Below are 57,671 nucleotides of genomic sequence, written 5' to 3' on the forward strand. Positions count from 1 at the left end.
CTTAACCCCTTGACCAACGGACCAGAGTTGTTATTTTCAACTCTTACTATTATACCGACTTTTTATTTTTTGTCAACACTTTTTTTAACTTTTTTTACTTTTTTGCATGAATTCCTAATGAGCACGGATGTCAAACTCTTTAAACACAATACGTAAGTCTCTTAACACTCTTTGACGCCCTCGGAAACGTTCATTTCTTAAGACGCGTTCTAACTCTTCTCGTTGCTCTTTAGTTTGTTTGTTTCTATAATCTCTTAGTGTCTCATGAAAGAGATAATAATCGTCTAACCATAGACCGCCCTCACTTATACGATGACTAATCTCACCCACTTCTTCATAAAGCTCTTTATCATATCTTCGTTTTTGACTTTCTTGTTTACGGATATAGTCTAGAACCCGATTTCGAAACTTGGTTTTGAAATATTTACGTAAGCGTGGAATATCTTCAACTAATCCTTCTTCTTTACTAATCAATTCATGTAGACATATCATTCCCTCTTGATCCCAATCTGATAGCTCCCACAAATGAAGGTAATATTCATTTCTACACTTATATACAATTCCCTGCACTTCTTCATACAATTCTTTAAGCATAATCTTCCCCTTTCTGTGTACAGTCTAACAAATTCAAAAACACTTTTGGCACATTTCATCCATTCTGCACCCTTTAGTTCCTCAACTGCACAAAAAAGAGAGGTCTTGCCTCTCTTTGGGTTATTTCTCGTCATTCATTTTTGACTTTACTTCATCATAGGATAGTGCATGAGATTCCTCTTCTACTGTTTCAGGCATCTTTCCTGCTTCATAAAGAGATTTAATTTGTGTACTATCCAATGTTTCGTATTTCAATAATGCTTCTGCAATCAACTTGTGAGTTTCACGATTTGACTGAATAATTTCAGCAGCTTTATTTCGTGCTTCATTCAATAATGAACGAACCTCTTCGTCAATTTCATAAGCTGTTTGTTCTGAAATTGATTTTTGAGTGCTTTGTGCACCAAACATGGCATGATTACCCTCATATTGTACCGGACCAAGTTTTTCACTCATACCGTACTCTGTAACCATTGCACGCGCCATTTGTGTCGCTTGTTCAAAGTCGTTTGAAGCTCCTGTAGTTTGGACATTAAAGATAATTTCTTCAGCTACACGTCCACCCATTAAGCCAGCCAATTGCTCTTTCATATCTTCTTTAGATAGAAGCATTTGATCTTCCTTAGGAAGTGCAATCATGTAACCACCTGCACGACCTCTTGGTACAATTGTAACCTTATGGACAACGCGGGCATTCGATAAGACTAGACCAACAATGGTATGTCCTGCCTCATGATAGGCAACCAATTCACGTTCTTTTTGTGAAACAGTCTTATCTTTCTTAGAAGGACCAGCAATCACTCTATCTTCTGCTTCATCAATATCTGAGGCATCAATTACCGATTTATTGCGACGAGCAGCAACTAAAGCTGCTTCATTCAAGACATTCTCTAGATCAGCACCAACAAAACCTGGAGTTTGTTGAGCCACTAATTTCAAATCAACATCTTCTGCTAAAGGCTTGTTCTTAGCGTGAACTTTCAAGATTGCTTCACGACCTTTAACATCAGGACGGCCAACCAATACTTTTCTATCAAAACGTCCTGGACGCAAAAGGGCAGGATCAAGTACATCTGAACGGTTTGTCGCAGCGATGACGATAATCCCTTCATTTCCCTCAAAACCATCCATCTCAATCAAAAGTTGGTTCAAGGTTTGTTCACGTTCATCATTACCTCCGCCGAGACCGACTCCACGTTGACGTCCAACAGCATCAATTTCATCGATAAAGATAATAGCTGGTGCTGCTTTTTTTGCATCTTCAAAAAGAGAACGAACACGACTAGCTCCAACTCCGACAAACATTTCTACAAAGTCAGAACCTGAGATACTAAAGAATGGAACACCTGCTTCTCCGGCTACTGCCTTAGCAAGCAAAGTTTTACCTGTTCCTGGAGGTCCCTCCAAAAGAACACCTGCTGGAATACGGGCTCCAAGTTTTGTAAATCGTTTTGGATCTTTTAAAAATTCAACAACTTCAACTAGTTCTTGTTTTTCTTCCTCAGCTCCAGCAACATCTGAAAATCTTACTTTAATATCTTCTTTATTTGTGGCTTTTGCCTTACTACGTCCAAAACTCATTGGGTTACGGCTATTATTTCCTCCCATATTTCCCATCATAGAGAACAGGAAGAAGAATAGAATACCGAATGGCACAATTGATACAAGAATATTAATCCACATACCACTTGAACTTTCATGCTTAACAGTTACTTCTGCCTTATGGTCAGAAGCAAGTTTTTGCAATTCTGATACTGTAGTATCTGAAGGAAGAATAATACTTGAAAATTTCTCTACTGTTGTAGCAGAAGGAGAAAAGAACTGGATACCTGTTTCTTCTTTACTTGTTTTAGGATTTTTATAGACACCCGAAACCTCGATAACACTTCCATTTGGTTGGTAGGTTAATTCTTTTACGTTGTCATCGGTAATTTCTTTTACCAATTCTGTATAATTAATTTGCTCACTTTTCCCTGCAACACTACCTGTACTAAAATACTGATAACCTGTAACTAGGAGAAAAATAAGTAATAACCATAGAAAAGGATTTTTAATTAAACCATTATTTTGTTTTTTCATTAAAAATTGTTCTTTCTAATTTGAATACACTTCTTCTTTCAATACTCCAACATAAGGAAGGTTACGATAATTTTCTTTGTAGTCTAAACCATAACCTACTACAAACTCATTTGGGATAGTAAAGCAGGTATAGTCTGCCTCAATTTCTACAACACGTCCTTCTGGTTTATCCAACAAGGTTGCAATGTTAACAGAAGCTGCTTCTCTTGCAATAAACATATCTCGCAAATTCTTCAAAGTTTGACCTGTATCAATGATATCTTCTACAAATAGAACATGTCTTCCTTTGATATCTTGAGTCACATCTTGTTTAATATTGATAACACCACTACTTGCTGTTCCACCATGGTAGCTAGAAACCATCATGAAGTCCATTTCAATATGTGTATCGATATGTTTGACCAATTCAGCCATAAAAGGAATAGATCCTTTTAAAATCCCAACTAAAATTGGATTTTTTCCTGCATAGTCTTTAGTGAGTTGAGCACCTAATTTTTTAGCAGCTTCTGTAATTTCATCGTGTGAAACGAGGATTTTTTTAATATCGTTTTCTAACATTTTTTTACCTATCTATTTTTTCTATATAAAGTACAGTGTTCATTATATCATTTTTCGTGTTTTTACTCAAATTACTGGTCGCAATTCCCAAAATTGAAATAATTTCACCAAATTGCTCAATAATCAGTGCAGATTTTCGCTTTTCCATAGGGATTTTCAAATCAATAAATAGACGTCTAAGTTTTTTTCTATGCCCATTTTGAATCAAAACATCTCCTGTTTTTCGATGACGAATGTGTATGGATGTTTCGCGTGAAACAGGTATTTGTTGAATTGATTCACCTTCTAAAGGAAGTCCAAAGGAAAATAAATAACCTTGGTAAGATACCTGATTTTGATAGTGTAACACAAGTTCATCTTCCTTTTCATCAGACTGAGGACTGATTTTACAAATCTTAAACCATTGGTACTCTTTTATCAATTCATAGCCATTTTTAAGTAAATGACGATACTGGCTTTTAGATTTTAAAATTTGCCGAACTTCAGCAAACTGCGCTTTTGTAAGATTCAAATCTGGAAAACGATTCAGATAAGTTTGAAGTAAAACTCTTTGTGTAGACTCAGAGTAAGACAATAGCTGCTCTAAATTTTCTACATCAATATTCTTTGATAATTCAGCTATTGCCAAATCATAATCTAAAATTTCATTGCCGATACTTAAGATTGCATCTCTAAATCGAGGATTTTCTTTTTCTAATTCTGGTAAATAAGAATTTCGAATACGATTGCGAAAATAATGATTTTCCTTATTTGATGTATCTTCAAAGTGAAAAATTGGTGGAAAGTCTTTTTTCTGAAAATGCAAGAAGGGCCGAATGATTTCTATCTCTCCGACTACTTGCTTCTCCTTAATTCCTGATATATAGCGCAAACGAGTACCTCGAATCAAACGCATTAAAATCGTTTCCACCTGATCATCCGCATGGTGGGCAGTGACTAAGGCTGTCGCACCTGTCTTTTTCATGACCTCTTGAAAAAAATCATAACGAAAATGTCGAGCACGAGCTTCTGAAAATTCACCTAAAAAATTGCTGATATAAATAGGAAGCTCTGCTTCAGCAGCCAACTTCCTTAATTCCTTTTCTTCCCAATCTGATTCTACTCTCTGCTTATGATTCACATGGGCTAGAATCAATTCAATTTCTAACTCTTTTTGATAAGTAGATAATACCTTAAATAGAAACATAGAATCTAACCCACCAGAAAGAGCTAGCACCACCTTAGTATGCTTTTTGAAATATCCCTTCTTGAGAAAATGATTTAAAAAATCTTGTTCCCTCATTTTAGAACCTCATAAACATCCTTGGATATCTGAGAAATTGTATCATAATCAGAATTCTTAGTGAAAATAGAAAGAATAAATGGAGAATCTGCGTAGACAACACCCGTATCATGCTTAAATTCGTCCGCATCCCCAATTTTATGAGCTACCTTCACAGAAACACCTTTGGCAATTCGCTGATTATCAAAATCTGTTTTAGTCAAAGACTCTAGCACAAATCCATTTTGATTATAAATAGCTTCCATGACCTTCCCGGCCATCTTGGAAGAAATCAATTTTTCTTTTGGATCCCAATCATCTCCCATAATGGCAGACATCTTGGATTTGAATGTGGCATCAGATTGGTTTGAAATGTAATAACCCAATATATTATGAGCTACATTATCAGATTCTTTAGATACTTTTGTGATTAAGTCCTTGAGAGAATACTCTTTATTATCCTCTTTTTTAGGAAGACTACCACTTCCCTCTGGTTTATAAGAACCTGGAAAATCATTGACTTCAGATACGTATTTTACAGTCGTATCTAACTGATAAAGACCCTCATTTATTTTTTCTTGCGCATAATAGAGATAAGGGAGTTTCAAAACACTAGCTGCATACATCTTTTCATCTTGATTGATACCAGCTTCTTTTCCAGTAGTCAGTTGCTTAACATAAATAGAGAATGAATCCTTCTGATATTTTTCCGATAACATTTCTTGGACCTTACTCATCCGATTGTCTTCTTCAGAAGTTGATTCTTTAGCTACCCATCCAACCTGATCAATATGTAGAAATTCTCTTCCTTCTACAAACATGGTCTTGTCAATCGATACTTGCGAATAAGCTGATAAGGATGATTTCACTTCTTTTAAGTCATAAGGACTATTGTACAGCTTAAAATCAGATTCTAACCATACTTTTTTTATTGTTGGAGTTACCTCTGATTGATCATATAAAAATCGTTTGTCCGCAGCTATAAATTGATGATTTGATAGCTTAAATACCGGAATTCCTTGTTTATTTAAGCGCCACTCGGTTATTTGGAAACTTGTTTTGGGAGTCAATTTTCCAGATTCCACTACTAAATCTTCATTCGCATAAACAGGAACCTCTCCATAAACCATGGGAAAACTTAGCTTTTCTCTAAAATAAATACCAAAGTCAGATTGTGAAAGGTAATAAATTTCTTTCGAAGTATAGACGACTTCTTTTTCTGTGCTAACGACTTTTGAAATGGTCAAAAAACTTGGTAGCAACAAAATAATTAAGAATTTACGCATTCTTCCTTTCCTTTTCTTCTTGTAAACGCAATAATTGATTTTTATCAGCCAACTCTTCCAGCTTTTCATCTGATAAACTCAAAAATTTCTCAATTACGTCTAGTAAATTTTCCATTTTATCACCTTTGAAGCAAGTCAGGAATCGTATAAACTATTTCCCTCGACTTAGAATAATAGTACTTCGCTCGTGTATATTTGGCAGCATAATCCTCATCTTTCAACTTGGTAGCAAATGCTGTCTCCTTATCCTTTTCATCACTCAAAGTTTGATACTGAGTTTGCAAGTCTGATAATTGCTGACGTCTTTGGAGTAATTGCTGATAACTCTGCGCTAAATTAAAAGTTGGCAAGATAAATAATAGCATAATCAAAATCAATACCCACCCCATAAAACGATTCCGTTTTTGTCGTTCTTTCATCAGATAGCGACGACGTTGATATTCATTTTGAATAAAAGAATTATTCAATTGTACAATATTTTTAGACATTTTCTTCTACCCGTGTTTCACTGATAATTTCATACATGCCTGCTGCATCTTCTTTTTTTGTACTATCTTTCATCTCTAGTACTTTGACAAGTAGCAACTTATTGCCAAAGCGAATTTCAACTTGGTCATTAACTTTCAAATCCGTTGAACTTTTGGCCAAGATTCCATTCACCTTGATTCTGCCTTTATCTGCTACTTCTTTTGCGACTGTGCGACGCTTGATAATTCGCGATACTTTTAAATATTTGTCTAATCTCATCCTTATTACCTCAACTTATTATTGTACCATTTTTATCTATTTTATAGAAGAAAAATATCAAATGGAATTTTCTTTCTTAGACTCTTTTATCTCTAATAAATTTTCTCCAAAAATCAGCAGACCTTCTAAAATTTCATAATCTTTCTTATTTTGGACATCAAATACAAGCTCCATTAATCCCTTATTCTCAGCGATGCCTGCTTTTAAATTCGTTGCGGATAAAGCTTTAAAATAATCTTGAGCTAAAAACAGTCGTTGAGTGACTTTTTCAAATTGAACTGTAATTTTATTATCTTTTCTTTCCACACGTTGAACAAAGACCTTGTCCAAATATGACTTGACTAAACCAATCTCTAAAAGATAGGCTACTACATCTGGGTATTCTCCAAAACGGTCTATCAACTCCTCTTGTAACTCTTCATAATTGACACGGTCGTCAATTTGACGAATTTTCTTGTAAATTTCAATCTTATGTCGTTGATCAGAAATATAAGTATCAGGAAGATAGGCATCAATTTGCAAAATCAACTCAGCATTCCCTTTGGTTCTTGTGTTAGTGTTAGCGTTAGCATTACCGTTTCGTTTGACAATAGCTTCCTCTAATAACTGCGAATACAATTCAAAACCAACAGAATCAATGAAACCAGACTGGGATTTTCCTAGGAGATTCCCTGCTCCACGAATCGAAAGATCTCGCATAGCAATCTTAAATCCAGATCCCAATTCTGTAAATCCTTTAATCGCTTCTAATCTCTTCTCGGAGACTTCACTGATTGATTTTTCTGGACGATACATGAGATAAGCATAAGCAATACGATTACTACGACCGACTCTTCCTCTTAACTGATACAAGGTTGACAAGCCCATATGATCTGCATTTTCAATAAACAAGGTATTGGCATTTGGAATATCCACCCCTGTTTCAATAATGGTAGTCGTCACCAAAATATCGTATTGTCCCTCAATAAAGTCTAATAGAGTATTTTCCAACTGGATTTCACTCATGCGACCATGAACATAACCAATCGAAGCCTCTGGAATCAACTCCTGTAATTCTGAAATCTTCTGGTCAATCGTGTCAACTTTATTGTAAAGGTAGTAAACTTGACCTCCACGCTCCATTTCACGCAAAACAGCATCACGAATGACACTTTCATTCTTTTCCAAAACATAGGTTTGCACTGGATAACGATTAGTCGGCGGAGTTTCAATAACAGACAAATCTCTGATTCCCAGCATAGACATATGGAGGGTACGAGGGATTGGAGTAGCGGTCAAAGTTAGGACATCCACTTGTTTCTTCAGTTCTTTCAAGGTTTCCTTATGCTTGACACCAAATCGCTGTTCCTCATCAATAATCATCAAGCCTAAATCAGCAAACACAACATCTTTTGACAAAACACGATGTGTTCCAATTAAAATATCAACTTGACCGTTTTTCAATTTTTCAAGTGTTTCAGTCTGCTCTTTTTTACTTCTAAAGCGACTCAACACATCAATATTAACTGCAAAATTTTGGAATCGTTCCTTAAAATTGGTATAGTGCTGTTGCGCTAAAACCGTCGTCGGAACTAGAACGACAACCTGTTTGTGATCATTGACTGCCTTAAAGGCTGCACGCATAGCAACTTCAGTCTTTCCAAAACCAACATCTCCAACTAAAAGTCGATCCATGGGATGAGAATCCTGCATATCCCTCTTGATTTCCTCAATACTACGCAGTTGATCATCCGTTTCAACATAAGGGAAGGCATCATCAAAAGCATCTTGATCCTCATCATCAGCTGAGAAAGCAAACCCCTTCAACTGGCTGCGTTCAGAATAAAGTTTAATTAAATCGTCAGCTATATCCTCTACCTGGTTCTTAACTTTTTGCTTTGCTTTTTTGAAATGACCATCATTTAATTTATTTAGTTTAGGTGCTTTACCGTCACTTGAAACGTATTTGGAAAGTAGATGAATCTGTTCCACTGGGATAGAGATTAGATCCCCGTTTTGGTATTGAACACTGACATAATCACGGTGAATCCCTTTGATTTCAATTGTTTCAATCCCTAGATATTGACCAATTCCATGGATATGGTGAACAACATAATCTCCTTTTTCAAGTTCATTGTAATCTTTTAATCTCTCTGCGTTTGAAACATGTTGTCTTCGAAAACGACGTTTCAATTTCTTTTGAAAAATCTCATGTTCAGTTATCACCAGAATTTTTTCATCTACAAAATGAAAACCATGTCTGAGATTGCCCTCGATTAAGTTTACAGATTCTTTACATATGCTTGACTTATCTCTGGAATCCAATTTAATCTGGTATTCCTCTAAAACATCCTCCAATGTTTTACTTCCCATTGAATTGCTAGACTGCAGGATAATAGTATAATTCATTTTTTTGTATCGTTCAATTTCTTCTTTTAGAAAAGAAAATTGATTGAAAAACTCCTGCATAGGATATTGATTAAATTGATAAATTTGGTCAAACTTGAGATTTCCTAGCCCCTTTTGAAGATTAGAGAAAAAGGTCACCGGACTTTGTTTTTTATAGATTTGCTCTGTATCAGCAAAATACTGCATCTCAGAAAATGCTTTACTGTTCTGTAATTCTTCTGTAAAGTACTGCGCTAATTCTCTTTCAAAGACTTCATACTGATTCATCAATTTTTGATAATCATCAAAGAATATTGGTATGTCTTTTTCAATATAATCAAAAATAGTCCATGTCTTGTCATAACACAAAGATAAAAATTTCCGGGAATCAGAATGAATTTGTTTTTGGTGAAAACTTGAAAGAATTTCTTCTAGATAGGATTTCAAAATCGGTGATAACGTTTTTGAAATTTGTTTTTCTAAAGCTGACCGACCTCGTTGATAATCCTTTTCTCTCAAAATTATGTCGCTAGCTGGAAAGATAGTGAGTTCTGTCTGATTTTCTTTCGATAATTGTGTTTCGACTTCAAATAACCTAATACCATCGACTTCATCACCAAAAAACTCAATTCGGCAAGGTTCTAACTGGGATATTTCAAAAATATCTAAAATATCTCCTCGCAGACTAAATTCGCCCTGAGTTTGTACTTGTGTAACTTTTCGATAGCCTATCTCTTTTAACTGATGGATAAGTGCGTGTTGGTCATATTCTTCACCAACTGCAATTTTTATAATGCTTTCTTTAAATCCAGTCGGAGAAGGTAAAAACAATCGACTTGTTGCAATATTACAAACTAAAATCCCTTTCTTAGATGAATCAGTCAAAAAACGCAAGGCTTCAACCCGTGAAATGATTTTTTCTTGTGAAGACATCAAAAACTCGACCATAGGGGAGTCATCTACCAAAAATGGATAGACCAGTTCCTCACCCAAGATAGAGATAAGATCACTAACAAGTCCTTCTGCTTCTCCATAAGTTGACGTCAGTAAAACAATCTTATCTTCTTTTTCTAAACTGCTTGCAATTGCTAAAGCTTTTGTAGAAGTTGACAAACCTAAAATTAATTGTCTTTTTTTATCTGTTAAATTTTGATGCCATTTTTGGATCTGATCATTTTCTGAGAATAAATCTAATAAGGTCACCATTTATCCGTTATACCTCTGCATCGTTTTTTCAAAGTTTTTCTCTTGTAAATAGTAGTTTACAGAATCGTCAACCTTGTCAATAGACTGTAAAATACCAATATAATCATCCTTGTCAAACTTACTCAAAACATGGTTAACAACTGACATTCCATTTTTAGGTCTTCCGATTCCAATCTTAACACGATTAAAGGTCTGAGTCCCTATATGTTGAATAATAGACTTGATACCATTATGACCACCCGCTGAGCCTTTTGTTCTTAAACGAATCTTTCCAACTTCCATGTCAAGATCATCGTAAATGATGAGTAAATCTTCAATATCCAAACCATAATAAGTCAATAAAGCATGAACTGCTTTTCCACTTTCATTCATAAAGGTCGTTGGTTTGACAAGATAAATTTTTTCTCCATTTAGGAAAAAGGATGCTAGGTCAGCTTGAAATATCTTATCGTGTGTAAAAGTGACATTCTGTTTCTTCGCTAGTTGATCAATCAACATAAAACCAACATTGTGTTTGGTCTCAAAATATTTATCCCCTGGATTTCCCAAGCCTACAAGTAATTTAGTCATTTATTTTTCCTTTCAAAAGCCAAAAGGGTTGGAATTTTTTTCCAACCTAAGTGACACTATTCATTAAATTTTTTAGACATTAAAGCGGAATTCCATGATATCGCCATCTTGAACGATATATTCTTTTCCTTCTTCACGCAAGCGCCCAGCTTCTTTTACGGCTTTTTCAGATCCGTATTTCACTAGATCCTCATATGACATGGTTACTGCACGAATAAATCCTTTTTCAAAGTCTGAGTGAATAATCCCAGCTGCTTGAGGAGCCTTCATACCACGTTTGAAAGTCCAAGCACGAACTTCTTTTTCACCAGCTGTGAAGTAAGTTCCCAGTCCAAGTAAGTGGTAAGCTGCACGAGTCAACTTGTCAACGCCTGATTCTGTCAATCCAAGTGCTTCAAGAAACTCTTGCTTGTCTTCTTCGTCTAACTCAGAGATTTCTTCCTCAGCACGCGCAGAAATAACAACTACTTCAGCATTTTCTGTCGCTGCAAATTCACGAATTTGTTTAACATAGTCAATAGAGTCAGGTTCTGAAACCACATCCTCGTCCACATTAGCAACATAGAGCACTGGTTTAGTCGTTAACAGGAAGAGACCTTTGACAACCTTTTGTTCCTCATCTGTAAATTCAATAGTTCGAGCTGATTTTCCATCTTCGAGGACTGGTTTAATCTTTTGAAGAACATTAAACTCAGCTACTGATTCTTTATCTTTTTGCGTACGTGCCATCTTTTCTACACGCGCATATCGTTTGTTCACTGATTCTAAGTCAGCAAGAATCAATTCCAGATTAATTGTATCAATATCTGCAAGTGGATCTACAAAGGCGTCTTCACGTCCTTGCTCACGCATAACATTTTCATCATCAAAAGCACGAACTACATGAACAATCGCATCTACTTCACGGATATTGGCCAAGAATTTATTCCCTAGTCCTTCTCCTTTTGAAGCTCCTTTTACAATCCCTGCAATATCTGTAAATTCAAATGTTGTTGGAACTGTCTTTTTAGGAGTAATCATTTCAGTCAATTTTTGTAGACGTTCATCTGGAACTTCCACCATTCCAACGTTTGGGTCAATAGTCGCAAATGGGTAGTTAGCTGCCTCTGCTCCTGCTTTTGTAATTGCATTAAATAGTGTTGATTTACCAACGTTTGGCAAACCAACGATACCTGCTGTTAAAGCCATATTTTCTCATTCTCCGTTTTCATTTCAATCCCTAATATTATAACACAAAAAGGGAAAACTTGCTAACCCTCTAACTAAGGGGTCTCAGTCAATAATTTTATTCATTTTTCGATCAAAATCATAGCGCCCCATCATGACAACATGGTCACAATTGCTACATTTAATTTTGATATCTGCTCCTACACGTGTAATTTCCCAACGATTGGCCTTTTTACCTGTTGACTTGATGGTGCAAGCATGTGGTTTTTTCATTTCAACAAAATTTCCAACTTGATACATACTACTCTCCTTTTCTTTTTCGATTATATCATAAAAGAGGCGAGCTAGGCTCAACCTCTTTCACTTAATTTGTACGAACTGGTGTAATGAGCTGCATGAAGTCCTCATCAGTGTCTGCTGGCACAAGAGTAAATGGACGAACAGCTGAGATAAAGCTAATGGTCACCTTTTCGCTATTTAAAGCTTTAAGAGAATCAATCAAGTAAGTTGGGTTGAAACTAATAGTCAAATCTTCACCAGTCACCTGATCAGTATCGATTTCTTCGTTTACTTTACCAACTTCTGGAGAATGAACATGGGCGCTAACAATACCACCTTTAATTTCAAGCTTCACAGTACCATTTTGAGTCGCACTTGATAAAAGGCGAGCACGCTCCATTGACTGACGTAAGTTTACCACATCAAAAGTAATAGTAGTGTTAAAGTCTGTTGGAATCAAACGATCTGTGTCAGGATAGTTTCCTTCTAACAAACGTGTGTAGAAGCTAATATTTTCGCTTCTAAAGAGGATTTGATTGTTAGCAAAGAAAATCTCTACAGTTTCAATATCATCTGTAAATACCGCTGAAAATTCGCGTAGAGAACGGCTAGGAATTACGACATCAAAATCATCACTATTTTTCTCAAGCATTAATTTTTTCTGGCTTAGACGATGAGAGTCTGTTGCCACTGTTTTTAGCTCCTTATGCTGACTCAATACAAAATGAACACCTGTTAAAATTGGACGACTTTCTTGTGTACTTGCAGCAAAAGCTGTTTCATTGATAATTTTCTTGAGCAATTTTGTTTCAAGAACCAAAGGAGTGCTTGCTGAAATTTCTTGGATTCGTGGATACTGTTCACTATCTTTTCCTTTTAAGGTAATTTCTGATTTGCCGCTGGTTAAAACAATTTGATTTTGTTCAATTTCTTTAAAATCAAGAGTTACATCAGGTAGACTAGATACCACATTGATAAAGAAAGAAGCTTCAAGAAGGATCGAACCTAAAGAAGTAATAAATAGACCAGCATCTTCATTTTTTTGAGAAATAAAATTTTCAATTGAAATTTGACCATTTGAACCAATTAAAGTAACACCTTCATTGGTCACGTCAATTTTGACAGTTGATAAAATAGGAATGGCATTTTTAGAACTAATAGCTCTCTTAGTTGTATTTAAGGCTTGTAGAAATAAATTTTTATTAATTGAAAAATGAATCATGGATTCTCCTTTATTTATTTTTAGTATTAGAAGGATAATAGTAATAATAGAGTCTGTGAAATCTGTGGAAAACAGACTTTAAACAAGTCATATCAAGTTTTTTGGCTTGTTTAAAAAATGTGGATAAAAAAGATAAAAAAGCGAAAGTTATCCACAAGTTATTTTATTTTCTTTTTGATTGATTCAATTTCTAAACGTAAATTATCGTCTTCATCAATCAAAGATTTAATTTTTGCATGGGCATGAATGACTGTTGTATGATCTTTTCCTCCAAATTCCTTCCCAATTTTTGGAAGACTATTATCTGTTAGTTCTCTAGATAAATACATGGCTACTTGACGGGCTAACACAATATTTTGAAGGCGTCTGCTTCCCTTCATTTCTTTGACGCTAACACCATAAAAGTTACCAACTTCATTTTGGATTTTGTCAATTGGGATGACGAGCATTTGGCTAACATCTTGTTTGCGAGCTCTAATAGCTTCTGCAGCAATATCAATAGTGATATCCTTGATTTTTTTTACTCTGGCAATTAAAGTGATGTCGTTGATAGCTCCCTCAAGATCTCGAACATTTGAATCAAATTGCCCAGCTAGGTATTCTAGAGTATCACTTTGGAAATTGTAGCCTAAATGTTCCGTTTTACTTTGTAAAATGGCAATACGTGTTTCAAAGTCAGGGGGTGTGATAGTTTGTGTCAATCCCCAACTAAAGCGCGTGACAAGCCTCTCCTCGAGCCCTTCTAGATGTTTTGGACTTCGATCACTGGTTAGGACAATCTGTTTTTGCTTGTCATGAAGGGCGTTAAAGGTATTGAAAAATTCTTCCTGAGTTGCGACTTTTTTTCCGCTGAGTGACTGGATATCATCGATTAACAAAAGATCAAGACTACGATAGGTTTTTTTAAATTTTTCCATTTCCCCAAGCCTTAAGTGATCAAGAAAGTCATTAATAAAGCTTTCAGCAGGTATGTATTTGACACGCGCATTTGGAATATTTTTTAGAATTTCATTTCCAATAGCGTTTAACAGGTGAGTCTTACCAAGCCCAGGTCCTCCATAGATAAAAAGAGGGTTATAGGTCAGAGCCAAATCTTCAGAGACAGCTAAAGCGGCTGATACAGCCCAAACATTTCCATCCCCTTGGATAAAATTATCAAAGGTATACTTTTCTTTTAACCCCGTATCCGAATAAGGAATAGATGCTAACTTTGGACTATAGTCATAAAGAGTTGAATTTGTAGCTTCTTCAACTTGTGAGATAGCCGTATCTTGAGGTTTAGTGAAAATATAGTGGGGAGTTATCTCAGCATCATAAATTTCAAATCCGGCAACTACAATAATATCTTTTAGTTGTTTTTCCCAGACCATTTCCATTTCAGATCGTGGTAAAAATATAGTGGCAACATTTTCCTCTACCTTGATGAGTTCAGCTTGAATAGCATAGAAATCATACATGGATCGAGTCAGTCTTTCTTGAGCAAATTCTAATATACGATTCCAAAATTGTTTTTCTTTCAATCATTTCTCCTCCTTTACTATTTAAAAGTTTAATACTAGACCTATTTTACCATAGAGAACAAGAATTTTCCACAAGCTGTGAAAAATAATCCACAATGTTACCAAGTTTTATCCACAGGTTGGGGATAAAAGCAGAAACTTTTGATTTATTAAGCTTTTTGTTAAAAAAAAATAGTGGATAACTTTGTGAGATAAAAAAATAAAAGAACAGCCTTATTTCAGGCTGTTGATAATTCTACTGTATTCTTCTTGATTTGAAAAAGAAATAATAATTTTTCCACTATCTTTTTTAGACAGTTTAATCTCTACATCTAATCCGAGTAGTTTTTTTAACTGTTCTTCTTCATTCTGTATGAAATGATTCGTTTTTTGAAGTTTCTTTTGTTTTTTCTCTGTCAGAAGAGCTTCTAATTTTCTTACAGAAATGTCTTCTTCTATAATTCGTTGAAAGAAATAGTCTTGTTGTTCCTTATTCAACCCAACGAGAGAACGCGCATGGGCTTGTGATAGTTTACCACTTTCTACTTCTGAAAGGATCTGTTCTGGCAAGGACAGCAAGCGAATGGAGTTGCTGATATAAGGACGAGACTTACCCATTTTATCTGCAATTTCAGCATGGGTAAATCCTTTCTCTACAAGAGATTCATAGGCGCGTGCTTCTTCTATTGGATTTAAATTTTCTCTTTGCAAATTTTCAATGATGGACTGGACCATCATCTCTTGATCTGAAAGCTGTTTAACAACAGCTGGGATAGACGTTAGACCAGCTAAAAGTGAAGCCCGATAGCGTCTCTCTCCTGCAAGGATTTCATAACCAATAACAGGAGATTGACGAACAATAATCGGTTGAATGACCCCATTTTCTTTAATAGACTGTGCTAGTTCATCTAGTTTTTCTCTATCAAATTCTTTTCGAGGTTGATAAGGATTTTTTTGTATATCCGTGATAGAAATCATTTCAAATTTTTCCATGATTCTACACTAACACATCTTTTCTCTTATGTAAAGCTTTCTTTACATAGATGTCAATTAAGATTCTAAATCACCTGAACTCTTGTCAAGTTTAATAGATGTAGTTTCTTCTTTACCGTTACGATAGTAAGTTATTTTAATGGTGTCTCCGATAGAATGATTGTAAAGAGCACTTTGTAAGTCTGTTGATGAAGCAATGTCTTTGTCATCTACTTTGGTAATGACATCGTACTTTTCAAGGTGACCATTGGCAGGCATATTACTTTGCACAGAACGAACAACTACACCAGATGTTACATTGCTTGGAATATTCAGTCTTCTAATATCACTTGTATTAATATTTGAGAGATTGACCATTTGGATGCCCAAAGCTGGACGAGTCACTTTTCCGTTCTTTTCCAACTGTTCAATAATATTGATAGCATCATTTGCAGGGATTGCAAAACCAAGGCCTTCTACAGAGGTTCCTCCATTTGTGGCAATTTTACTTGAGGTAATTCCGATAACCTGTCCTTGAATATTGATTAGTGGGCCACCAGAGTTGCCTGGATTAATAGCAGTATCCGTTTGGATGGCTTTTGTAGAAATGGCTTGTCCATCTTCAGATTTTAAAGATACATTTCGATTGAGACTAGATACGATACCTTGAGTGACAGTATTAGCGTATTCAGAACCTAACGGGCTACCAATGGCAATAGCAGTTTCTCCTACGGTTAACTTGCTAGAATCACCAAACTCAGCTACTGTTGTCACTTTTTCTGAAGAGATTTTGACGACAGCAATATCAGAGAAAGTATCAGCTCCGACAATTTCTCCAGGTACTTTAGTTCCATCTGACAAACGAATATCTACTTTGCTGGCGCCATTGATAACGTGATTATTGGTGACAATATAAGCTTCTTTATCATTCTTTTTATAAATAACCCCAGATCCTTCACTAGAGATTTGCTGAGAATCTGTGTCAGTATCATCATTGCCAAATACGCTATTTTGTCTGTTTGCTGAATAAGTAATAACAGATACAACAGCATCTTTTACTTTGTTAACAGCCTGTGTTGTTGAATTTTCGTTCTTATAGGCAGTCTGTGTAATAGTACTATTGTTGTTAGAGGTACTTACACCACTTTTTTGAGTTAGTTGAGCTATTGAAAAACTACCCAAGGCTCCACTAATAAAGCTAATGACGATAACGACTAATAATTGAAACCCTTTTTTGTAAAATGTTTTTAAATGTTTCATATTTGCCTCCATATGTTTGAAATTACTGAAAGTATAAACTGACTAGCTTAATTATAACTTAAACACAAAAGTTTTTCACAGATTGTGGATAACTTTCAAAAATCTGTGGTTTTCTCGGTTAAAATTAACCTTTTATTTTGTGAATAAGATGTGAAAAAATAAAGAATATGTTAGAATAGAGTCATGAAAATTAAAGTTGTAACAGTTGGGAAACTGAAAGAAAAGTATTTAAAAGATGGTATCGCAGAGTATTCAAAACGAATTTCTCGATTTGCTAAGCTTGAAATGATTGAGCTAGCAGATGAAAAAACACCAGATAGGGCTAGTGAGTCAGAAAATCAAAAGATTTTAGAAATAGAAGGTCAGAGAATTTTATCAAAAGTTGGTGACCGTGATTTTGTTATTGCGTTAGCTATTGAGGGGAAAACTTTCTCCTCAGAAGAATTTAGTAAACAATTAGAAGAAGCTTCTATAAAAGGATTTTCTACTCTTACATTTATTATTGGAGGGAGTCTGGGATTAGCACAGGATGTAAAAAAGAGAGCCAATCTTTCTGTCAGTTTTGGCCGTCTAACTTTGCCCCATCAGTTAATGAGACTAGTCCTTGCTGAACAAATCTATCGCGCTTTTACGATTCAGCAGGGCTCGCCCTATCATAAATAGAAAATTGACTTTTAATTGAATTTTTGGTAGAATAATTGTGTTAGGTCTCATAGCTCAGCTGGATAGAGCATTCGCCTTCTAAGCGAACGGTCGCAGGTTCGAATCCTGCTGGGATCAATATAGTAGCAAAGCTGGGAATTTTCCCGGCTTTTTTCTTAAAAAAGTACATTTGGGGAGAAAAAAATGACAGTTGAGAGAATTTTATCTAAAATGAAATTCCATTTTGTATAATGGTTTTTGTAAGTTAGCTTACAAGAAAAAAACATTTTAGGAGATTTTATTATGAAAAACACAGTTAAATTGGAACAGTTTGTAGCCTTGAAGGAAAAAGACTTGCAAAAGATTAAAGGTGGGGAGATGAGGAAATCAAATAATAATTTCTTTCATTTCTTAAGAAGAATATAAAGGGGTGTCAGAATGGATTTTTTCTTAGTAGTAGATTTTATATTATATTTTTTAATTATTAGTCACAGTTACCATTTAATTTGTAAAGATCAAATAAAAGCAAAGGAATTATACATTTTTGGTGCTTATACACTACTATTACAAATAGTCCTTGGTCTTCCCTTTTATCTTCTATCTTTAGATGGGTTAGGGATTGCAACATTTTTATTTCCTTTGGGCTTATATTCCTATTTTCGATGGATTAAACAGTATGAGAGGGATAGAGGATTATTCCTAAGTTTACTACTATCTCTTTTATATGAGAGTCCTCACACCTTTCTGTCCGTAACTTTTTCCTCTATAACAGGAGACAATTTTGTTTTACAATATTATGGGTTATTCTTTTTCGTTGTAACGGTGTTGACCTATTTTATTATCTTAAAAATCATTCATTATTTCCATTTAGAACTAAACTATTTTGATAAGGACTACCTTTATCCTTTCTTGAAAAAAGTATTTTTTGCTTTATTATTGTTACATGTTGCATCTTTCGTTTCAGATATGGTAAGTACGGTTAAACATTTGAATAGTTTTGGAAGTATTTTGTCATCTATTGTCTTTATCTCTCTCTTTTTGACATTCTTTACAATGAATTCGCATAAAGAACAAATGGAGAAAGAGATTGCTTTGAAGCAGAAGAAATTTGAACAGAAACATTTACAGAATTACACAGATGAAATTGTCGGTCTGTATAATGAAATCCGTGGTTTTCGACATGATTATGCTGGGATGCTTGTCAGCATGCAGATGGCAATTGACAGTGGTGATTTACAGGAAATTGACAGAGTTTACAATGAAGTTTTAGTCAAAGCAAATCATAAACTGCGTTCAGATAAGTACACTTACTTTGATTTGAACAACATAGAAGATTCAGCTTTACGAAGTTTGGTTGCTCAGTCAATTGTCTATGCTCGAAATAATGGTGTAGAGTTTACACTGGAAGTAAAAGATACGATTACCAAGCTCCCAATTGAACTATTGGATTTGGTTCGTATCATGAGCGTTTTATTGAACAATGCTGTCGAAGGATCAGCTGATAGCTATAAAAAGCAGATGGAAGTAGCAGTTATTAAGATGGAAACTGAAACAGTTATTGTAATTCAGAATTCATGTAAAATGACGATGACTCCTTCAGGAGATCTATTTGCCTTAGGATTCTCCACTAAGGGAAGAAATCGAGGAGTCGGATTAAATAATGTGAAAGAACTACTAGATAAGTACAACAATATTATTTTAGAAACAGAGATGGAAGGCAGTACATTTAGACAAATTATTAGATTTAAGAGGGAATTTGAATGAAAGTTTTAATTTTAGAGGATGTTATTGAACATCAAGTGAGACTAGAGAGAATATTGGATGAAATTTCGAAAGAATCGAATATTCCAATATCATACAAGACAACGGGAAAAGTCCGTGAATTTGAAGAATATATTGAAAACGATGAAGTAAATCAGCTTTACTTCCTAGATATCGATATTCATGGAATTGAGAAAAAGGGATTTGAGGTTGCTCAGCTCATCCGTCATTACAATCCTTATGCCATTATCGTCTTTATTACCAGTCGATCAGAGTTTGCGACTTTAACCTATAAATACCAGGTATCAGCTCTAGATTTTGTTGATAAGGATATCAATGATGAGATGTTTAAGAAGAGAATTGAGCAAAATATTTTTTACACGAAGAGTATGTTACTTGAAAATGAAGATGTTGTAGATTATTTTGATTACAATTACAAGGGAAATGATTTAAAAATTCCTTACCATGATATTTTGTATATTGAAACGACAGGAGTCTCTCATAAATTGCGCATTATTGGTAAGAATTTTGCCAAAGAGTTCTATGGTACCATGACAGATATTCAGGAAAAGGACAAACATACTCAGCGATTTTATTCCCCTCATAAGTCATTTTTAGTAAATATAGGCAATATCAGAGAAATTGACCGAAAGAATCTAGAAGTTGTTTTCTATGAAGATCATCGCTGTCCTATTTCAAGGTTAAAAATTAGAAAGTTAAAAGATATTTTAGAGAAAAAATCTCAAAAGTGATTGACAATTAGTAAGAAATTGATATAATGGTTATATCTGCTACAGATAGAAGGTCCGTTGGTCAAGGGGTTAAGACACCGCCTTTTCACGGCGGTAACACGGGTTCGAATCCCGTACGGACTATTTTATCCGCCATAGCTCAGTTGGTAGTAGCGCATGACTGTTAATCATGATGTCGTAGGTTCGAGTCCTACTGGCGGAGTATAGATAAAAGGGAACACAACTGTGTTCCTCTTTTTGTATCAATTTGTATCACCAAGCATCTTCATAAGGAAGTCTGTTATTTCTTGAGGACTTTCTTTTTTTCCGTGTGCAATCCAAGTTTGGCAGACACCAAAAAGTGCATGAGTTAGATAGATGCTACTATATTCTAATTCAGTGGTATTGAAATTCAGTTGCATAAATTGCTTTTGTAAATCTGTACTGAGCATGATATGAAGTTTATTTCTTAAGAAATTTTGGATTTCTTTGGTCCCATTTTCAGAAAGAAGGGCAGCCAGAAGTGGTTCTGACTCTAGATATTCAAATACTTCTAAAATAGCATCTCTTTTGTGATGAGCATGTTTTTGAAAAATATATTCAAATGTATGAAATAGCTTGCTTTGATAGTGCTCAATCATATCATACTTATCCTTATAGTGAGTATAGAAGCTGGAACGACTAATTCCGGCTTTTTCTGCTAACTTGACAGTAGAAATTTGATCAAATGGCTGTTCAATCAGTAATTGTACCATAGCATTTTCAATAGTTCGCTTTGTTTTTAAGCGTTTGTTACTTTCTTTCATATTTCCTCCTTGTAAACAAATTAGACTATATGTCTAAAAATGGATTTTTTATCTTGTAATTTAGATTTTTTATTGTATAATCTATTATATCAAAATTTTAGACAATATGTTTAAAAAAGGAGAAACTATGTTTAAAGAATGGAAAGCAATTTTTAAAAAACCAACCTTTATTATTGTCATGATAGGGATTTCTCTTATTCCAGCTCTGTACAATATCATATTTTTGTCCTCAATGTGGGATCCATATGGTCAATTGTCTGACTTACCTGTGGCTGTTGTCAATAATGATAAAGAGGCTTCCTATAATGGTAATAGCATGTCTATAGGAAAAGACATGGTGTCCAATTTAAAAGAAAATAAAACCTTGGATTTTCATTTCGTGGATGAAGATGAAGGAAAGAAGGGATTGGAAGATGGCGATTACTATATGGTAGTGACTTTACCAAGTGATTTATCTGAAAAAGCAGCTTCTATTTTAACGGATCATCCAGAGCAAATGCAAATCGATTATCAGACTTCAAGTGGTCATAGCTTTATTGCCAGCAAGATGAGTGATTCTGCGATGACACAATTAAAGCAGAATGTTTCTACCAATGTAACTGAGACCTATACTAAAGCCTTATTTAACAAAATGGTCGATTTAAAGGATGGTATGAGTCAAGCAGCTTCTGGTAGTAAAAAATTAACTGATGGAGCGAATCAGTTAGTGGCAGGAAGTCAAACATTAACTACCAACCTACACTCTTTAGCAGCTTCAAGTTTAACATTTTCAAATGGAACGGAGCAGTTTACTAAAGGATTATCTGCTTATGTTTCTGGTGTCGAACAACTTCATCTTGGCTTAGGAAATTTTAATAGTGGTTTAGTTACATATACTGGTGCAGTGAGTCAATTAGATAGCGGATTAGGTCAATTAGCTTCTAAAAGTCCTGAATTAGTAAGGGGAATCAATCAGTTATATACTGGTGTAGAGTCCTATACTGGCGGTGTTTCTCAGCTTAATGCTGGTCTTAATCAATTTTCATCTGGTGTTAGTGCCTACACCAATGGAGTGGGAAGTCTTGCAATAGGTGCTAATCAGCTATCCAATCAATCAGCTACACTTCGAATGGGTGTGGAGCAATTAAGTGAAGGGATTCAACAGCTTTCTAGTAAGTTAGATGCTTCATCTGGGCAAAAAGATCAAATTAATCAATTATCTTCTGGTCTAAATCAGTTAAATCAAGCTATTCAAAATATTGATGTTGGAGATACAAAACAATTATCTTCTGTTTTATCAAGTATAGTTTCTCTTTCTAATCAAATGCTAGCAAGTGCTCAGTCTGAAAAAGCAACTACATTAGCAAATATTCAATCAACAGCAGCTTATCAATCCTTGACAAGTGAGCAACAAGCTGAGATAAGTGCTTCTGTATCTCAAAATTCGACTGATAGTATTCAATCGGCTCAGTCAATTATAGCTTTAGTACAAGGTTTACAGGGAGGATTAGAAAACTTACAAAATCAATCTTCTAATCTTTCAACATTAAAAGATAAAGCTAATCAAGTATTACCGCTTGCTTCTACTTCTTTGACAGGATTGTCAAGTGGATTAACAGAGATACAAGGAGCTGTTACTAGCAAATTAGTTCCTGCCAGTCAGTCGATTGCATCAGGTGTAAACGCATATACTGCAGGTGTTGATAAAGTTTCTCAAGGCGCAAGTCAACTAAGTGAAAAGAATTCCACCTTGACAGGTAGTTTGGATCAACTAGTTTCAGGCTCAAACACCTTGACACAAAAATCTTCTAGTTTGACAGTAGGAGTTGGTCAATTAGCTGAAAAAACTCCAGAATTAGTGTCTGGTATTGAAAAATTATCAACTGGCTCTAACCAATTGAATCAAAAGAGTCAAGAATTGATAGCAGGAGTTGATAAATTGCAGTCAGGATCTAGCCAACTAGCTGACAAATCCAGTCAGTTAATTTCAGGTGCTTCTCAATTAGAGAATGGAGCTAATAAATTGGCAGATGGAGCTGGGAAACTAGCAGAAGGTGGAACAAAGTTAACTTCTGGATTGGAAGGTTTACAGACAGGAGTTGCTTCTTTGGGACAAGGATTAGGTAATGCTAGTGATCAACTCAAGTCAGCATCAACAGAATCTAAAAATGCAGAGATTTTGTCAAATCCTCTCAGTATCTCCAAAACTGACAATGACCAAGTTCCTGTAAATGGAATTGCAATGGCTCCTTATATGATATCAGTTGCTCTTTTTGTTGCAGCAATATCAACGAATATGATCTTTGCGAAGTTGCCTTCAGGACGTCATCCGGAGAGCCGTTGGGCTTGGTTGAAATCTCGAACTGAAATAAATGGTATTATAGCTGTTTTGGCAGGAATTTTGGTATATGGAGGAGTTCATCTTATTGGTCTAACTGCAAATCATGAGATGAGAACATTTATTCTCATTATCCTAACAAGTTTAGTATTCATGTCCATGGTGACCGCTTTAACAACATGGAATAGCCGTATAGGAGCTTTCTTTTCTCTTATTTTGCTTTTATTACAGTTAGCATCAAGTGCAGGTACTTACCCACTTGCTTTGACAAATGATTTCTTTAGAGCCATTAATCCTTGGTTACCAATGAGTTATTCAGTTTCGGGATTACGACAAACAATCTCTATGACAGGAAATATTCATCATCAAGTCATTTTCCTTGCCGTTATATTAGTACTATTTATTTGTTTAGGTATGCTAGCCTATCAACCTAAGAAAATGGAAGAAGATTAAAAAAATCGACCAACTGGTCGATTTTTTATGTCTTAGATGACTTTCGTTTGTGATTATAGATTCCAAATAGTAAAAGAGAAGTAAAGGAACAGATTGCTCCAGTAATAAAACCATTGGGAATGAAGGAAAGTGTAATAGTTCCTTTCCCTTTAGGAATATCAACTTTCATAAAACCAGTTTGAGCTTGTTTAATTTCTATTTTCTTACCATCTTGGTAGGCAGACCAACCTTTGTCATAAGGAATGGTGAAGAAAATAGATGTATCTTGTTGGACATCATATCTAGCAAAGATCTTGTTTTTAGAAGTTGATATTGTGACAGGCTGTTCTTTAATTTTTTGAATTGCCTCGGTGAAAGTTTGGGTATCTAAACGGTAGAAGGTAGGAGATTCAAATGATACTTGTGAATTTCCAGGGAAACTAACATTGATATTGAAAATCTTTTTCTCTTTTGTATAGCCTAGATTAAAGAAGGAGAAGACATTATCAGTTGTAAAAGTCTTTTTTTCACCATTTACAAGGATGTCAACCTTCTTTTGTTTATCATTAGAAAAGTGAAGATTTGTGAAAGAAAGATAAATTTGGCTGTTTTCTGGTACTTCAATTTGATACTGGATTGCTGCATCCTCATTTGAAGAGCTTGTAACACTAATCAAATCATCAGTATTTTCTGTTTTGTCATAAGGGATCGCAGAAAAATAATCAAAATTGACGTTAGCAAGTTGATTTAAAAACGAGGCCTGATTATCTAGAGTGTGTTCAGTGAACTTGACATCATTGTAAACAGATTGACTAGCAAATGCAATCGGGAGAGAGAATTGATTTTCATATAGGGTAAGATTATCTTTTTGATAGATATCTTTAAAACCATATTTATCAATAGGACTGTCTGAGATATTGTACTGGATACCAAATAAACTATCAGCCAAAATACTATTATTGGCATAACGGAGATTTAGATTAGTCCCAGAGGATTTAAAACCAAGTTTATCCAAAGTAGAGCTTGCTGAACGATTTCGAACAGATGAAAATTGAGAGATTCCATTATAGTTGAATTTCATACTGTCATTTCCTGTCTGAGTTTGTAGTTTTTCAGTACGAGTAAATTGATTTCCAATATATGTTGAGAAAGATTCCATAGCTGGGATATCTCGATTATATGCATTTCGAGAAGCAAAACCCCATTCCTTAGCAATTCCGTCTATTTGAGATGAAGCATTTAAACTCATTTCAACCATTATAAATAAAGAGATTAGAATGGCAAATAGATTTACAGAGATAAATTTTTTGATAACTGCAAGGAGTAAAAGAGAATAGACAACTAAAAATTCAAGAGTAAGCAGAATATTCAAATCTGTTAAAAAAGAATAATGTGATTTTAGATAGATGGTAGCTAAAAATCCTGCTACTAGAAGAAAAAGCGAAACTAAAAAATTCCATACTTTAAGTTCTTTCAGACGATTTAAGACTTCTGCTGCTGTGTAAATTAACAAGGTAGAGAAAATCCAAGCATAGCGATGTAAAAACATGTTTGGAGTATGCATGCCTTGCCAAAATAAATCAAGAGCTTCTATATAAAAGCTAGCAATTAGAAATGCAAAGAAGATTGTATAGATAAGTTTCACGTGAAACTTAATAGATTTCAGCGTAAAAAATAAAATGGTCAAAATAAAGGGAAGTAGTCCAACAAAAATCATTGGGATGGCCCCATACTTTGTTGTGTCAAAGGAACCAATGAATTGTTTAGCAAAGAGATCAAGATACCAGCTACTTTCAGTTTGAAACTTTGTAATTTCAGTTAATTTTTCCCCATGTGTCTGTAAATCAAATAGAGTAGGCAGAGTCAGAATCAAACTAGCCATACCAGCTAAAACGGAGGTGATTATGAAATCAAGAAAAGATGATTCTCGAGTTTTAAAGTCCCAAGAAATTTGACAGAGATACCAGAAAATAAGAAATAATACTGTCATATAGCCAAAATAATAATTTTGAATAAATAAAATTGACAGACTTGTAAAGTACAATAGGAATTTCTTTTCAGTGATAAGTAGCTGTAAACCAGTTATAATTAAAGGAATCAAGATAAAAACATCTAGCCAGGTTTTTATCTCTAATTGACTGACAGTGAAACTCATCAGAGCATAGGAAGTAGATAAAGCTAGTTTTAAAGGCTTAGGAATCGATTGAAATAATTTATTTAAACTAAAATAAGTTGACAGTCCAATCAATCCAAATTTTAAGAGAGTTGTCAGATAGACAGCATCTGGCATATTCAACAGATTAAAAAAGTAAACTAGAGGTGAAAGGAAACTTCCCAAGTAATAACTAGATAGGGTATAGAAATTTAATCCGAGGCCACTTGTAAAGGTGTAAAACAAACTACCATTTCCATGTAGGATATTTCTTAGAGCTATATCAAAAATAACGTATTGATGAAAGCCATCTCCTAATAGAGGAGAGTTGTCGCTATTCCAGTAGATACCTTGAGATAGATATACTCCTATCATAATGATTATGGGAATGATGAAAGAAACAAAATAGGTCCAATATGTTTTAAAAAATAATTTCATGTTACCTCATAAAATGTTAGAAAACTCAGCTGGTTAACCCAACTGAGTTTTGAAGTTTTATTTAGTCTTTCCAAAGTTCTTTAACTTTTGCTTGTACTTCTGCATTTTCTAGGAATTCATCATAGGTTTCATCGATACGGTCAATGACGCCATTTTTAGACAAGACAATGATATGGTTAGCTAGAGTTTGAATAAACTCGTGGTCATGGCTGGCAAAGATGATTGATTCTTTAAAGTTTTTCAATCCATCATTCAAGCTTGAGATAGATTCCAAGTCCAAGTGATTTGTTGGATCATCGAGGACAAGGACATTTGATTTTAATAGCATGAGTTTTGAAAGCATGACACGAACTTTTTCTCCCCCTGACAAGACGTTGACAGGTTTGTTAACCTCATCTCCAGAGAAGAGCATACGGCCAAGGAAACCGCGTAGGAAAGTATTGTCATCTTCTTCTTTACTTGCGAATTGACGCAACCAGTCAAGGATTGACTCTCCTCCTGCAAAATCTGCTGAGTTATCTTTTGGCAAGTAAGAACGGCTAGTAGTTACTCCCCACTTGACAGTTCCTTCATAGTCAATGTCTCCCATGATTGCACGAATTAATGCAGTCGTTTGGATGTCATTTTGTCCAATAAGCGCTGTCTTATCACCTGGACGCAAGATAAAGCTGATATTATCTAAAATAGTCTCACCATCAATCTTTACAGTTAGATTTTCTACTGTCAAGAGATCATTACCGATTTCACGCTCTGCTTTAAAGTTGATAAATGGATATTTACGACTAGATGGTACAATTTCTTCAAGTTCAATCTTATCAAGCATTTTCTTACGTGATGTTGCTTGTCTTGATTTAGAAGCATTAGCAGAGAAACGAGCTACGAATTCTTGCAATTGTTTAATTTTTTCTTCTGCTTTAGCATTACGGTCTGCTAGCAATTTAGCAGCGAGTTCAGAAGATTCCTTCCAGAAGTCATAGTTTCCGACATAGAGTTTGATTTTTCCAAAGTCAAGGTCGGCCATGTGAGTGCATACTTTGTTTAAGAAGTGACGGTCGTGGGATACTACGATAACGGTGTTATCAAAGTCAATCAAGAAGTCTTCTAACCAAGTAATAGATTGGATGTCCAAACCGTTGGTAGGCTCGTCCAAGAGAAGAACATCAGGTTTACCAAAAAGTGCTTTGGCGAGGAGAACTTTTACTTTCTCACCGTTGGCCAATTCGCTCATGTTTTGATAGTGCAATTCTTCTGGAATGTTTAGGTTTTGAAGTAGTTGAGAGGCTTCACTTTCTGCTTCCCAGCCTCCAAGCTCGGCAAATTCTCCTTCGAGTTCGGCAGCACGCACTCCATCTTCGTCTGAGAAATCTTCCTTCATGTAGATGGCATCTTTCTCTTTCATGATGCTATAAAGTTTTTCATTTCCCATGATAACAACATCAATGGCACGTTCATCTTCATAGTCAAAGTGATTTTGACGAAGAACAGAGAGACGTTCATCTGGACCAAGAGAGATGTGACCAGTAGTAGGTTCGATATCTCCAGCTAAAATTTTTAAAAAGGTTGATTTTCCAGCACCATTAGCACCGATTAATCCATAAGTATTTCCTTCTGTAAATTTGATATTGACATCATCAAAAAGTTTGCGATCACTAAAACGTAGTGAAACATCAGATACTGTAAGCAATGTTTTTCTCCTATATGTGTAATATATTTATTCTACTAGAAAATACGGAAATATTCAAATTTTTATCTGTCAATTTTGTGTAAATTACATTTACAGTATACTTTACACAAATCCGTAAATAGCAAGGTTGATTTATTTTTATAAATTGCAGTTATTTCATTAAAAAAATGCTATAATTGAAAGGACCATATCGAAGGAGAATAAAATGACTAAACCCATTATTTTAACAGGAGACCGTCCAACAGGAAAATTGCATATTGGACATTATGTTGGAAGTCTCAAAAATCGAGTATTATTACAGGAAGAGAATAAGTATGATATGTTTGTGTTCTTGGCTGACCAACAAGCCTTGACAGATCATGCCAAAGATCCTCAAACCATTGTAGAGTCTATCGGAAATGTGGCTTTGGATTATCTTGCAGTTGGATTGGATCCAAGTAAGTCAACTATTTTTATTCAAAGCCAGATTCCAGAGTTGGCTGAGTTGTCTATGTATTATATGAATCTGGTTTCATTAGCACGTCTGGAGCGTAATCCAACTGTCAAGACAGAAATTGCTCAGAAAGGATTTGGAGAAAGCATTCCGACAGGATTCTTGGTCTATCCAATAGCTCAAGCAGCTGATATCACTGCTTTTAAGGCTAATTATGTTCCTGTTGGGACAGATCAGAAACCAATGATTGAGCAAACTCGTGAAATTGTTCGTTCTTTTAACAATGCATATAACTGTGATGTCTTGGTAGAGCCGGAAGGTATTTATCCAGAAAATGAGAGAGCAGGGCGTTTACCTGGTTTAGATGGAAATGCTAAAATGTCTAAATCACTCAATAACGGTATTTATTTAGCTGATGATGCGGATACTTTGCGTAAAAAAGTAATGAGTATGTATACAGATCCAGATCATATTCGAGTGGAAGATCCAGGTAAAATTGAAGGCAATATGGTTTTCCATTATCTAGATGTTTTTGGTCGTCCAGAAGATGCTCAAGAAATTACTGACATGAAAGAACATTATCAACGAGGTGGTCTTGGTGATGTGAAGACCAAGCGTTATCTACTTGAAATATTAGAACGTGAACTTGGTCCTATTCGTGAGCGCCGTATTGAATTTGCTAAGGATATGGGAGAAGTTTATAATATGCTTCAAAAAGGTAGTGAAAGAGCGCGTGAAGTTGCAGGTCAAACCCTATCTGAGGTTAAAGGAGCAATGGGACTTCATTACTTTAACTAAGTTTATTTTACAAGAAACTATCATTTCTATCTCGAAGAAAAGATAGTTTTTTATTTACCCCTGTAACATTTGACAAATTTTTATAGAATGGTATGATAGATACAATATAAAAAGAGTCAAGCTCAAAAAGAAAGAAAAGAGGAAACTTCGAATGTCTAATTGGGACACTAAATTTTTGAAAAAAGGTTTTACCTTTGATGATGTATTGCTTATTCCAGCTGAAAGTCATGTGTTGCCTAACGATGCAGATTTAACAACTAAATTGGCAGATAATCTGACTTTAAATATCCCAATTATTACCGCTGCCATGGACACAGTTACAGAGAGTCAAATGGCCATTGCTATTGCTCGTGCAGGCGGTCTCGGAGTTATCCATAAAAACATGTCAATTGCTCAACAAGCAGACGAGGTTCGTAAGGTAAAACGTTCTGAAAATGGAGTTATTATTGATCCGTTCTTTTTGACACCTGAACATACAATTGCTGAAGCAGATGAGCTTATGGGTCGTTACCGCATTAGTGGTGTTCCAGTTGTTGAAACACTTGAAAATCGTAAATTGGTTGGTATTTTGACAAACCGAGATCTTCGTTTTATTTCAGACTATAACCAACCAATCTCAAACCATATGACTAGTGAAAATCTTGTTACTGCTCCTGTGGGTACAGATCTTGCAACAGCTGAGAGTATTCTTCAAGAACACCGTATTGAAAAGCTTCCTTTGGTAGATGAAGAAGGTAGTCTTTCTGGTTTGATTACTATCAAAGATATTGAAAAAGTTATTGAGTTTCCAAATGCTGCTAAAGATGAGTTTGGTCGTCTTCTAGTTGCAGGTGCAGTAGGTGTTACTTCAGATACATTTGAACGTGCAGAGGCTCTTTTTGAGGCAGGAGCGGATGCGATTGTTATTGATACTGCACATGGTCATTCTGCAGGTGTCTTGCGTAAAATTGCTGAGATTCGTGCTCATTTCCCAGATCGTACTTTGATTGCTGGAAATATTGCTACTGCTGAAGGTGCACGTGCCCTTTATGAAGCAGGTGTAGACGTTGTCAAGGTTGGTATTGGACCAGGTTCTATCTGTACTACTCGTGTGATTGCTGGTGTTGGTGTTCCACAAGTAACAGCTATCTATGATGCTGCAGCTGTTGCGCGTGAATATGGTAAAACAATCATTGCTGACGGTGGAATCAAGTATTCTGGAGATATTGTAAAAGCCCTTGCTGCAGGTGGAAATGCAGTTATGCTTGGATCAATGTTTGCTGGAACTGATGAAGCTCCAGGCGAAACTGAAATCTTCCAAGGACGTAAGTTCAAGACTTATCGTGGTATGGGATCAATTGCTGCTATGAAGAAAGGTTCAAGCGATCGTTACTTCCAAGGTTCTGTCAATGAAGCAAACAAACTCGTTCCAGAAGGAATTGAAGGTCGTGTTGCTTATAAGGGAGCGGTAGCTGATATTGTCTTCCAAATGATTGGAGGTATCCGATCTGGTATGGGTTACTGTGGTGCAGCTAACCTTAAAGAACTACACGATAATGCTCAATTTATTGAAATGTCTGGTGCCGGTTTGAAAGAAAGCCATCCTCATGATGTGCAAATTACTAATGAGGCACCAAATTATTCTATGTAAAAAAACAATGAAAAGAACTCCCGTGAAAACAGGAGTTCTTTTACGATGTTGTCAATTTTAATTTACAGAAACTTTACCATTCTGAATAGTGAAGATACTTAGATTTTTTGGCAGATTTTGAAGATGATCTAAGCTTGTTGTTGTGATAAAGGTTTGGATTGAATGAGAAATCGTTTCTAATAATTTTAACTGTCTAGTGTTGTCAAGTTCACTCATGACATCGTCAAGCAATAATATCGGAGATTCTGTAGTAATACTTTCCATTAATTCGATTTCTGCTAATTTTATAGAAAGGACGAGACTACGATGTTGACCTTGACTCCCAAAACTAGCATCCATCCCATTTATATAAAAAGAAATGTCATCTCGATGAGGACCAACACCAGTATTCTTTTTAAATAAATCTCTGGATCTACTTTTTTCTAAAGTAATTTTGAAAGATTCTGATAAGTCTTCTTTGTCAGTTGGCTTTACAGAAGATTGATAGGATATTGACAACTCTTCAATCTGATTAGAGAGTTCAAAATGTTTCTTACGACCAAATGATTCTAGTTTTTTTATGAAATCTAAGCGGTGATTCATTACACGACATCCATAATCAACTAACTGATCATCCAACACTGAAAGGAAGGTTTCATCTATTTTTTGAGCTGATTTTAGGTAAGTGTTTCTTTGCTTTAGGATGTGGTTATAATTGGTTAAGTCAGATAAATAGATTGGCTTGATTTGTCCAAGTTCCATATCAATGAATTTTCGTCGAACCGAAGGTGCTCCTTTAATTAGTTGTAAATCTTCAGGAGCAAATAAGACAACATTCATGTGTCCGACATAATCTGAAAGTCGTGCCTGTTTTAAATGATTAACTTTTGTTACACGGCCTTTTTGTGTTAGTTCAATTTCGAGAGGAATGGATCCAGTTTTTTTCTGAACAAGACCTGAAAGATGAAGCTGTTCCTCATCAAAATGAATGAGATTTTTATCTGTTCGAGTTCGATGACTACGCGTTAAGGCTAAAAAATAGATAGCCTCTAGCATATTTGTTTTTCCTTGTGCATTGCGTCCTAAAAAGATATTTAATTTAGGATTAAAGTCTATTTTCGTCTCTTTGTAGTTACGAAAAGTTTTGAGAGATAGGTGTTGTAGCCACATGATTATCTACCAGGGAATCGTGGAGCTTGTTTGCTTTTGGGCGATGAAGTAGGTTTAGAGTTGTCTTTTTTTACTCCTTTATTCATCTCCTTAACAAGTTTAGCGATTCGTTCTTTTTCAACTTTATCAGCTTGGTATTCATCTTGCTCCTCAGAAGTAGGTTGTGTCAACAAGATGTCAATATTCATGTCAGGGATGTCAACTTTATCACCAATACGAAGTTTTTTACCGCGACGACTCTCTAATTCTCCATTAAAGTAAACAGAATGTTCAGAGAGAAATGATTTGATAGCTCCTCCGCTATGTGTGATTCCAAGTTCTTTGAGTAGTGCTTGGAGGGTAATAAATTCTTCAAATAATTTGTATTCCATAATTCACCTCAATCTTTGGTATTATACCATATTTTCCTAAAAATAGTGAGAGAAATAGGGAGAAATGTAAGCGATTTTTATTTCAAAAGTGTTACAGAGAACAAGAAAATTTCAGGTTTTCGTGATATAATAGAAGTCTGTATATAAGGAGGTAAATCATGGAGTTAGTGCATGGAATTTCAACACATTTTATCCAATCAAAAAAGTTTAAAACGAACAAAATCACCGTGCGTTTTACCGCTCCATTATCCCTCGATACGATTGCAGGTCGCATGTTGAGTGCGAGTATGATAGAGACTGCTAATCAGATGTATCCCACTTCTCAAGATTTGAGAAGACATTTGGCCAGTCTATACGGTACAGATATGTCAACCAATTGTTTCAGAAGAGGGCAAAGTCACATTGTAGAATTGACATTTACCTATGTTCGTGATGAGTTTTTGAGTAGGAAAAATGTGCTAACTTCTCAGGTTTTGGAACTAGTAAAAGAAACTCTTTTTTTCCCCGTAGTAGTTGATAATGGGTTTGATCCGGCCTTATTTGAAATTGAGAAAAAACAATTGCTAGCAAGTTTAGCAGCTGATATGGATGATTCTTTTTATTTTGCACATAAAGAATTAGACAAATTATTTTTTCATGATGAACGTCTCCAATTGGAATATAGTGATTTACGAAATCGTATTTTAGCTGAAACTCCACAGAGTTCTTATTCTTGTTTCCAAGAATTTTTGGCCAATGATCGAATAGATTTCTTTTTCTTAGGTGATTTTAATGAGGTCGAAATTCAAAATGTATTAGAATCATTTGGCTTTAAAGGTCGAAAAGGAGATGTGAAGGTTCAGTATTGTCAACCTTATTCCAATATCCTACAAGAAGGTATGGTTCGGAAAAATGTGGGACAATCCATTTTAGAGTTGGGCTATCATTGCTCTGTTGAATATGGTGATGAGCAACATTTACCCATGATTGTAATGAATGGTTTACTTGGTGGATTTGCTCATTCTAAACTATTTACAAATGTCCGTGAAAATGCTGGATTGGCTTATACTATTTCAAGTCAGCTCGATTTATTTAGTGGATTCTTGAGGATATATGCTGGTATCGATCGAGAAAATCGGAACCAGGCTCGTAAAATGATGAATAATCAACTGCTTGATTTAAAAAAAGGATATTTTACAGAACTTGAGTTAGAGCAGACCAAAGAAATGATTCGTCGGTCTTTATTACTTTCTCAAGATAATCAAGGTTCATTGATTGAACGTACTTATCAAAATGCCTTACTTGGAAAATCCTCAGCAGACTTTAAAGGTTGGATTGCAAAACTCGAGCAAGTTGACAAAGATGCTATTTGTAGAGCAGCTACTAATGTGAAACTACAGGCGATTTACTTTATGGAAGGAATAGAATGACAAAGGTTGTTTTTGAAGAAAAATACTATCCAGCTGTAAAAGAAATGATTTATCGAACTCGTTTGTCAAATGGATTGACAGTTGCTCTTTTGCCTAAAAAGGAATTTAAAGAGGTTTACGGGAGTGTAACTGTACATTTTGGTTCGGTAGATACGCTTGTCACAGAAGTTGACGGAGATGTAAAAGAATATCCTGCAGGAATTGCTCATTTTCTTGAACATAAATTATTTGAGAGAGAAGATTCTAGCGACTTGATGTCGGCTTTTACGAGTCTAGGTGCAGATAATAATGCCTTTACAAGCTTTACAAAAACAAGCTATCTTTTTTCAGCAACGGATCATTTTTTAGAAAATTTAGAGTTACTTGATGAATTGGTAACATCAGCACATTTTACTGAAGATTCCATTTTAAGAGAGCAGGATATTATTCAGCAAGAACGAGAAATGTATCAAGATGATCCAGATTCGTGTTTGTTCTTTTCAACTTTAGCAAATTTGTATTCTGGTACACCTTTAGCAACTGATATTGTTGGAAGTGAGGAGTCCATTTCCCAAATCAATCTAACTAATTTGCAAGAAAACTTTACAAGGTTTTACAAACCTGTAAATATGTCTCTGTTTTTAGTTGGTAATTTTGATGTGGAGCGAGTACAGGACTATTTTGAAAGCAAAGAACTGAAAGATTTAGATGTTCAGGATGTAGCAAGAGAAAAGTTTGTTTTACAGGCTGTAAAGCAAACAGACAGTATGAGAATGGAAGTATCTTCTCCTAAACTAGCGATTGGGATTAGAGGTAAGCGAAAAGTTGCTGAAGCGGATTGCTATCGACATCATATTTTATTAAAATTATTGTTTGCAATGATGTTTGGTTGGACTTCGGATCGTTTTCAAAAGTTATATGAATCAGGTAAAATAGATGCTTCCTTATCTCTTGAAATTGAAGTAACAAGTCGTTTTCATTTTGCTATGTTGACAATGGATACGAAAGAGCCAGTTGCTTTATCTCATCAATTTAGGAAGGCCATTCGTAATTTTACAAAGGATTTAGATATTACAGAGGATCATTTAGATATTATAAAAAGAGAGATGTTTGGAGAATTTTTCAGTAGCATGAACTCTCTTGAATTTATTGCAACGCAATATGATGCTTTTGAACATGGTGAGACAATTTTTGATTTACCAAAGATTTTACAGGAAATTACTTTAGAGGATGTCCTTGAAGCAGGGCATCATTTAATAGATGAAGGGGATATAGTTGATTTTACAATATTCCCATCGTAGTAACCTATCATAATAGACACTAGAAAGAAGGGATGACAAGTATGAGGAAAAAAACAATTGGTGAGGTTTTACGATTAGCTAGAATCAATCAGGGATTGAGTTTAGATGAATTGCAGAAAAAGACAGAAATCCAGTTAGATATGTTGGAAGCAATGGAAGCAGACGATTTCGATCAACTTCCAAGTCCTTTTTACACGCGTTCTTTCTTGAAAAAATATGCATGGGCTGTTGAGTTAGATGATCAAATTGTTTTGGATGCTTATGATTCTGGGAGTATGATTACTTATGAGGAAGTAGATATTGATGAAGATGAGTTGACAGGTCGTAGACGTTCAAGTAAGAAAAAGAAGAAAAAAACATCCTTTTTACCTTTATTTTATTTTATCCTTTTTGCTTTATCGATTTTAATTTTTGTGACCTATTATGTTTGGAACTATATTCAAACTCAACCAGAGGGGACTTCTCTTTCTAATTACAGTGTGGTTCAATCAACAAGTTCAATAAGTTCAACTAGCTCTGTTCCCCACTCCTCAAGTAGTAGTTTATCTAGCAGTTCTTCTAGTGTAGAATCAGCTATAAGTGTATCAGGTGAAGGCAATCATGTAGAAATCGCTTATAAGACAAGTAAGGAAACAGTTGAATTGCAATTGGCAGTTTCAGATGTTACAAGTTGGGTCAGCGTTTCAGAAAGCGAACTTGAGGGCGGTGTAACCTTATCGCCAGAGAAGAAAAGTGCGGAAACAACAGTTGCAACTAAAAGTCCTGTAACAATTACGTTAGGTGTTGTAAAAGGTGTTGCTTTGACAGTAGATAATCAGACTGTTGATTTATCGAAATTAACAGCTCAGACTGGACAAATCACTGTAACCTTTACTAAAAATTAAGGAAAAACGAATGAAAAAAGAACAAATTCCCAATCTCTTAACAATAGGTCGAATTCTCTTTATACCTATTTTTATCTTTATTTTAACGATAGGAAATTCGATAGAGAGTCATATAGTGGCAGCTATTATCTTTGCTACTGCTAGTATTACAGATTATTTAGATGGATATTTAGCTCGTAAATGGAATGTGGTCAGTAATTTTGGTAAATTTGCAGATCCTATGGCGGATAAGTTACTAGTTATGTCGGCTTTTATTATGTTGATTGAGTTAGGTATGGCTCCGGCTTGGATTGTTGCAGTGATTATCTGTCGAGAGTTGGCTGTGACAGGTTTAAGGCTTTTATTGGTTGAAACTGGTGGAACGGTTTTAGCAGCGGCAATGCCTGGAAAAATTAAAACTTTTAGTCAGATGTTTGCCATTATTTTCTTGCTATTACATTGGACTTTGATTGGTCAAGTTCTACTTTATGTAGCCTTGTTTTTCACTATCTACTCTGGCTATGACTATTTCAAGGGTAGTGCCTATGTATTTAAAGGGACATTTGGTTCGAAATGAAATCAGTAATTGATGTAAAAAATCTTTCTTTTCGTTATAAGGAAAGTCAAGAATACTATGATGTGAAGGATATTACGTTTCACGTGAAACGTGGGGAATGGCTTTCGATTGTAGGGCATAATGGTAGTGGTAAATCAACGACGGTTCGCTTAATTGATGGTTTACTGGAAGTAGAATCTGGAGAGATTGTAATTGATGGTCAACGGTTGACTGAGGAAAATGTTTGGAATATACGTCGTCAAATCGGTATGGTTTTTCAAAATCCAGACAATCAATTTGTTGGAGCGACTGTTGAAGATGATGTTGCCTTTGGTTTGGAAAATCAGGGTCTTTCTCGTCAAGAAATGAAAAAGAGAGTGGAAGAAGCTCTGGATTTGGTTGGCATGTTGGACTTTAAAAAGAGAGAGCCAGCGCGTCTATCAGGTGGCCAAAAGCAACGTGTGGCTATTGCAGGTGTTGTAGCCCTAAGACCAGCTATTTTAATCTTAGATGAAGCAACGAGTATGTTGGATCCTGAGGGTCGTAGAGAACTGATTGAGACAGTAAAAGGAATTCGGAAAGACTATGATATGACGGTCATTTCCATTACACATGATTTGGAAGAAGTTGCCATGAGTGATCGTGTGTTGGTCATGAAAAAAGGATCAATTGAATCAACTAGTAGTCCAAGGGAGCTTTTCTCACGAAATGATTTAGATCAAATTGGATTAGACGATCCTTTTGCCAATCAATTAAAACATTCTTTGAACCAACATGGCTATGATTTGCCTGAAAATTATTTGACAGAAAGTGAGCTAGAGGATAAGCTATGGGAATTGCTCTAGAAAATGTGAGTTTTACGTATCAAGAGGGGACTCCCTTAGCTTCAACAGCTTTGTCAGATGTTTCTTTAACGATTGAAGATGGTTCTTATACGGCTTTAGTTGGACACACAGGTAGTGGTAAATCAACTATTTTACAACTCTTAAATGGTTTATTGGTGCCAAGTCAAGGGAGTGTACGAGTTTTTGATACCTTAATCACCTCGACTTCTAAAAATAAAGATATTCGTCAAATTAGAAAACAGGTTGGCTTGGTATTTCAGTTTGCTGAAAATCAGATCTTTGAAGAAACGGTTTTGAAAGACGTTGCTTTTGGACCGCAAAATTTTGGAGTTTCTGAAGAAGATGCGGAGCAGATTGCTCGTGAGAAACTGGCTCTGGTTGGAATTGCTGAATCACTTTTTGATCGTAGTCCGTTTGAGCTATCAGGTGGACAAATGAGACGTGTCGCCATTGCAGGCATACTTGCCATGGAACCAGCCATATTAGTCTTAGATGAGCCCACAGCAGGTCTGGATCCTTTGGGTAGAAAAGAGTTGATGACCCTGTTCAAAAAACTCCACCAGTCAGGGATGACCATCGTTTTGGTAACGCATTTGATGGATGATGTTGCTGAATATGCGAACCAAGTCTATGTGATGGAAAAGGGACGTTTAGTTAAAGGTGGGAAACCAAGTGATATCTTTCAAGATGTTGTCTTTATGGAAGAAGTGCAGCTGGGAGTACCTAAAATTACGGCCTTTTGTAAACGGTTGGCTGATAGAGGCATGTCATTTAAACGATTACCGATTAAGATAGAGGAGTTCAAGGAGTCGCTAAATGGATAGTATGATTTTGGGGCGTTATATCCCAGGGGATTCGATTGTTCACCGGTTGGATCCACGTAGCAAATTACTGGCTATGATGCTACTGATTTTAATCGTTTTTTGGGCTAATAATCCCTTGACGAATCTAATTCTTTTTATAGCGACAGGGATATTTATTGCCTTGTCAGGAGTATCTCTTTCATTCTTTATTCAGGGCTTGAAGTCTATGTTTTTCTTGATTGCCTTCACAACTATTTTTCAACTGTTTTTCATTTCTAATGGGAATGTTTTATTTGAGTTTTCGTTTGTGAGAATCACGGATTATGCTTTGCAACAAGCTGGAATTATTTTTTGTCGCTTTGTATTAATTATTTTCTTTTCAACTTTGTTAACCTTAACGACCATGCCCTTAAGTTTGGCCTCAGCTGTCGAAGCTTTGTTAGCGCCTTTAAAGCGTGTGAAAGTTCCAGTTCATGAAATTGGATTGATGCTGTCCATGAGTCTACGTTTTGTCCCAACATTAATGGATGATACGACGCGGATTATGAATGCACAGAAAGCGCGTGGAGTGGATTTTGGAGAAGGAAGTATTGTTCAAAAGGTGAAGGCTATGATTCCCATTTTGATTCCTCTTTTTGCGACAAGTTTAAAACGTGCGGATTCATTGGCTATTGCTATGGAAGCGCGTGGTTATCAGGGTGGAAAAGGCAGAAGTCAATACAGACAATTGAAATGGACTCGAAAGGATACGCTGACCATTCTTGTTGTTCTCGTACTTGGTTGTTGTTTATTTTTCTTAAAATCTTAGTAGCTTTCAGGAATTGATAAAAAAGTTACTGTAACAGTTTTTGATATAAAGGTAGGGATATGAACCGTTTTAAAAAATCAAAATATGTCATTATTGTTTTTGTCACTGTTCTGCTTGTCTCAGCTCTCTTAGCGACGACTTATTCAAGTACAATTGTGACAAAATTAGGAGATGGAATCTCATTGGTTGATAGAGTTGTGCAAAAACCTTTTCAGTGGTTTGATTCTGTCAAATCAGATTTGGCTCATTTGACACGAACATATAATGAAAATGAAAGTTTGAAGAAACAGATTTACCAGTTAGAAGTTAAATCAAATGAGGCGGAAAGTTTAAAGACAGAAAATGAACAACTGCGCCAATTGCTTGGTATGAAGTCCAAGTTGCAAGCTACAAAGACTTTGGTAGCAGATGTTATTATGCGTTCTCCGGTATCTTGGAAGCAGGAGTTGACCTTAGATGTAGGCAAATCAAAAGGAGCTTCTGAGAACATGTTAGCTATTGCAAATGGTGGTTTGATTGGTAGTGTTTCAAAAGTAGAGGAAAACTCAACTATGGTCAACCTTTTGACAAATACGGAAAATTCAGATAAGATTTCTGTTAAAATTCAACACGGCACTACCACAATTTATGGAATTATTGTTGGCTACGACAAGGAAAATGAAGTTCTTAAAATTAGCCAATTAAATAGTAATAGCGATATTAGTACAGGCGATAAGGTGACAACGGGTGGATTAGGAAACTTTAATGTTGCGGATATTCCTGTTGGTGAAGTGGTTGCCACAACGCATAGTACAGACTATTTGACACGAGAAGTAACTGTTAAATTGAGTGCAGATACTCATAATGTAGATGTGATAGAATTAGTGGGGAATTCATAATGAGACAGTTGAAGCGGGTTGGAGTGTTTTTATTGCTTCCTTTCTTTGTTCTAATTGACGCCCATATTAGCCAGCTTCTGGGCTCATTTTTCCCCCATGTACATTTGGCTAGTCATTTTCTTTTTCTATTTCTATTATTTGAGACGATAGAAGTATCAGAGTATCTCTACCTAGTCTATTGTTTTGTGATAGGCTTGGTTTACGATGTTTACTTTTTCCATCTAATAGGGATTGCAACTCTCTTATTTATCTTATTGGGAGCGTTTCTTCATAAATTGAATAGTGTTATTTTGTTGAATCGTTGGACAAGAATCTTGGCTATGATTGTTATGAGTTTTCTATTTGATATGGGAGCTTATCTCTTTGCATTAGTGGTAGGTTTAACTCTAGATAGTCTGCCGATTTTTATCGTTTATAGCCTAGTACCATCCATGATTTTAAATCTTGTGTGGATGCTTATTTTTCAGTTTATTTTTGAAAGATATTATCTATAAGAAAGAAACAAAAATGTAACAAAGGCGTAATATTCATTGGGCCTTTTTTTGGTATACTAGTATTGTCTTTAAAAGAAGGAGTATCTACGTAATATGAAGAAGAAAATCTTAGCGTCACTTTTATTAAGTACAGTAATGGTTTCTCAAGTAGCTGTTTTAACAACTGCGCATGCAGAAACGACTGATGACAAAATTGCTGCTCAAGATAATAAAATTAGTAACTTAACAGCACAACAACAAGAAGCCCAAAAACAAGTTGACCAAATTCAGGAACAAGTATCAGCTATTCAAGCTGAGCAATCTAACTTGCAAGCTGAAAATGATAGATTACAAGCAGAATCTAAAAAACTTGAGAATGAGATTACAGAACTTTCTAAAAACATTGTATCTCGCAATGATTCTTTGGAAAAACAAGCCCGTAGTGCTCAAACAAATGGAGCTGCAACTAGCTACATTAATACAATTGTAAACTCAAAATCAATTACAGAAGCTATTTCACGTGTTGCAGCAATGAATGAAATTGTATCTGCTAACAACAAAATGTTGGAACAACAAAAAGCAGATAAAAAAGCAATTTCTGAGAAGCAAGTGGCAAACAATGACGCAATTAATACAGTAATTGCAAATCAACAGAAATTGTCTGATGATGCACAAGCTCTAACAACGAAACAAGCTGAGTTGAAGGCTGCAGAATTAAATCTTGCTGCTGAAAAAGCGACAGCAGAAGATGAAAAAGCAAGTTTGCTAGAGAAAAAAGCAGAAGCAGAAGCGGCAGCAAAAGCAGCAGCAGCGGCAGAAACAGCTTATAAAGAAAAACAAGCTAGCCAACAACAATCAGTACTTGCTTCAGCAAACACTAACTTAACAGCTCAAGTGCAAGCAGTATCTGAATCTGCAGCAGCACCTGTCCGTGCAAAAGTTCGTCCAACATACAGTACAAACGCTTCAAGTTATCCAATTGGAGAATGTACATGGGGAGTTAAAACATTAGCACCTTGGGCTGGAGACTATTGGGGTAATGGAGCACAGTGGGCTACAAGCGCAGCTGCTGCAGGATTCCGTACAGGTTCAACACCTCAAGTTGGTGCGATTGCATGTTGGAATGATGGTGGATATGGACACGTAGCAGTAGTTACAGCTGTTTCATCATCAACAAGTATTCAAGTATCAGAATCAAATTATGCAGGTAATCGCACACTTGGAAATCACCGTGGATGGTTCAATCCAACAACAACTTCTGAAGGTTTTGTTACATATATTTATGCAGATTAATTTACAGAGGGACTCGAATAGAGCCCTCTTTTCAGGTTTTACCATGATAATCCCTATTAAAAATTATATCAAAATAGCTTGAAAATATTGGAAAAGTATGGTAAAATGAAAATTGTCGTGTGAACGATAATACTCATTCTTGATGAATTGTGAAGCAGTTGCCCTTGGGTCGTTTTGCGAGTTGAAGTCAAGAAGAGGAAAAAAACAAAAAGGAGAAATACTCATGGCAGTAATTTCAATGAAACAACTTCTTGAGGCTGGTGTACACTTTGGTCACCAAACTCGTCGCTGGAACCCTAAGATGGCTAAGTACATCTTTACTGAGCGTAACGGAATTCACGTTATCGACTTGCAACAAACTGTAAAATACGCTGACCAAGCTTACGATTTCATGCGTGATGCAGCAGCTAACGATGCAGTTGTATTGTTTGTTGGTACTAAGAAGCAAGCGGCTGATGCAGTTGCTGAAGAAGCAGTACGTTCAGGTCAATACTTCATCAACCACCGTTGGTTGGGTGGAACTCTTACAAACTGGGGAACAATCCAAAAACGTATCGCTCGTTTGAAAGAAATCAAACGTATGGAAGAAGATGGAACTTTCGAAGTTCTTCCTAAGAAAGAAGTTGCACTTCTTAACAAACAACGTGCACGTCTTGAAAAATTCTTGGGTGGTATCGAAGATATGCCTCGTATTCCAGATGTGATGTACGTAGTTGACCCACATAAAGAGCAAATCGCTGTTAAAGAAGCTAAGAAATTGGGAATCCCAGTTGTAGCGATGGTTGACACAAACACTGATCCAGATGATATCGATGTAATTATCCCAGCTAACGATGACGCTATCCGCGCTGTTAAATTGATTACAGCTAAATTGGCTGACGCTATCATCGAAGGACGTCAAGGTGAAGATGCGGCAGCGGTTGAAGCAGAATTTGCAGCTTCAGAAACTCAAGCAGATTCAATCGAAGAAATCGTTGAAGTTGTAGAAGGCGACAACGCTTAATTCATATAAATAGTAATTACCTAGGAGGGCGGGGCTTAGCCCGGCTCTCCTATTTTTAAAAAATATAGGAGAATCAAAATGGCAGAAATTACAGCTAAACTTGTAAAAGAGTTGCGTGAAAAATCTGGTGCCGGTGTTATGGACGCTAAAAAAGCGCTTGTAGAAACAGACGGTGACATCGAAAAAGCGATTGAATTGCTTCGTGAAAAAGGTATGGCTAAGGCAGCTAAGAAGGCTGACCGTGTTGCTGCAGAAGGTTTGACTGGTGTTTATGTTAACGGTAATGTTGCAGCAGTTATTGAAGTAAACGCTGAAACTGACTTCGTTGCGAAAAACGCTCAATTCGTTGAATTGGTAAATACCACAGCTAAAGTTATTGCTGAAGGAAAACCTGCTAACAATGAAGAAGCTCTTGCTTTGACAATGCCTTCAGGTGAAACTCTTGAAGCTGCATACGTATCTGCAACAGCAACTATCGGAGAAAAAATATCATTCCGTCGCTTTGCATTGATTGAAAAAACAGACGCACAACACTTTGGAGCATACCAACATAACGGTGGACGTATCGGTGTTATTTCAGTTGTTGAAGGTGGAGACGAAGCACTTGCTAAACAATTGTCAATGCATATCGCAGCGATGAAACCAACAGTTCTTTCTTACAAAGAATTGGATGAGCAATTCGTTAAAGATGAATTGGCACAATTGAACCACGTAATCGACCAAGACAACGAAAGCCGTGCAATGGTTAACAAACCAGCTCTACCACACTTGAAGTATGGATCAAAATCTCAATTGACTGATGAAGTGATTGCTCAAGCTGAAGCTGACATCAAAGCTGAGTTGGCTGCAGAAGGCAAACCAGAAAAAATCTGGGACAAAATCATCCCAGGTAAAATGGATCGCTTCATGCTTGACAACACTAAAGTTGACCAAGCTTACACACTTCTTGCACAAGTTTACATCATGGATGATAGCAAGACAGTTGAAGCATATCTTGAATCAGTTAACGCTTCAGTAGTTGAGTTCGCTCGCTTTGAAGTTGGTGAAGGTATTGAGAAAGCTGCAAACGACTTTGAAGCTGAAGTTGCAGCTACAATGGCAGCAGCCTTGAATAACTAATTATAGAAAGGAAGTAAATTTGCTTCCTTTTTTTCTATGCAGTCGATCCTTATAGGGAGAACTTCCTATTTTCAAGGTAAAAATAAAAAGCCCTATAATAAGGGCCAATTGTATTTAGGAGACTAAACTTCAAATTCATAGAGTGCTGTAGAGAGATAACGTTCACCGTTATCTGGTGCTAGAGCAAGGACTTTTTTACCTGTACCTAATTTTTTGGCAATCTCGATGGCTCCGTAGATAGCTGCAGCTGAAGAAATCCCTACAAGGAAACCTTCTTTTCCACCAATTTCACGGCCGAGTGCTAGAGCATCGTCTGACGTTACACGAACGATACCATCATAAGCCTTTGTATCCAGTGTATCAGGAATAAATCCAGCTGAGATACCTTGAATTTTGTGTGGTCCAGGTTTTTCACCAGATAGAATAGCAGATTCGTCTGCCTCTACTGCAAAAACTTGAATGTTAGAATTTGCTGATTTGAGTGCATGAGAAACACCAGAAATCGTTCCACCGGTACCCACTCCAGCAACAAAGGCATCTAGTCCATCTTTACCGAAAGCAGCTAGTATTTCAGCTCCTGTTGTTCTTTCGTGTACTTCTGGATTTGCTGGGTTGTCAAATTGAAGAGGAAGGAAACCATCACGTTCAGCAGCTATTTCTTGAGCCTTAGCAATAGCACCTTTCATTCCTTCGCTACCAGGAGTAAGGACGAGTTCAGCACCATAGGCTTGGATAATCTTACGTCGTTCCACACTCATAGTTTCAGGCATAACGATAACAACTTTATACCCTTTAGCAGCCCCTACCCATGAAAGTCCAATACCAGTGTTTCCACTTGTTGCTTCAACAATAGTAGAACCAGGTTTCAGAATACCGTCTTGTTCAGCTTTTTCAATCATGCTAAGAGCAATACGGTCTTTTACAGAAGAACCAGGGTTAAATGCTTCAAGCTTTACATAGACATCTGCAGCACCTTCTGGCACAATGTTGTTGAGTTTAACAATCGGAGTTTGACCGATTAGTTCAGTAATGTTGTTATAAATAGACATATGAATACCTCTTTGTATAAGATATCTCTAGTATAACGCTATCTATACCATTTGTAAAATATAGAAATCCTATCGAAGTGATAGGATTTTTTTATATCACAGGTCTAAGCCATTAATTTTTAAGCGATTGTGATAGGCTAATTCTAGTAAATAGGTGTAAAGGAGAACGATATTCGTTTTCTTTTTGAATTGCTTCATTTTCTAGTAGGTCTTGGCAAGCATCTTTTTATGTTGCTAATTAAAGTAGCGGTGAAAATATCAGTGAAACACTGTATTATCTATTATTTACACTAAGTTTACAGGAACTTCAACTTCTCGTAAACCTTGATCAGTTAAAGTGACTTTTCCATTAAAAAATTCCACAAGTGCAGCTTTAATAGTTTCTTTTTCTTCTTTATTAACATAAATCATCGTATCGACTTGATCTGTAAAGTTTGTATCCAGTTCCATGAGATTATATTCCTTAAGGAAGTTACTGTACTCTTGATACTGAGCGTAAGACATTTGAATAGCAATGCCAGCCTGTTCCTTTATTTCAATGATGCCAATTTCTTTGACAGCTAAGGCAACACTGCCAGCGTAAGCACGAATCAATCCTCCAGCGCCTAGTTTAATGCCACCAAAGTAGCGTGTCACTACCACACAGACGTTAGTAAGATTGTGATTTTCTAGTACCCCAAGCATGGGAACGCCAGCAGTCCCACTGGGCTCACCATCATCACTTGTACGTTTGATTTCACTACGTTCTCCAATAATAAAAGCAGAGCAGTTATGCGTCGCTTTGTAGTGTTCTTTTTTGATGGTGGTAATGAAGTCACGAGCCTCTTCTTCGCTATAAACACGCTTGGCATGGCAGATAAAGCGGGATTTTTTGATTTCTTCTTGGACTTGTCCGTCCTCTTTAATTGTTTTAAATTCCATGATTTAATTGTACTAAAAAATCATCTAAAGTGCTAGGTTTTTACGAATAAAGAAGTATGAAAGTAAATCCAAACTATCTCGGTCGTTTGTTTACTGAGAATGAATTAACAGAAGAGGAGCGTCAGTTGGCGGAGAAGCTTCCCGCAATGAGAAAGGAGAAGGGGAAACTTTTCTGTCAACGTTGTAATAGTATTATTCTAGAGGAATGGTATTTGCCCATCGGTGCTTATTATTGTCGAGAGTGCTTGCTGATGAAGCGAGTCAGGAGTGACCAAGCTTTATACTATTTTCCGCAGGAGGATTTTCCGAAGCAAGATGTTCTTAAATGGCGTGGTCAATTAACTCCTTTTCAAGAGAAGGTGTCAGAGGGACTGATTCAAGCAGTAGACAAGCAGGAGCCAACTTTAGTTCATGCGGTGACAGGGGCTGGAAAGACAGAAATGATTTATCAAGTTGTGGCTAAGGTGATTAATAGGGGTGGTGCAGTGTGTTTGGCCAGTCCTCGCATAGATGTTTGTTTGGAGCTGTACAAGCGCCTGCAAGATGATTTTGCTTGCGAGATATCTTTACTACACGGAGAATCAGAGCCGTATTTTCGAACACCACTAGTTGTTGCGACGACCCATCAGTTATTGAAGTTTTATCAAGCTTTTGATTTGCTGATAGTGGATGAAGTAGATGCCTTTCCTTATGTTGACAATCCCACGCTTTACCATGCTGTCAAGAATAGTGTAAAGGAGAATGGGCTGAGAATCTTTTTAACAGCGACTTCGACAGATGAGTTAGATAGGAAGGTTCGTTTAGGAGAATTAAAAAGACTGAGCTTACCTAGACGATTTCATGGGAATCCATTGATTATTCCAAAACCAGTTTGGTTATCTGATTTTAATCGCTACTTAGATAAGAATCATTTGTCACCAAAATTAAAGTTTTATATCGAGAAACAGAGAAAGACAGCTTATCCGTTACTCATTTTTGCATCAGAAATTAAGAGAGGGGAACAGTTAAAAGAAATTTTACAGGAGCAATTTCCAAATGAGAAGATTGGCTTTGTATCTTCTGTAACAGAGGATAGATTAGAGCAGGTACAAGCATTTCGAGATGGAGAACTGACAATACTTATCAGTACGACGATATTGGAGCGTGGAGTTACCTTTCCTTGCGTGGATGTTTTCGTAGTAGAGGCCAATCATCGTTTGTTTACCAAGTCTAGTTTGATTCAGATTGGTGGACGAGTTGGACGAAGCATGGATAGACCGACAGGAGATTTGCTTTTCTTCCATGACGGGTTAAATACTTCAATCAAGAAGGCAATTAAGGAAATTCAGCAGATGAATAAGGAGGCGGGGCTATGAAGTGCTTATTGTGTGGGCAGACTATGAAGGCCGTTTTAACTTTTAGTAGTCTCTTACTTATGAAAAATGATGACTCTTGTCTTTGTTCAGACTGTGACTCTACTTTTGAGAGGATTGGAGAAGAGAACTGTTCAAACTGTATGAAAACAGGCTTGTCAACGAAGTGTCAAGATTGTCAATTTTGGTGTAAAGAAGGAGTTGAGGTCAGTCATAGAGCGATTTTTACTTACAATCAAGCTATGAAGGATTTTTTCAGTCGGTATAAGTTTGATGGAGACTTTCTTTTAAGAAAAGTGTTCGCTTCATTTTTAAGTGAGGAGTTAAAAAAGTACAAAGAGTATCAATTTGTTGTAATTCCCCTAAGTCCTGATAGATATGCTGATAGAGGATTTAATCAGGTTGAAGGTTTAGTTGATGCAGCAGGCTTTGCGTATCTGGATTTATTAGAAAAGAGAGAAGAGCGAGCTAGTTCTTCTAAAAGTCGCTCAGAGCGTTTGGAGACAGAATTTCCTTTCTTTATTAAAAGTGGAGTCACTATTCCTAAAAAAATCCTACTTATAGATGATATTTACACTACTGGAACAACTATAAATCGTGTGAAGAAACTACTGGAAGAGGTTGGTGCTGAGGATGTAAAAACATTTTCCCTTGTAAGATGAGGAAAAAATTTGCAAAAATAAAATGAAAGCGTTATAATGAAATCAGAAAAACAAAAATGTTTAGAAAGAAGGTACTCATATGATTAAATATAGTATCCGTGGTGAAAACCTAGAAGTAACAGAAGCAATTCGTGATTATGTAGTTTCTAAACTCGAAAAGATCGAAAAGTATTTTCAAGCTGAACAAGAGTTGGATGCTCGAGTTAACTTGAAGGTGTATCGTGAAAAAACTGCTAAAGTGGAAGTAACGATTCCACTTGGATCAATTACTCTTCGTGCAGAAGATGTGTCTCAAGATATGTATGGTTCAATTGACCTTGTAACCGATAAAATTGAACGTCAGATTCGTAAAAATAAAACAAAAATCGAGCGTAAAAATAAAAACAAGGTAGCAACTAGTCAATTATTTACAGATGCTTTGGTGGAAGATCCAAATGTTGTCCAGTCTAGAGTTGTTCGTTCAAAACAAATTGATTTAAAACCAATGGATTTGGAAGAAGCTATTCTACAGATGGATTTGTTGGGACATGATTTCTTTATCTATGTGGATGTTGAAGATCAAACAACTAATGTGATTTATCGTCGTGAAGATGGTGAGATTGGACTGTTAGAAGTTAAAGAATCTTAATTTCAATATGTGTAAAGGAAGGTTTACTGAATTGTAAACCTCCTTTTTCTTATAATTGATAGAATGGTAACTTCTCAAAGTAACTTCCAGTTTCCCACAACCTAGCCTTTAGTATGAGAAAAACGCGTGAAATCAGTGGAAATTCTTCTTAGACTAACGTCCACTGGTTTTCTTTTTTTTTGATATATAAAGGTTCAAAAGAGAAGAGACTCAGAAAAAAGTGCACGACAAATAGCCCTAAAACAGAGTCGTCTTAGAGTAACTTCCAGTTGCTAGCGTTTAGTGTGAGACTTTTCGATGGTGATAAGATGTGTAGTTAGAGGGGAAAATTCCCTTATTTCAATAAATCAGGTGATAAGTGTGTGTCTTCTGGTTTGACAAATTGGCAACCCAGAAGAGCAGCGATGTCCTCGCCAAAGTTGAAGGTGAAGACGTCGTAAGCAGATTTTCCTTGAAACTCTTCTCGTTTCAAGGAATTGACACGGGAAATGACTAGATTGACGTCTTTCTGAGTCAGCTGGTCAAAGGAAGTACCCTTGGGAAGAATGGCTCGCAAAACCGTATGGTTCTTCTCAATCCGTCCCTTCTGGTCAGGACGGCTAGGGTCGCAGAAGTAGAGGTGAGACTTCCCATCAATGTCTCGCTCAAGCTCCTCCACATAGGAGAACTCAGATCCGTTGTCCGTGAGAATGACAGGGAACAGCTGATGGAACGCAACCCCTCCGTCCATGACTCTTTCTTTCAAAGCTGCGAATTTAGTGGCGACTTCTAGAGCAGTCTTGTTGTCCAAAAGCAAGGCGAAGAGGAAGTTGCAGAAGGAAACGTTGAAGGTGAGCAGTAGCTTTCCACCAGGTCTGCCGATGACTGTGTCCATTTCCAACCATTTGAAGAAATCATCTGTTTCTCGTAACTCTTGGAAATCTTGGTAGATTCGCCCGATTTTCAGCTCTTTGGGAATAGCTACTTTTCTGGATTTTCTGCGTGCCTTGAACTTGACCATCCGAGGAAAATCAATGGGCTTGGCTGTCAGATATCCCAGCTTGGCATGCCGATACACCGTGGCTTTCGACACAGGTAGGTTATGTGTCTGAATGATATGGTAGATGCTTTGTTTCTTCTGGATGCCTTGGGTTAAGACCTTGTCCATCTGATAAAAACTTTCCTTGTTTAGGGGAATGCCCTCTCTGTACTCCCTCAACATAGTCTCGTACTGTTCCTGTGCCTTTTTCGCGTAGTAAAGATAGCGGTTAAACCCACAATCCGTCCTCTTTTTTGGACAGTTGTTACAGACATAAGGAGCTTTTTTGAGAAGAGGGCAATCCGTGCAATCAGATTTGACGGATGTTGGGTGCATGATGCGATTGCGCTTGATTTCCTTTGAAATCGTTGATGGGTCTTTTCCCATCTTCTCAGCGATGGAACGGAAAGTCTCTTGTTGGCTGATTCCGGTTTGGATGTCAATCCGGTCTTCTAGAGTGAGATGTTTTTGTTTTTTCGTCATGAGGTGCCTCCTCACGAAAAGTCTCAGGCTTAATTCTAGCATAATTCGTCGTCTGAGACTAACTTCCAGTTTTGGGAGAGAGATGGAAGTTACTTTGAGAAGTTAGCTAATTGATAGAATTACTGATTACACTTTTAAAAAGTCGCTTTTTGGTGGTTATTATGGTATAATGGGTGCCAAGAGGTTTGGAATGAAAAAATTTTATGTAAGTCCTATTTTCCCCTTAATATTAGGAATAGTGGCGTTCGGAGTGCTATCTGTGCAACTTGTTTTTGTAACGAATACACTGGTAACGCTATTTCTTTTGCTACTTATTTTGGGTTCATATATTTTACTATTCATCCATCAGAGAGACTACTACTCAAGGAGTGAAGTAGAACAAATCCAGTATGTAAACCACCAAGCTGAAGAAAGTTTGACAACCTTGTTAGAACAGATGCCTGTCGGAGTTATTAAATTAGACTTATCGTCAGGTGAAGTTGAATGGTTCAATCCTTACGCTGAATTGATTTTAACTAATGAAGTGGGCGAGATTGATGTGGCATTAATTCAAACAATTATCAAGGCATCGGTAGGAAATCCAGGTTCTTATGCTACCTTGGGTGAGACCCGCTATTCAGTTCATATGGACAAGGTGTCTGGAGTTCTTTACTTCTTTGATGTGTCTGGAGAATACGAAGCGACTGTTGAGTTAGTAACGAGTCGACCTGTGATTGGGATCGTTTCCGTTGACAACTATGATGATTTAGAAGATGAAACATCGGAGTCTGATATCAGTCATATTAATAGTTTTGTAGCCAATTTTGTTTCAGAATTTGCTGGGAAGCATGCCATGTTCTCCCGTCGAGTGAGTATGGATCGCTTTTATCTATTTACGGACTACACGGTGCTTGAGGGATTGATGAACGATAAATTTTCTGTTATTGATTCTTTCAGAGAAGACTCGAAACAGAGACAGTTGCCCTTGACCTTAAGTATGGGATTTTCTTATGGTGATGGAAATCATGATGAAATAGGGAAAGTTGCTTTGCTCAATTTGAACTTGGCTGAAGTGCGTGGTGGCGACCAAGTGGTTGTCAAGGAAAACGACGAAACGAAAAATCCAGTTTATTTTGGTGGTGGATCTGCTGCCTCAATCAAACGTACACGGACTCGTACGCGTGCTATGATGACGGCTATTTCAGATAAGATTCGTAGTGTGGATCAGGTTTTTGTAGTTGGTCACAAAAACCTTGATATGGATGCTTTGGGTTCTGCTGTAGGTATGCAGTTGTTTGCCAGCAATGTGACTCAAAATAGCTATGCTCTTTACGATGAAGAACAAATGTCGCCGGATATTGAACGCGCTGTTTCATTCTTAGAAAAAGAAGGAGTTACAAAGTTGTTGTCTGTTAAGGATGCAATGGGGATGGTGACCAATCGTTCTTTGTTGATTCTTGTAGACCATTCAAAGACAGCTCTAACTTTATCAAAAGATTTTTATGATTTATTTACCCAAACCATCGTTATTGACCATCATCGAAGGGATCAGGATTTTCCAGATAATGCGGTTATTACTTATATCGAAAGTGGTGCAAGTAGTGCCAGTGAGTTGGTAACGGAATTGATTCAGTTCCAGAATTCTAAGAAAAATCGTTTGAGTCGTATGCAGGCCAGTGTTTTGATGGCTGGTATGATGTTGGATACTAAAAATTTCACCTCACGAGTGACTAGTCGGACATTTGATGTTGCTAGCTATCTCAGAACGAGAGGAAGTGATAGTATTGCTATCCAAGAAATCGCTGCAACAGATTTTGAAGAATATCGTGAGGTCAATGAACTGATTTTACAGGGGCGTAAATTAGGTTCAGATGTATTGATAGCAGAGGCTACGGACTCGAAATGCTATGATACAGTTGTTATTAGTAAGGCAGCAGATGCCATGTTAGCTATGTCAGGTATTGAAGCGAGTTTTGTTCTTGCGAAGAATACACAAGGCTTTATCTCTATCTCAGCTCGAAGTCGTAGTAAACTGAATGTACAACGGATTATGGAAGAGCTGGGAGGTGGAGGTCACTTTAATTTGGCAGCAGCTCAAATTAAAGATTTAACCTTGTCAGAAGCAGGTGAAAAACTGACAGAAATTGTATTAAATGAAATAAAGGAAAAGGAGAAAGAGGAATGAAAGTAATCTTTTTAGCAGATGTCAAAGGAAAAGGTAAAAAAGGCGAAATTAAGGAAGTACCAACAGGGTATGCACAAAACTTTCTTATCAAAAAGAACCTAGCCAAAGAAGCGACTGCTCAAGCGGTAGGTGAGCTTCGTGGTAAACAAAAATCTGAAGAAAAAGCTCACGCTGAGATGATTGCAGAAGCAAAAGCAATTAAAGCCCAACTTGAAGCAGGAGAAACTATTGTAGAATTTGTTGAAAAAGTTGGTCCAGATGGCCGTACTTTTGGTTCTATTACCAATAAGAAAATTGCAGAAGAATTGCAAAAGCAATTTGGAATTAAGATTGATAAACGTCATATTCAAGTACAAGCTCCGATTCGAGCAGTTGGTTTGATCGATGTGCCAGTGAAAATCTATCAAGATATTACAAGTGTAATCAATCTTCGTGTGAAGGAAGGATAAGTTTACACCTTCTTGACAAGATTGTAAAAGGAAGGGAAGTCTGATGGCAGAAGTAGAAGAGTTACGAGTACAACCTCAAGATATCTTAGCTGAGCAATCCGTTTTAGGGGCTATCTTTATTGACGAGAGTAAGCTTGTTTTTGTGCGAGAATACATTGAGTCTCGGGACTTTTTTAAGTATGCCCATCGTTTGATTTTCCAAGCTATGGTCGATTTATCCGATCGTGGCGATGCTATAGATGCAACAACGGTTCGTACCATTCTTGATAATCAAGGTGATTTACAGAATATTGGTGGCTTGTCTTACCTGGTTGAGATTGTCAATTCTGTGCCAACTTCTGCTAATGCGGAGTATTATGCTAAAATCGTTGCAGAAAAGGCTATGTTACGGCGATTAATCGCCAAGTTGACAGAGTCTGTCAATCAAGCTTACGAGGCTTCGCAACCGGCTGATGAAATCATTGCTCAGGCAGAAAAAGGCTTGATTGATGTCAGTGAAAATGCAAATCGAAGTGGATTTAAGAATATTCGAGATGTGTTGAATGTCAACTTTGGGAATCTGGAAGCTCGCTCGCAACAAACGACCGATATTACAGGTATTGCGACAGGCTATCGTGACTTGGATCATATGACGACAGGACTTCATGAGGAGGAGTTGATTATCCTAGCAGCCCGTCCGGCGGTTGGTAAGACAGCCTTTGCCTTGAATATCGCTCAGAACATTGGGACTAAGTTGGACAAAACGGTTGCTATTTTTTCACTGGAAATGGGTGCGGAAAGTCTAGTGGACCGTATGTTAGCGGCAGAAGGTTTGGTGGAATCGCATTCTATCCGTACGGGTCAATTGACCGATGAGGAATGGCAAAAGTACACCATTGCTCAAGGGAATCTAGCGAATGCAAGTATCTATATCGATGATACACCAGGGATTCGAATCACGGAAATTCGTTCTCGCTCACGCAAACTTGCTCAAGAAACGGGTAATCTTGGTTTGATTTTAATAGATTACTTGCAGCTTATCACGGGAACTGGGCGAGAAAATCGTCAACAAGAGGTTTCAGAAATTTCACGTCAGTTGAAAATTTTAGCTAAGGAATTGAAGGTTCCAGTAATCGCTCTAAGTCAGCTTTCTCGTGGTGTAGAACAACGTCAGGACAAGAGACCGGTCTTGTCTGATATTCGAGAATCGGGATCTATCGAGCAGGATGCTGATATCGTAGCTTTTCTCTATCGTGACGATTACTATGAGCGTGGTGGTGAAGAAGAGGACGGTATCCCAAATAATAAGGTGGAAGTTATTATCGAGAAAAACCGTAGTGGAGCTCGTGGAACAGTGGAATTAATTTTCCAAAAAGAATACAATAAATTTTCAAGTATTTCAAAAAGGGAGGAAATAAGATGACAGATGCATTTACAGATGTAGCTAAGATGAAAAAAATCAAAGAAGAAATCAAGGCACATGAGGGTCATGTAATTGAAATGACTTTGGAAAATGGACGTAAGCGCCAAAAAAATAGATTGGGTAAGCTAATTGAGGTTTATCCATCCCTATTTATCGTTGAATTTGGGAACGTTGAAGGAGATAAACAAGCTAATATTTATGTTGAATCCTTTACTTATTCAGATATCCTTACGGAAAAGAATTTGATTCATTATCTTGACTAAAGTGAGAAATTTTCTCACTTTTTCTTTTTTCTCCGAATAGTTTAAGTGAAGGTAATCTTCGATTTATACTCTTCGAAAATCAAATTCAAACCACGTCAGCTTCGCCTTGCCGTACTCAAGTACAGCCTGCGCCTAGCTTCCTAGTTTGCTCTTTGATTTTCATTGAGTACTATACTATTTCAAGGAGGAAGAATGAAAATTTTACCGTTTATAGCAAGAGGGACAAGTTATTGTTTGAAGATGTCAGTTAAAAAGGTTGTTCCTTTTTTAGTAGTAGGATTGATGCTAGCAGCGGGTGATAGTGTCTATGCCTATTCTGGAGGGAATGGATCGATTGCGCGAGGGGATGATTATCCTGTTTATTATAAAAATGGGAGCCAGGAGATTGATAAGTGGCGCATGTATTCTCGTCAGTGTACTTCTTTTGCAGCCTTTCGTTTGAGTAATGTCAATGGTTTTGAGATTCCAAGGGCTTATGGAAATGCGAATGAATGGGGGCATCGTGCTCGTCGTGAAGGCTATCGTGTAGATAATACACCGACGATTGGCTCCATTGCTTGGTCGACTGCAGGAACTTATGGGCATGTTGCCTGGGTGTCAAATGTAATGGGAGATCAGATTGAGATCGAGGAATATAACTATGGTTATACAGAAGCCTATAATAAACGAATTATAAAAGCAAATACGATGACAGGATTTATTCATTTTAAAGATTTGGCTGGTGGCAGTGTTGGGAATAGTCAAACCTCAGTTTCAACAGGAGGAACACATTATTTCAAGTCTAAGTCTGCTATCAAAAATCAGCCATTAGCTAGCGCAACTGCGATTGATTACTATTATCCTGGGGAGAATGTTCATTATGATCAAATTCTTGAAAAAGATGGATACAAGTGGTTGAGTTATACGGCTTATAACGGAAGTCGTCGCTATATCCAGCTAGAGGGTGTGACTTCTTCACAGAATTATCAGAACCAATCAGGAAATAGTTCTAATTATAGCTCAAATACTGGATTGACTGTCGGTTGGAAGAAAATAAATGGTAGTTGGTATCATTTCAAATCAAATGGTTCTAAATCAACGGGATGGCTGAAAGATGGTTCTAGCTGGTATTATTTGAAATCATCTGGTGAAATGCAGACAGGATGGTTAAAGGAGAATGGCTCGTGGTATTATCTAGATAGTTCAGGGGCAATGAAAACAGGTTGGTATCAAGTCTCAGGTAAGTGGTATTATTCTTACTCTTCAGGCGTCTTAGCTGTCAATACGACGGTAGATGGCTACAGAGTAAACAGTGACGGAGAACGAGTATAGAAAATGGGAGTAGGAAATTTTTCCTGCTCTTTTCTGTAAGCAGTTTCCTTGACTTTTTTTTTGTTTTGCGCTATCATATGTCCATATAATATATGGGAGTCTGTGTACAGTCTGAGAGGAAGCGTTAAGCTTCGACCGCACCTGATCTGGGTAATGCCAGCGTAGGGAACGATACTTAGTCTATTCTTGACCTTTCCCATATATGGTAAAGGTTTTTCTTTTTGTCAAAGGAAAACGAGAAGAGGAGGTTTTTATGAAAGCAAGCATTGCCTTGCAAGTTTTACCCTTATCACAGGGGATTGATCGGATAGCTGTTATCGATCAAGTCATTGCTTATCTACAAGCTCAAGAAGTGACGATGGTGGTGACACCATTTGAAACGGTCTTGGAAGGGGAGTTTGATGAGCTCATGCGCATTCTCAAAGAAGCGCTGGAAGTAGCAGGGCAGGAGGCAGATAATGTCTTTGCCAATGTCAAAATAAATGTAGGAGAGATTTTAAGTATTGATGAGAAACTTGAAAAGTATACTGAGACGACACATTAGTCTATTGGGCTTTCTGGGAGTCTTGTCAATCTGGCAGTTAGCAGGTTTTCTTAAACTTCTCCCCAAGTTTATCCTGCCGACACCTTTTGAAATTCTTCAGGCCTTTGTTCGTGACAGAGAATTTCTCTGGCACCATAGCTGGGCGACCTTGAGAGTGGCTTTATTGGGACTGATTTTGGGAGTCTTGATTGCCTGTCTCATGGCTGTACTTATGGATAGTTTGACTTGGCTCAATGACCTGATTTACCCTATGATGGTGGTTGTTCAGACCATTCCGACCATTGCCATAGCTCCTATCTTGGTCTTGTGGCTAGGTTATGGGATTTTGCCCAAGATTGTCTTGATTATCTTAACGACAACCTTTCCTATCATCGTCAGCATTTTGGACGGTTTTAGGCATTGTGACAAGGATATGCTGACCTTGTTTAGTCTGATGCGGGCCAAGCCTTGGCAAATCCTGTGGCATTTTAAAATCCCAGTCAGCCTGCCTTACTTTTATGCAGGTCTGAGGGTCAGTGTCTCCTACGCCTTTATCACAACAGTAGTATCTGAGTGGTTGGGAGGCTTTGAAGGACTAGGTGTCTACATGATTCAGTCCAAGAAACTGTTTCAGTATGATACCATGTTTGCTATTATTATTCTGGTATCGATTATCAGCCTTTTGGGTATGAAGTTGGTCGATATTAGTGAAAAATATGTTATTAAATGGAAACGTTCGTAGAATAAGAATGTTTCTGAAAAAGAAAAGAGGAAATCAAAATGAAGAAAACATGGAAAGTGTTTTTAACTGTTTTAACAGCTCTTGTAGCTGTTGTGCTTGTGGCCTGTGGTCAAGGAACTGCTTCTAAGGATAACAAAGAGGCAGAACTTAAGAAAATCGACTTTATCCTAGACTGGACACCAAATACCAACCACACAGGGCTTTATGTTGCCAAGGAAAAAGGTTATTTCAAAGAGGCTGGAGTGGATGTTGATTTGAAATTACCACCAGAAGAAAGTTCTTCTGATTTGGTTATTAACGGAAAGGCACCATTTGCAGTTTATTTCCAAGACTACATGGCTAAGAAATTGGAAAAAGGGGCAGGAATTACTGCCGTTGCAGCTATCGTAGAGCACAATACATCAGGAATTATCTCTCGTAAATCTGACAATGTAGCTAGTCCAAAGGACTTGGTTGGTAAGAAATACGGAACTTGGAATGACCCAACTGAACTTGCTATGTTGAAAACCTTGGTAGAATCACAAGGTGGAGACTTTGAGAAGGTTGAAAAAGTACCAAATAACGACTCAAACTCAATCACACCGATTGCCAATGGCGTCTTTGATACTGCTTGGATCTACTACGGTTGGGATGGTATCCTTGCTAAATCACAAGGTGTAGATGCTAACTTCATGTACTTGAAAGACTATGTCAAGGAGTTTGACTACTATTCACCAGTTATCATCGCAAACAATGACTATCTGAAAGACAACAAAGAAGAAGCTCGCAAAGTTATCCAAGCTATCAAAAAAGGCTACCAATATGCTATGGAGCATCCAGAAGAAGCAGCTGATATCCTCATCAAGAATGCACCTGAACTTCAGGAAAAACGTGACTTTGTCATCGAATCTCAAAAATACTTGTCAAAAGAATATGCAAGCGACAAGGAAAAATGGGGTCAATTTGACGCAGCTCGCTGGAATG

54 protein-coding genes, 3 tRNA genes, 1 pseudogene and 1 riboswitch (1 of these 59 running past the window's edge) are annotated in these 57,671 nt (G+C 36.7%); of the genes and pseudogenes, 33 read left to right on the forward strand and 25 right to left on the reverse strand.

Annotation, left to right across the window (positions count from 1 at the left end):
- Nucleotides 1-114: 114 nt before the first annotated feature.
- From N8M20_RS06535 to htrA, 16 genes are all read right to left on the reverse strand, one after another.
- Nucleotides 115-594 carry a sigma-70 RNA polymerase sigma factor region 4 domain-containing protein gene (locus N8M20_RS06535; protein ID WP_261079492.1) on the reverse strand — a complete coding sequence of 160 codons (480 nt, stop codon included), beginning with the start codon at nt 592-594 and terminating at the stop codon, nt 115-117.
- Nucleotides 595-714: 120 nt separating this feature from the next.
- On the reverse strand, nt 715-2,673 hold the full coding sequence (ftsH, locus tag N8M20_RS06540) for an ATP-dependent zinc metalloprotease FtsH (protein WP_261079493.1): 1,959 nt from the start codon (nt 2,671-2,673) through the stop codon (nt 715-717).
- Nucleotides 2,674-2,688: 15 nt separating this feature from the next.
- Entirely contained in the window at nt 2,689-3,231 is a 543-nt protein-coding gene (hpt, locus tag N8M20_RS06545) for a hypoxanthine phosphoribosyltransferase (protein ID WP_000892176.1), read from the reverse strand.
- Between the two features lie 4 nt (nt 3,232-3,235).
- A complete protein-coding gene (gene tilS / locus N8M20_RS06550) occupies nt 3,236-4,513 on the reverse strand; it encodes a tRNA lysidine(34) synthetase TilS (RefSeq protein ID WP_261079494.1) in 1,278 nt (425 codons plus the stop codon).
- A complete protein-coding gene (locus N8M20_RS06555; protein WP_001224745.1) occupies nt 4,510-5,778 on the reverse strand; it encodes a serine hydrolase in 1,269 nt (422 codons plus the stop codon). Before N8M20_RS06555 ends, tilS begins: the two co-directional genes overlap by 4 nt.
- Nucleotides 5,771-5,893 carry an SP_0009 family protein gene (locus N8M20_RS06560; RefSeq protein WP_049524858.1) on the reverse strand — a complete coding sequence of 41 codons (123 nt, stop codon included), beginning with the start codon at nt 5,891-5,893 and terminating at the stop codon, nt 5,771-5,773. The genes N8M20_RS06555 and N8M20_RS06560 overlap by 8 nt, the downstream gene beginning before the upstream one ends.
- 4 nt (nt 5,894-5,897) lie before the next feature.
- Nucleotides 5,898-6,266: a septum formation initiator family protein gene (locus N8M20_RS06565; RefSeq protein ID WP_060806045.1), complete on the reverse strand. Its 369-nt coding sequence runs from the start codon at nt 6,264-6,266 to the stop codon at nt 5,898-5,900.
- Entirely contained in the window at nt 6,259-6,525 is a 267-nt protein-coding gene (locus N8M20_RS06570; protein ID WP_001234978.1) for an RNA-binding S4 domain-containing protein, read from the reverse strand. Before N8M20_RS06570 ends, N8M20_RS06565 begins: the two co-directional genes overlap by 8 nt.
- A gap of 57 nt (nt 6,526-6,582) precedes the next feature.
- Nucleotides 6,583-10,098: a transcription-repair coupling factor gene (mfd, locus tag N8M20_RS06575; RefSeq protein WP_261079495.1), complete on the reverse strand. Its 3,516-nt coding sequence runs from the start codon at nt 10,096-10,098 to the stop codon at nt 6,583-6,585.
- On the reverse strand, nt 10,099-10,668 hold the full coding sequence (gene pth / locus N8M20_RS06580) for an aminoacyl-tRNA hydrolase (protein ID WP_261079496.1): 570 nt from the start codon (nt 10,666-10,668) through the stop codon (nt 10,099-10,101).
- A 72-nt stretch (nt 10,669-10,740) separates the two neighbouring features.
- The gene (gene ychF / locus N8M20_RS06585; RefSeq protein ID WP_001218713.1) at nt 10,741-11,856 is read right to left on the reverse strand and encodes a redox-regulated ATPase YchF; all 1,116 of its coding nucleotides are present in this window, start codon (nt 11,854-11,856) and stop codon (nt 10,741-10,743) included.
- An 84-nt stretch (nt 11,857-11,940) separates the two neighbouring features.
- Entirely contained in the window at nt 11,941-12,135 is a 195-nt protein-coding gene (locus N8M20_RS06590; protein WP_000285186.1) for a DUF951 domain-containing protein, read from the reverse strand.
- Nucleotides 12,136-12,199: 64 nt separating this feature from the next.
- Nucleotides 12,200-13,336: a DNA polymerase III subunit beta gene (gene dnaN / locus N8M20_RS06595; protein WP_261079497.1), complete on the reverse strand. Its 1,137-nt coding sequence runs from the start codon at nt 13,334-13,336 to the stop codon at nt 12,200-12,202.
- A gap of 158 nt (nt 13,337-13,494) precedes the next feature.
- Nucleotides 13,495-14,856, reverse strand: a complete 1,362-nt coding sequence (gene dnaA / locus N8M20_RS06600) for a chromosomal replication initiator protein DnaA (RefSeq protein WP_023944973.1) — start codon at nt 14,854-14,856, stop codon at nt 13,495-13,497.
- 213 nt (nt 14,857-15,069) lie between these two features.
- Nucleotides 15,070-15,828 carry a ParB/RepB/Spo0J family partition protein gene (locus N8M20_RS06605; RefSeq protein ID WP_261079498.1) on the reverse strand — a complete coding sequence of 253 codons (759 nt, stop codon included), beginning with the start codon at nt 15,826-15,828 and terminating at the stop codon, nt 15,070-15,072.
- 57 nt (nt 15,829-15,885) lie between these two features.
- On the reverse strand, nt 15,886-17,067 hold the full coding sequence (gene htrA / locus N8M20_RS06610) for a serine protease HtrA (protein WP_261079499.1): 1,182 nt from the start codon (nt 17,065-17,067) through the stop codon (nt 15,886-15,888).
- A 183-nt stretch (nt 17,068-17,250) separates the two neighbouring features.
- Between htrA and rlmH the strand changes: the two genes are divergently transcribed.
- The 7 genes from rlmH to N8M20_RS06645 all read left to right on the forward strand — a co-directional run bounded on the left by rlmH (nt 17,251) and on the right by N8M20_RS06645 (nt 20,424).
- Nucleotides 17,251-17,730 (forward strand): 23S rRNA (pseudouridine(1915)-N(3))-methyltransferase RlmH, encoded by a 480-nt coding sequence (gene rlmH / locus N8M20_RS06615; RefSeq protein ID WP_261079500.1) that lies wholly within the window; start codon nt 17,251-17,253, stop codon nt 17,728-17,730.
- Between the two features lie 43 nt (nt 17,731-17,773).
- Nucleotides 17,774-17,847: transfer RNA gene (locus N8M20_RS06620), tRNA-Arg, on the forward strand.
- A 165-nt stretch (nt 17,848-18,012) separates the two neighbouring features.
- Entirely contained in the window at nt 18,013-18,135 is a 123-nt protein-coding gene (gene comC / locus N8M20_RS06625) for a competence-stimulating peptide ComC (protein ID WP_261079501.1), read from the forward strand.
- A 12-nt stretch (nt 18,136-18,147) separates the two neighbouring features.
- Nucleotides 18,148-19,473 carry a competence system sensor histidine kinase ComD gene (comD, locus tag N8M20_RS06630; RefSeq protein ID WP_261079502.1) on the forward strand — a complete coding sequence of 442 codons (1,326 nt, stop codon included), beginning with the start codon at nt 18,148-18,150 and terminating at the stop codon, nt 19,471-19,473.
- Nucleotides 19,470-20,222 (forward strand): competence system response regulator transcription factor ComE, encoded by a 753-nt coding sequence (gene comE, locus N8M20_RS06635; protein WP_000866069.1) that lies wholly within the window; start codon nt 19,470-19,472, stop codon nt 20,220-20,222. The genes comD and comE overlap by 4 nt, the downstream gene beginning before the upstream one ends.
- Before the next feature lie 51 nt (nt 20,223-20,273).
- Nucleotides 20,274-20,345 (forward strand) — tRNA-Glu (locus N8M20_RS06640).
- A 5-nt stretch (nt 20,346-20,350) separates the two neighbouring features.
- Nucleotides 20,351-20,424 (forward strand) — tRNA-Asn (locus tag N8M20_RS06645).
- Between the two features lie 40 nt (nt 20,425-20,464).
- Here the strand turns inward: N8M20_RS06645 and N8M20_RS06650 are convergent.
- Nucleotides 20,465-21,007, reverse strand: a complete 543-nt coding sequence (locus N8M20_RS06650) for a TetR/AcrR family transcriptional regulator (protein ID WP_000665087.1) — start codon at nt 21,005-21,007, stop codon at nt 20,465-20,467.
- Nucleotides 21,008-21,134: 127 nt separating this feature from the next.
- Between N8M20_RS06650 and N8M20_RS06655 the strand changes: the two genes are divergently transcribed.
- Nucleotides 21,135-23,777, forward strand: coding sequence for a YhgE/Pip family protein (locus tag N8M20_RS06655; RefSeq protein WP_261079527.1), 2,643 nt, complete (start codon nt 21,135-21,137; stop codon nt 23,775-23,777).
- A gap of 25 nt (nt 23,778-23,802) precedes the next feature.
- On the opposite strand, the gene N8M20_RS06660 is transcribed toward N8M20_RS06655, so the two are convergent.
- Together N8M20_RS06660 and N8M20_RS06665 are read right to left on the reverse strand one after the other, a co-directional pair.
- Complete coding sequence (locus N8M20_RS06660) at nt 23,803-26,346, reverse strand: YfhO family protein (RefSeq protein ID WP_261079503.1); 2,544 nt, start codon at nt 26,344-26,346, stop codon at nt 23,803-23,805.
- A gap of 61 nt (nt 26,347-26,407) precedes the next feature.
- The gene (locus N8M20_RS06665) at nt 26,408-28,030 is read right to left on the reverse strand and encodes an ATP-binding cassette domain-containing protein (protein ID WP_000958774.1); all 1,623 of its coding nucleotides are present in this window, start codon (nt 28,028-28,030) and stop codon (nt 26,408-26,410) included.
- A gap of 205 nt (nt 28,031-28,235) precedes the next feature.
- Between N8M20_RS06665 and trpS the strand changes: the two genes are divergently transcribed.
- On the forward strand, nt 28,236-29,261 hold the full coding sequence (trpS, locus tag N8M20_RS06670; RefSeq protein ID WP_261079504.1) for a tryptophan--tRNA ligase: 1,026 nt from the start codon (nt 28,236-28,238) through the stop codon (nt 29,259-29,261).
- A 151-nt stretch (nt 29,262-29,412) separates the two neighbouring features.
- On the forward strand, nt 29,413-30,891 hold the full coding sequence (gene guaB, locus N8M20_RS06675; protein ID WP_261079505.1) for an IMP dehydrogenase: 1,479 nt from the start codon (nt 29,413-29,415) through the stop codon (nt 30,889-30,891).
- A 57-nt stretch (nt 30,892-30,948) separates the two neighbouring features.
- On the opposite strand, the gene recF is transcribed toward guaB, so the two are convergent.
- Both recF and yaaA read right to left on the reverse strand, forming a co-directional pair.
- Nucleotides 30,949-32,040 (reverse strand): DNA replication/repair protein RecF, encoded by a 1,092-nt coding sequence (gene recF / locus N8M20_RS06680; RefSeq protein WP_261079506.1) that lies wholly within the window; start codon nt 32,038-32,040, stop codon nt 30,949-30,951.
- 2 nt (nt 32,041-32,042) lie between these two features.
- Nucleotides 32,043-32,411 (reverse strand): S4 domain-containing protein YaaA, encoded by a 369-nt coding sequence (yaaA, locus tag N8M20_RS06685; protein ID WP_060806030.1) that lies wholly within the window; start codon nt 32,409-32,411, stop codon nt 32,043-32,045.
- A 158-nt stretch (nt 32,412-32,569) separates the two neighbouring features.
- Between yaaA and yfmF the strand changes: the two genes are divergently transcribed.
- The 12 genes from yfmF (at nt 32,570) to tsf (ending at nt 43,741) form a co-directional block, all read left to right on the forward strand.
- A complete protein-coding gene (gene yfmF / locus N8M20_RS06690; protein WP_261079507.1) occupies nt 32,570-33,820 on the forward strand; it encodes an EF-P 5-aminopentanol modification-associated protein YfmF in 1,251 nt (416 codons plus the stop codon).
- A complete protein-coding gene (gene yfmH / locus N8M20_RS06695; RefSeq protein ID WP_261079508.1) occupies nt 33,817-35,100 on the forward strand; it encodes an EF-P 5-aminopentanol modification-associated protein YfmH in 1,284 nt (427 codons plus the stop codon). The genes yfmF and yfmH overlap by 4 nt, the downstream gene beginning before the upstream one ends.
- A gap of 41 nt (nt 35,101-35,141) precedes the next feature.
- Complete coding sequence (gene rodZ, locus N8M20_RS06700) at nt 35,142-35,984, forward strand: cytoskeleton protein RodZ (protein WP_261079509.1); 843 nt, start codon at nt 35,142-35,144, stop codon at nt 35,982-35,984.
- 10 nt (nt 35,985-35,994) lie between these two features.
- On the forward strand, nt 35,995-36,540 hold the full coding sequence (pgsA, locus tag N8M20_RS06705) for a CDP-diacylglycerol--glycerol-3-phosphate 3-phosphatidyltransferase (RefSeq protein ID WP_261079510.1): 546 nt from the start codon (nt 35,995-35,997) through the stop codon (nt 36,538-36,540).
- The gene (locus tag N8M20_RS06710) at nt 36,537-37,364 is read left to right on the forward strand and encodes an energy-coupling factor ABC transporter ATP-binding protein (protein WP_261079511.1); all 828 of its coding nucleotides are present in this window, start codon (nt 36,537-36,539) and stop codon (nt 37,362-37,364) included. The genes pgsA and N8M20_RS06710 overlap by 4 nt, the downstream gene beginning before the upstream one ends.
- Nucleotides 37,349-38,188, forward strand: coding sequence for an energy-coupling factor transporter ATPase (locus tag N8M20_RS06715; protein WP_261033763.1), 840 nt, complete (start codon nt 37,349-37,351; stop codon nt 38,186-38,188). The genes N8M20_RS06710 and N8M20_RS06715 overlap by 16 nt, the downstream gene beginning before the upstream one ends.
- Nucleotides 38,181-38,975, forward strand: coding sequence for an energy-coupling factor transporter transmembrane component T family protein (locus N8M20_RS06720; protein WP_050242842.1), 795 nt, complete (start codon nt 38,181-38,183; stop codon nt 38,973-38,975). Before N8M20_RS06715 ends, N8M20_RS06720 begins: the two co-directional genes overlap by 8 nt.
- 59 nt (nt 38,976-39,034) lie before the next feature.
- Nucleotides 39,035-39,853 (forward strand): rod shape-determining protein MreC, encoded by an 819-nt coding sequence (mreC, locus tag N8M20_RS06725; protein WP_261026133.1) that lies wholly within the window; start codon nt 39,035-39,037, stop codon nt 39,851-39,853.
- On the forward strand, nt 39,853-40,347 hold the full coding sequence (gene mreD, locus N8M20_RS06730; protein WP_060806021.1) for a rod shape-determining protein MreD: 495 nt from the start codon (nt 39,853-39,855) through the stop codon (nt 40,345-40,347). Before mreC ends, mreD begins: the two co-directional genes overlap by 1 nt.
- 93 nt (nt 40,348-40,440) lie before the next feature.
- Entirely contained in the window at nt 40,441-41,619 is a 1,179-nt protein-coding gene (pcsB, locus tag N8M20_RS06735; protein ID WP_261079512.1) for a peptidoglycan hydrolase PcsB, read from the forward strand.
- Between the two features lie 223 nt (nt 41,620-41,842).
- A complete protein-coding gene (gene rpsB, locus N8M20_RS06740) occupies nt 41,843-42,622 on the forward strand; it encodes a 30S ribosomal protein S2 (RefSeq protein WP_014017378.1) in 780 nt (259 codons plus the stop codon).
- Between the two features lie 78 nt (nt 42,623-42,700).
- Entirely contained in the window at nt 42,701-43,741 is a 1,041-nt protein-coding gene (gene tsf / locus N8M20_RS06745; RefSeq protein WP_000808071.1) for a translation elongation factor Ts, read from the forward strand.
- A 122-nt stretch (nt 43,742-43,863) separates the two neighbouring features.
- On the opposite strand, the gene cysK is transcribed toward tsf, so the two are convergent.
- From cysK to N8M20_RS06755, 3 genes and pseudogenes are all read right to left on the reverse strand, one after another.
- Nucleotides 43,864-44,790 (reverse strand): cysteine synthase A, encoded by a 927-nt coding sequence (cysK, locus tag N8M20_RS06750; RefSeq protein WP_261024691.1) that lies wholly within the window; start codon nt 44,788-44,790, stop codon nt 43,864-43,866.
- 96 nt (nt 44,791-44,886) lie between these two features.
- Nucleotides 44,887-44,982 (reverse strand): annotated as a pseudogene (locus tag N8M20_RS10765) (PH domain-containing protein); the annotation flags it as partial.
- Nucleotides 44,983-45,075: 93 nt separating this feature from the next.
- Complete coding sequence (locus N8M20_RS06755; protein ID WP_261079513.1) at nt 45,076-45,711, reverse strand: YigZ family protein; 636 nt, start codon at nt 45,709-45,711, stop codon at nt 45,076-45,078.
- Nucleotides 45,712-45,767: 56 nt separating this feature from the next.
- Here N8M20_RS06755 and N8M20_RS06760 point away from each other — a divergent pair, with 56 nt between their 5' ends.
- The 3 genes from N8M20_RS06760 (at nt 45,768) to hpf (ending at nt 48,353) form a co-directional block, all read left to right on the forward strand.
- A complete protein-coding gene (locus tag N8M20_RS06760) occupies nt 45,768-47,066 on the forward strand; it encodes an ATP-dependent helicase ComFA (RefSeq protein WP_261079514.1) in 1,299 nt (432 codons plus the stop codon).
- On the forward strand, nt 47,063-47,725 hold the full coding sequence (locus N8M20_RS06765; protein ID WP_261079515.1) for a ComF family protein: 663 nt from the start codon (nt 47,063-47,065) through the stop codon (nt 47,723-47,725). Before N8M20_RS06760 ends, N8M20_RS06765 begins: the two co-directional genes overlap by 4 nt.
- A 79-nt stretch (nt 47,726-47,804) precedes the next feature.
- The gene (hpf, locus tag N8M20_RS06770) at nt 47,805-48,353 is read left to right on the forward strand and encodes a ribosome hibernation-promoting factor, HPF/YfiA family (protein ID WP_000599100.1); all 549 of its coding nucleotides are present in this window, start codon (nt 47,805-47,807) and stop codon (nt 48,351-48,353) included.
- A 334-nt stretch (nt 48,354-48,687) separates the two neighbouring features.
- Here hpf and N8M20_RS06775 read toward each other — a convergent pair whose 3' ends face one another.
- Nucleotides 48,688-49,854, reverse strand: a complete 1,167-nt coding sequence (locus N8M20_RS06775; protein ID WP_261079516.1) for an IS30 family transposase — start codon at nt 49,852-49,854, stop codon at nt 48,688-48,690.
- Nucleotides 49,855-50,044: 190 nt separating this feature from the next.
- On the opposite strand from N8M20_RS06775, the gene N8M20_RS06780 reads away from it, so the two are divergent.
- From N8M20_RS06780 to N8M20_RS06815, 8 genes are all read left to right on the forward strand, one after another.
- The gene (locus N8M20_RS06780) at nt 50,045-52,018 is read left to right on the forward strand and encodes a GGDEF domain-containing protein (protein ID WP_261079517.1); all 1,974 of its coding nucleotides are present in this window, start codon (nt 50,045-50,047) and stop codon (nt 52,016-52,018) included.
- Nucleotides 52,015-52,467 (forward strand): 50S ribosomal protein L9, encoded by a 453-nt coding sequence (rplI, locus tag N8M20_RS06785; RefSeq protein ID WP_261079518.1) that lies wholly within the window; start codon nt 52,015-52,017, stop codon nt 52,465-52,467. The genes N8M20_RS06780 and rplI overlap by 4 nt, the downstream gene beginning before the upstream one ends.
- 43 nt (nt 52,468-52,510) lie before the next feature.
- On the forward strand, nt 52,511-53,869 hold the full coding sequence (gene dnaB / locus N8M20_RS06790) for a replicative DNA helicase (protein ID WP_173228946.1): 1,359 nt from the start codon (nt 52,511-52,513) through the stop codon (nt 53,867-53,869).
- On the forward strand, nt 53,866-54,132 hold the full coding sequence (locus tag N8M20_RS06795; RefSeq protein WP_261079519.1) for a Veg family protein: 267 nt from the start codon (nt 53,866-53,868) through the stop codon (nt 54,130-54,132). The genes dnaB and N8M20_RS06795 overlap by 4 nt, the downstream gene beginning before the upstream one ends.
- A gap of 192 nt (nt 54,133-54,324) precedes the next feature.
- A complete protein-coding gene (cbpD, locus tag N8M20_RS06800; RefSeq protein WP_261079520.1) occupies nt 54,325-55,443 on the forward strand; it encodes a choline binding-anchored murein hydrolase CbpD in 1,119 nt (372 codons plus the stop codon).
- A gap of 82 nt (nt 55,444-55,525) precedes the next feature.
- Nucleotides 55,526-55,628: riboswitch (TPP riboswitch) on the forward strand.
- Between the two features lie 68 nt (nt 55,629-55,696).
- Entirely contained in the window at nt 55,697-55,987 is a 291-nt protein-coding gene (locus N8M20_RS06805; RefSeq protein WP_004235758.1) for a thiamine-binding protein, read from the forward strand.
- Entirely contained in the window at nt 55,950-56,708 is a 759-nt protein-coding gene (locus N8M20_RS06810; RefSeq protein WP_162489320.1) for an ABC transporter permease, read from the forward strand. Before N8M20_RS06805 ends, N8M20_RS06810 begins: the two co-directional genes overlap by 38 nt.
- A 38-nt stretch (nt 56,709-56,746) precedes the next feature.
- Nucleotides 56,747-57,671: the 5' portion of an ABC transporter substrate-binding protein gene (locus N8M20_RS06815; protein ID WP_000754561.1), read on the forward strand. 83 nt of this gene lie beyond the right edge of the window; 925 of the gene's 1,008 nt are visible here — the first part of the coding sequence; it begins with the start codon at nt 56,747-56,749; its stop codon lies beyond the right edge, outside the window.

This window comes from Streptococcus mitis, assembly GCF_946190275.1.
Classification (GTDB): domain Bacteria; phylum Bacillota; class Bacilli; order Lactobacillales; family Streptococcaceae; genus Streptococcus; species Streptococcus mitis_DC.

What these genes read in the sequence shown, in the direction of transcription:
- pth (WP_261079496.1), bottom strand. Translation starts at nt 10,668, where the DNA reads ATGACTAAATTACTTGTAGGCTTGGGAAATCCAGGGGATAAATATTTT.
- rodZ (WP_261079509.1), top strand. Translation starts at nt 35,142, where the DNA reads ATGAGGAAAAAAACAATTGGTGAGGTTTTACGATTAGCTAGAATCAAT.
- N8M20_RS06565 (WP_060806045.1), bottom strand. Translation starts at nt 6,266, where the DNA reads ATGTCTAAAAATATTGTACAATTGAATAATTCTTTTATTCAAAATGAA.
- ychF (WP_001218713.1), bottom strand. Translation starts at nt 11,856, where the DNA reads ATGGCTTTAACAGCAGGTATCGTTGGTTTGCCAAACGTTGGTAAATCA.
- N8M20_RS06660 (WP_261079503.1), bottom strand. Translation starts at nt 26,346, where the DNA reads ATGAAATTATTTTTTAAAACATATTGGACCTATTTTGTTTCTTTCATC.
- dnaB (WP_173228946.1), top strand. Translation starts at nt 52,511, where the DNA reads ATGGCAGAAGTAGAAGAGTTACGAGTACAACCTCAAGATATCTTAGCT.
- N8M20_RS06755 (WP_261079513.1), bottom strand. Translation starts at nt 45,711, where the DNA reads ATGGAATTTAAAACAATTAAAGAGGACGGACAAGTCCAAGAAGAAATC.
- tsf (WP_000808071.1), top strand. Translation starts at nt 42,701, where the DNA reads ATGGCAGAAATTACAGCTAAACTTGTAAAAGAGTTGCGTGAAAAATCT.
- N8M20_RS06775 (WP_261079516.1), bottom strand. Translation starts at nt 49,854, where the DNA reads ATGACGAAAAAACAAAAACATCTCACTCTAGAAGACCGGATTGACATC.
- recF (WP_261079506.1), bottom strand. Translation starts at nt 32,040, where the DNA reads ATGTGGCTACAACACCTATCTCTCAAAACTTTTCGTAACTACAAAGAG.
- comC (WP_261079501.1), top strand. Translation starts at nt 18,013, where the DNA reads ATGAAAAACACAGTTAAATTGGAACAGTTTGTAGCCTTGAAGGAAAAA.
- N8M20_RS06605 (WP_261079498.1), bottom strand. Translation starts at nt 15,828, where the DNA reads ATGGAAAAATTTGAAATGATTTCTATCACGGATATACAAAAAAATCCT.
- N8M20_RS06535 (WP_261079492.1), bottom strand. Translation starts at nt 594, where the DNA reads ATGCTTAAAGAATTGTATGAAGAAGTGCAGGGAATTGTATATAAGTGT.
- N8M20_RS06765 (WP_261079515.1), top strand. Translation starts at nt 47,063, where the DNA reads ATGAAGTGCTTATTGTGTGGGCAGACTATGAAGGCCGTTTTAACTTTT.
- guaB (WP_261079505.1), top strand. Translation starts at nt 29,413, where the DNA reads ATGTCTAATTGGGACACTAAATTTTTGAAAAAAGGTTTTACCTTTGAT.
- cysK (WP_261024691.1), bottom strand. Translation starts at nt 44,790, where the DNA reads ATGTCTATTTATAACAACATTACTGAACTAATCGGTCAAACTCCGATT.
- tilS (WP_261079494.1), bottom strand. Translation starts at nt 4,513, where the DNA reads ATGAGGGAACAAGATTTTTTAAATCATTTTCTCAAGAAGGGATATTTC.
- N8M20_RS06810 (WP_162489320.1), top strand. Translation starts at nt 55,950, where the DNA reads ATGAGAAACTTGAAAAGTATACTGAGACGACACATTAGTCTATTGGGC.
- N8M20_RS06555 (WP_001224745.1), bottom strand. Translation starts at nt 5,778, where the DNA reads ATGCGTAAATTCTTAATTATTTTGTTGCTACCAAGTTTTTTGACCATT.
- trpS (WP_261079504.1), top strand. Translation starts at nt 28,236, where the DNA reads ATGACTAAACCCATTATTTTAACAGGAGACCGTCCAACAGGAAAATTG.
- N8M20_RS06720 (WP_050242842.1), top strand. Translation starts at nt 38,181, where the DNA reads ATGGATAGTATGATTTTGGGGCGTTATATCCCAGGGGATTCGATTGTT.
- N8M20_RS06570 (WP_001234978.1), bottom strand. Translation starts at nt 6,525, where the DNA reads ATGAGATTAGACAAATATTTAAAAGTATCGCGAATTATCAAGCGTCGC.
- yaaA (WP_060806030.1), bottom strand. Translation starts at nt 32,411, where the DNA reads ATGGAATACAAATTATTTGAAGAATTTATTACCCTCCAAGCACTACTC.
- htrA (WP_261079499.1), bottom strand. Translation starts at nt 17,067, where the DNA reads ATGAAACATTTAAAAACATTTTACAAAAAAGGGTTTCAATTATTAGTC.
- N8M20_RS06795 (WP_261079519.1), top strand. Translation starts at nt 53,866, where the DNA reads ATGACAGATGCATTTACAGATGTAGCTAAGATGAAAAAAATCAAAGAA.
- mfd (WP_261079495.1), bottom strand. Translation starts at nt 10,098, where the DNA reads ATGGTGACCTTATTAGATTTATTCTCAGAAAATGATCAGATCCAAAAA.
- mreC (WP_261026133.1), top strand. Translation starts at nt 39,035, where the DNA reads ATGAACCGTTTTAAAAAATCAAAATATGTCATTATTGTTTTTGTCACT.
- comD (WP_261079502.1), top strand. Translation starts at nt 18,148, where the DNA reads ATGGATTTTTTCTTAGTAGTAGATTTTATATTATATTTTTTAATTATT.
- N8M20_RS06710 (WP_261079511.1), top strand. Translation starts at nt 36,537, where the DNA reads ATGAAATCAGTAATTGATGTAAAAAATCTTTCTTTTCGTTATAAGGAA.
- pcsB (WP_261079512.1), top strand. Translation starts at nt 40,441, where the DNA reads ATGAAGAAGAAAATCTTAGCGTCACTTTTATTAAGTACAGTAATGGTT.
- N8M20_RS06780 (WP_261079517.1), top strand. Translation starts at nt 50,045, where the DNA reads ATGAAAAAATTTTATGTAAGTCCTATTTTCCCCTTAATATTAGGAATA.
- N8M20_RS06560 (WP_049524858.1), bottom strand. Translation starts at nt 5,893, where the DNA reads ATGGAAAATTTACTAGACGTAATTGAGAAATTTTTGAGTTTATCAGAT.
- N8M20_RS06650 (WP_000665087.1), bottom strand. Translation starts at nt 21,007, where the DNA reads ATGAAAGAAAGTAACAAACGCTTAAAAACAAAGCGAACTATTGAAAAT.
- dnaN (WP_261079497.1), bottom strand. Translation starts at nt 13,336, where the DNA reads ATGATTCATTTTTCAATTAATAAAAATTTATTTCTACAAGCCTTAAAT.
- rlmH (WP_261079500.1), top strand. Translation starts at nt 17,251, where the DNA reads ATGAAAATTAAAGTTGTAACAGTTGGGAAACTGAAAGAAAAGTATTTA.
- N8M20_RS06655 (WP_261079527.1), top strand. Translation starts at nt 21,135, where the DNA reads ATGTTTAAAGAATGGAAAGCAATTTTTAAAAAACCAACCTTTATTATT.
- ftsH (WP_261079493.1), bottom strand. Translation starts at nt 2,673, where the DNA reads ATGAAAAAACAAAATAATGGTTTAATTAAAAATCCTTTTCTATGGTTA.
- hpf (WP_000599100.1), top strand. Translation starts at nt 47,805, where the DNA reads ATGATTAAATATAGTATCCGTGGTGAAAACCTAGAAGTAACAGAAGCA.
- hpt (WP_000892176.1), bottom strand. Translation starts at nt 3,231, where the DNA reads ATGTTAGAAAACGATATTAAAAAAATCCTCGTTTCACACGATGAAATT.
- N8M20_RS06760 (WP_261079514.1), top strand. Translation starts at nt 45,768, where the DNA reads ATGAAAGTAAATCCAAACTATCTCGGTCGTTTGTTTACTGAGAATGAA.
- cbpD (WP_261079520.1), top strand. Translation starts at nt 54,325, where the DNA reads ATGAAAATTTTACCGTTTATAGCAAGAGGGACAAGTTATTGTTTGAAG.
- N8M20_RS06590 (WP_000285186.1), bottom strand. Translation starts at nt 12,135, where the DNA reads ATGTATCAAGTTGGAAATTTTGTTGAAATGAAAAAACCACATGCTTGC.
- pgsA (WP_261079510.1), top strand. Translation starts at nt 35,995, where the DNA reads ATGAAAAAAGAACAAATTCCCAATCTCTTAACAATAGGTCGAATTCTC.
- N8M20_RS06715 (WP_261033763.1), top strand. Translation starts at nt 37,349, where the DNA reads ATGGGAATTGCTCTAGAAAATGTGAGTTTTACGTATCAAGAGGGGACT.
- N8M20_RS06805 (WP_004235758.1), top strand. Translation starts at nt 55,697, where the DNA reads ATGAAAGCAAGCATTGCCTTGCAAGTTTTACCCTTATCACAGGGGATT.
- rpsB (WP_014017378.1), top strand. Translation starts at nt 41,843, where the DNA reads ATGGCAGTAATTTCAATGAAACAACTTCTTGAGGCTGGTGTACACTTT.
- mreD (WP_060806021.1), top strand. Translation starts at nt 39,853, where the DNA reads ATGAGACAGTTGAAGCGGGTTGGAGTGTTTTTATTGCTTCCTTTCTTT.
- yfmH (WP_261079508.1), top strand. Translation starts at nt 33,817, where the DNA reads ATGACAAAGGTTGTTTTTGAAGAAAAATACTATCCAGCTGTAAAAGAA.
- rplI (WP_261079518.1), top strand. Translation starts at nt 52,015, where the DNA reads ATGAAAGTAATCTTTTTAGCAGATGTCAAAGGAAAAGGTAAAAAAGGC.
- comE (WP_000866069.1), top strand. Translation starts at nt 19,470, where the DNA reads ATGAAAGTTTTAATTTTAGAGGATGTTATTGAACATCAAGTGAGACTA.
- yfmF (WP_261079507.1), top strand. Translation starts at nt 32,570, where the DNA reads ATGGAGTTAGTGCATGGAATTTCAACACATTTTATCCAATCAAAAAAG.